This is a genomic window from Streptomyces sp. NPDC059989 (assembly GCF_042736975.1).
Classification (GTDB): Bacteria; Actinomycetota; Actinomycetes; order Streptomycetales; family Streptomycetaceae; genus Streptomyces.
Map to the genome: position 1 here is coordinate 30194 of NZ_JBHWUO010000019.1, position 56247 is coordinate 86440.

General features: G+C 72.5%; 52 protein-coding genes, 1 tRNA gene and 1 pseudogene (1 of these 54 running past the window's edge). 34 read left to right on the forward strand and 20 right to left on the reverse strand.

Translation table 11 applies throughout. The features are described 5' to 3' along the window. The first annotated feature begins 219 nt into the window (after positions 1-219). The 4 genes from ACFWBN_RS18760 (at position 220) to ACFWBN_RS18775 (ending at position 5283) form a co-directional block, all read left to right on the forward strand. Positions 220-2163 carry a hypothetical protein gene (locus ACFWBN_RS18760; RefSeq protein ID WP_385177974.1) on the forward strand — a complete coding sequence of 648 codons (1944 nt, stop codon included), beginning with the start codon at positions 220-222 and terminating at the stop codon, positions 2161-2163. A gap of 89 nt (positions 2164-2252) precedes the next feature. Further along, entirely contained in the window at positions 2253-4130 is a 1878-nt protein-coding gene (locus tag ACFWBN_RS18765) for an MFS transporter (protein WP_385177976.1), read from the forward strand. Positions 4131-4252: 122 nt separating this feature from the next. Beyond that, a complete protein-coding gene (locus ACFWBN_RS18770; RefSeq protein WP_385177978.1) occupies positions 4253-4456 on the forward strand; it encodes a hypothetical protein in 204 nt (67 codons plus the stop codon). Positions 4457-4848: 392 nt separating this feature from the next. After that, the gene (locus tag ACFWBN_RS18775; RefSeq protein WP_385177980.1) at positions 4849-5283 is read left to right on the forward strand and encodes a sortase domain-bontaining protein; all 435 of its coding nucleotides are present in this window, start codon (positions 4849-4851) and stop codon (positions 5281-5283) included. 98 nt (positions 5284-5381) lie between these two features. Here the strand turns inward: ACFWBN_RS18775 and ACFWBN_RS18780 are convergent, their stop codons facing one another. The 7 genes and pseudogenes from ACFWBN_RS18780 to ACFWBN_RS18810 form a co-directional block, all read right to left on the reverse strand. After that, positions 5382-6230, reverse strand: coding sequence for a nitroreductase/quinone reductase family protein (locus ACFWBN_RS18780; RefSeq protein WP_385177982.1), 849 nt, complete (start codon positions 6228-6230; stop codon positions 5382-5384). Between the two features lie 232 nt (positions 6231-6462). Continuing rightward, positions 6463-6535, reverse strand: a tRNA-Arg gene (locus ACFWBN_RS18785). Positions 6536-6618: 83 nt separating this feature from the next. Further along, positions 6619-7071, reverse strand: coding sequence for an iron chaperone (locus ACFWBN_RS18790; RefSeq protein WP_385177984.1), 453 nt, complete (start codon positions 7069-7071; stop codon positions 6619-6621). 31 nt (positions 7072-7102) lie between these two features. Further along, entirely contained in the window at positions 7103-7726 is a 624-nt protein-coding gene (locus ACFWBN_RS18795) for a glyoxalase (RefSeq protein ID WP_385177986.1), read from the reverse strand. Between the two features lie 77 nt (positions 7727-7803). After that, positions 7804-8034: pseudogene (locus ACFWBN_RS18800) on the reverse strand (AraC family transcriptional regulator); the annotation flags it as partial. 24 nt (positions 8035-8058) lie between these two features. Then, a complete protein-coding gene (locus tag ACFWBN_RS18805) occupies positions 8059-8469 on the reverse strand; it encodes a VOC family protein (protein WP_385177988.1) in 411 nt (136 codons plus the stop codon). 287 nt (positions 8470-8756) lie between these two features. Continuing rightward, positions 8757-10034 (reverse strand): M6 family metalloprotease domain-containing protein, encoded by a 1278-nt coding sequence (locus ACFWBN_RS18810; RefSeq protein ID WP_385177989.1) that lies wholly within the window; start codon positions 10032-10034, stop codon positions 8757-8759. Positions 10035-10366: 332 nt separating this feature from the next. Here ACFWBN_RS18810 and ACFWBN_RS18815 point away from each other — a divergent pair, with 332 nt between their 5' ends. The 3 genes from ACFWBN_RS18815 (at position 10367) to ACFWBN_RS18825 (ending at position 13709) form a co-directional block, all read left to right on the forward strand. Further along, the gene (locus ACFWBN_RS18815) at positions 10367-11143 is read left to right on the forward strand and encodes a TetR/AcrR family transcriptional regulator (protein ID WP_385178086.1); all 777 of its coding nucleotides are present in this window, start codon (positions 10367-10369) and stop codon (positions 11141-11143) included. A 62-nt stretch (positions 11144-11205) separates the two neighbouring features. Continuing rightward, the gene (locus tag ACFWBN_RS18820) at positions 11206-12756 is read left to right on the forward strand and encodes an MFS transporter (protein WP_385177990.1); all 1551 of its coding nucleotides are present in this window, start codon (positions 11206-11208) and stop codon (positions 12754-12756) included. Positions 12757-12947: 191 nt separating this feature from the next. Beyond that, on the forward strand, positions 12948-13709 hold the full coding sequence (locus ACFWBN_RS18825; protein ID WP_385178087.1) for a dioxygenase: 762 nt from the start codon (positions 12948-12950) through the stop codon (positions 13707-13709). Here ACFWBN_RS18825 and ACFWBN_RS18830 read toward each other — a convergent pair. After that, on the reverse strand, positions 13706-14329 hold the full coding sequence (locus ACFWBN_RS18830; RefSeq protein WP_385177991.1) for a Uma2 family endonuclease: 624 nt from the start codon (positions 14327-14329) through the stop codon (positions 13706-13708). The two genes, ACFWBN_RS18825 and ACFWBN_RS18830, sit on opposite strands and share 4 nt — an antisense overlap. 531 nt (positions 14330-14860) lie before the next feature. Between ACFWBN_RS18830 and ACFWBN_RS18835 the strand changes: the two genes are divergently transcribed. Then, complete coding sequence (locus ACFWBN_RS18835) at positions 14861-15838, forward strand: RNA polymerase sigma factor RpoD/SigA (protein WP_385177992.1); 978 nt, start codon at positions 14861-14863, stop codon at positions 15836-15838. A 358-nt stretch (positions 15839-16196) separates the two neighbouring features. Here ACFWBN_RS18835 and ACFWBN_RS18840 read toward each other — a convergent pair whose 3' ends face one another. Further along, complete coding sequence (locus ACFWBN_RS18840) at positions 16197-17150, reverse strand: helix-turn-helix transcriptional regulator (protein ID WP_385177993.1); 954 nt, start codon at positions 17148-17150, stop codon at positions 16197-16199. A 63-nt stretch (positions 17151-17213) separates the two neighbouring features. Here ACFWBN_RS18840 and ACFWBN_RS18845 point away from each other — a divergent pair, with 63 nt between their 5' ends. From ACFWBN_RS18845 to pfkB, 3 genes are all read left to right on the forward strand, one after another. Further along, on the forward strand, positions 17214-18788 hold the full coding sequence (locus tag ACFWBN_RS18845; RefSeq protein ID WP_385177994.1) for an MFS transporter: 1575 nt from the start codon (positions 17214-17216) through the stop codon (positions 18786-18788). Between the two features lie 133 nt (positions 18789-18921). Next, positions 18922-19683, forward strand: a complete 762-nt coding sequence (locus ACFWBN_RS18850) for a DeoR/GlpR family DNA-binding transcription regulator (RefSeq protein ID WP_385177995.1) — start codon at positions 18922-18924, stop codon at positions 19681-19683. Beyond that, positions 19680-20642, forward strand: coding sequence for a 1-phosphofructokinase (gene pfkB / locus ACFWBN_RS18855; protein WP_385177996.1), 963 nt, complete (start codon positions 19680-19682; stop codon positions 20640-20642). The genes ACFWBN_RS18850 and pfkB overlap by 4 nt, the downstream gene beginning before the upstream one ends. A 4-nt stretch (positions 20643-20646) precedes the next feature. Here the strand turns inward: pfkB and ACFWBN_RS18860 are convergent, their stop codons facing one another. Then, the gene (locus ACFWBN_RS18860; RefSeq protein ID WP_385177997.1) at positions 20647-21417 is read right to left on the reverse strand and encodes a DUF6227 family protein; all 771 of its coding nucleotides are present in this window, start codon (positions 21415-21417) and stop codon (positions 20647-20649) included. Positions 21418-21600: 183 nt separating this feature from the next. Here ACFWBN_RS18860 and ACFWBN_RS18865 point away from each other — a divergent pair, with 183 nt between their 5' ends. Then, positions 21601-22251: a vitamin K epoxide reductase family protein gene (locus ACFWBN_RS18865; protein ID WP_385177998.1), complete on the forward strand. Its 651-nt coding sequence runs from the start codon at positions 21601-21603 to the stop codon at positions 22249-22251. Between the two features lie 81 nt (positions 22252-22332). On the opposite strand, the gene ACFWBN_RS18870 is transcribed toward ACFWBN_RS18865, so the two are convergent. Continuing rightward, positions 22333-22743, reverse strand: coding sequence for a rodlin (locus tag ACFWBN_RS18870; RefSeq protein WP_385177999.1), 411 nt, complete (start codon positions 22741-22743; stop codon positions 22333-22335). A gap of 269 nt (positions 22744-23012) precedes the next feature. Between ACFWBN_RS18870 and ACFWBN_RS18875 the strand changes: the two genes are divergently transcribed. After that, positions 23013-23465 carry a hypothetical protein gene (locus ACFWBN_RS18875; protein WP_385178000.1) on the forward strand — a complete coding sequence of 151 codons (453 nt, stop codon included), beginning with the start codon at positions 23013-23015 and terminating at the stop codon, positions 23463-23465. Positions 23466-23609: 144 nt separating this feature from the next. Continuing rightward, the gene (locus ACFWBN_RS18880) at positions 23610-23849 is read left to right on the forward strand and encodes a chaplin (protein ID WP_385178001.1); all 240 of its coding nucleotides are present in this window, start codon (positions 23610-23612) and stop codon (positions 23847-23849) included. Between the two features lie 85 nt (positions 23850-23934). Here the strand turns inward: ACFWBN_RS18880 and ACFWBN_RS18885 are convergent, their stop codons facing one another. The 5 genes from ACFWBN_RS18885 to ACFWBN_RS18905 form a co-directional block, all read right to left on the reverse strand. Next, positions 23935-24285 (reverse strand): hypothetical protein, encoded by a 351-nt coding sequence (locus tag ACFWBN_RS18885; RefSeq protein ID WP_385178002.1) that lies wholly within the window; start codon positions 24283-24285, stop codon positions 23935-23937. A gap of 191 nt (positions 24286-24476) precedes the next feature. Beyond that, complete coding sequence (locus tag ACFWBN_RS18890; RefSeq protein ID WP_385178003.1) at positions 24477-25667, reverse strand: chaplin; 1191 nt, start codon at positions 25665-25667, stop codon at positions 24477-24479. Positions 25668-25788: 121 nt separating this feature from the next. Further along, positions 25789-26022, reverse strand: coding sequence for a chaplin (locus tag ACFWBN_RS18895; RefSeq protein WP_385178004.1), 234 nt, complete (start codon positions 26020-26022; stop codon positions 25789-25791). A 235-nt stretch (positions 26023-26257) separates the two neighbouring features. Then, positions 26258-26668, reverse strand: coding sequence for a rodlin (locus tag ACFWBN_RS18900; protein ID WP_385178005.1), 411 nt, complete (start codon positions 26666-26668; stop codon positions 26258-26260). A 118-nt stretch (positions 26669-26786) separates the two neighbouring features. Then, positions 26787-26984, reverse strand: coding sequence for a chaplin (locus ACFWBN_RS18905; protein ID WP_385178088.1), 198 nt, complete (start codon positions 26982-26984; stop codon positions 26787-26789). 225 nt (positions 26985-27209) lie between these two features. Here ACFWBN_RS18905 and ACFWBN_RS18910 point away from each other — a divergent pair, with 225 nt between their 5' ends. The 9 genes from ACFWBN_RS18910 to ACFWBN_RS18950 all read left to right on the forward strand — a co-directional run bounded on the left by ACFWBN_RS18910 (position 27210) and on the right by ACFWBN_RS18950 (position 38554). Next, positions 27210-28307, forward strand: coding sequence for a DUF3344 domain-containing protein (locus ACFWBN_RS18910; protein ID WP_385178006.1), 1098 nt, complete (start codon positions 27210-27212; stop codon positions 28305-28307). Between the two features lie 19 nt (positions 28308-28326). Continuing rightward, a complete protein-coding gene (locus tag ACFWBN_RS18915; protein WP_385178007.1) occupies positions 28327-29526 on the forward strand; it encodes a glycosyltransferase in 1200 nt (399 codons plus the stop codon). Then, positions 29523-31055: an exopolysaccharide biosynthesis polyprenyl glycosylphosphotransferase gene (locus ACFWBN_RS18920; protein ID WP_385178008.1), complete on the forward strand. Its 1533-nt coding sequence runs from the start codon at positions 29523-29525 to the stop codon at positions 31053-31055. Before ACFWBN_RS18915 ends, ACFWBN_RS18920 begins: the two co-directional genes overlap by 4 nt. Then, the gene (locus ACFWBN_RS18925; RefSeq protein ID WP_385178009.1) at positions 31055-32461 is read left to right on the forward strand and encodes an O-antigen ligase family protein; all 1407 of its coding nucleotides are present in this window, start codon (positions 31055-31057) and stop codon (positions 32459-32461) included. The genes ACFWBN_RS18920 and ACFWBN_RS18925 overlap by 1 nt, the downstream gene beginning before the upstream one ends. A 347-nt stretch (positions 32462-32808) precedes the next feature. After that, positions 32809-34575, forward strand: coding sequence for a murein biosynthesis integral membrane protein MurJ (murJ, locus tag ACFWBN_RS18930; RefSeq protein WP_385178089.1), 1767 nt, complete (start codon positions 32809-32811; stop codon positions 34573-34575). After that, the gene (locus ACFWBN_RS18935) at positions 34565-35341 is read left to right on the forward strand and encodes a polysaccharide deacetylase family protein (RefSeq protein ID WP_385178010.1); all 777 of its coding nucleotides are present in this window, start codon (positions 34565-34567) and stop codon (positions 35339-35341) included. The genes murJ and ACFWBN_RS18935 overlap by 11 nt, the downstream gene beginning before the upstream one ends. Continuing rightward, positions 35338-36597, forward strand: coding sequence for a glycosyltransferase (locus tag ACFWBN_RS18940; protein ID WP_385178011.1), 1260 nt, complete (start codon positions 35338-35340; stop codon positions 36595-36597). Before ACFWBN_RS18935 ends, ACFWBN_RS18940 begins: the two co-directional genes overlap by 4 nt. Positions 36598-36626: 29 nt before the next feature. Beyond that, positions 36627-37415 (forward strand): lipopolysaccharide biosynthesis protein, encoded by a 789-nt coding sequence (locus ACFWBN_RS18945; RefSeq protein WP_385178012.1) that lies wholly within the window; start codon positions 36627-36629, stop codon positions 37413-37415. Then, entirely contained in the window at positions 37412-38554 is a 1143-nt protein-coding gene (locus ACFWBN_RS18950) for a GNAT family N-acetyltransferase (protein ID WP_385178013.1), read from the forward strand. Before ACFWBN_RS18945 ends, ACFWBN_RS18950 begins: the two co-directional genes overlap by 4 nt. Positions 38555-38559: 5 nt before the next feature. Here ACFWBN_RS18950 and ACFWBN_RS18955 read toward each other — a convergent pair whose 3' ends face one another. Continuing rightward, positions 38560-40197: a glycosyl hydrolase gene (locus ACFWBN_RS18955; RefSeq protein WP_385178014.1), complete on the reverse strand. Its 1638-nt coding sequence runs from the start codon at positions 40195-40197 to the stop codon at positions 38560-38562. Positions 40198-40491: 294 nt separating this feature from the next. Here ACFWBN_RS18955 and ACFWBN_RS18960 point away from each other — a divergent pair, with 294 nt between their 5' ends. The 5 genes from ACFWBN_RS18960 (at position 40492) to ACFWBN_RS18980 (ending at position 46020) form a co-directional block, all read left to right on the forward strand. Beyond that, a complete protein-coding gene (locus tag ACFWBN_RS18960) occupies positions 40492-41973 on the forward strand; it encodes an ATP-grasp domain-containing protein (RefSeq protein WP_385178015.1) in 1482 nt (493 codons plus the stop codon). A gap of 58 nt (positions 41974-42031) precedes the next feature. Next, entirely contained in the window at positions 42032-43300 is a 1269-nt protein-coding gene (locus ACFWBN_RS18965; protein WP_385178090.1) for an NAD(P)-binding domain-containing protein, read from the forward strand. Between the two features lie 12 nt (positions 43301-43312). Beyond that, the gene (locus tag ACFWBN_RS18970; protein WP_385178016.1) at positions 43313-43681 is read left to right on the forward strand and encodes a hypothetical protein; all 369 of its coding nucleotides are present in this window, start codon (positions 43313-43315) and stop codon (positions 43679-43681) included. Between the two features lie 12 nt (positions 43682-43693). Further along, positions 43694-45781, forward strand: coding sequence for a SpoIIE family protein phosphatase (locus ACFWBN_RS18975; RefSeq protein WP_385178017.1), 2088 nt, complete (start codon positions 43694-43696; stop codon positions 45779-45781). Between the two features lie 71 nt (positions 45782-45852). Further along, positions 45853-46020 carry a hypothetical protein gene (locus tag ACFWBN_RS18980; protein ID WP_385178018.1) on the forward strand — a complete coding sequence of 56 codons (168 nt, stop codon included), beginning with the start codon at positions 45853-45855 and terminating at the stop codon, positions 46018-46020. A gap of 65 nt (positions 46021-46085) precedes the next feature. Here ACFWBN_RS18980 and ACFWBN_RS18985 read toward each other — a convergent pair whose 3' ends face one another. Then, positions 46086-46523 (reverse strand): DUF6299 family protein, encoded by a 438-nt coding sequence (locus ACFWBN_RS18985; protein ID WP_385178019.1) that lies wholly within the window; start codon positions 46521-46523, stop codon positions 46086-46088. Between the two features lie 172 nt (positions 46524-46695). Between ACFWBN_RS18985 and ACFWBN_RS18990 the strand changes: the two genes are divergently transcribed. Both ACFWBN_RS18990 and ACFWBN_RS18995 read left to right on the forward strand, forming a co-directional pair. Then, positions 46696-47298, forward strand: a complete 603-nt coding sequence (locus ACFWBN_RS18990; RefSeq protein ID WP_385178020.1) for a DUF4352 domain-containing protein — start codon at positions 46696-46698, stop codon at positions 47296-47298. Positions 47299-47355: 57 nt separating this feature from the next. Continuing rightward, a complete protein-coding gene (locus tag ACFWBN_RS18995; RefSeq protein ID WP_385178021.1) occupies positions 47356-47850 on the forward strand; it encodes a DUF5949 family protein in 495 nt (164 codons plus the stop codon). A gap of 61 nt (positions 47851-47911) precedes the next feature. Here the strand turns inward: ACFWBN_RS18995 and ACFWBN_RS19000 are convergent, their stop codons facing one another. Together ACFWBN_RS19000 and ACFWBN_RS19005 are read right to left on the reverse strand one after the other, a co-directional pair. Beyond that, complete coding sequence (locus tag ACFWBN_RS19000; protein ID WP_385178022.1) at positions 47912-49159, reverse strand: cytochrome P450; 1248 nt, start codon at positions 49157-49159, stop codon at positions 47912-47914. 333 nt (positions 49160-49492) lie between these two features. After that, positions 49493-50641: a low temperature requirement protein A gene (locus ACFWBN_RS19005; protein ID WP_385178023.1), complete on the reverse strand. Its 1149-nt coding sequence runs from the start codon at positions 50639-50641 to the stop codon at positions 49493-49495. 263 nt (positions 50642-50904) lie between these two features. On the opposite strand from ACFWBN_RS19005, the gene ACFWBN_RS19010 reads away from it, so the two are divergent. The 4 genes from ACFWBN_RS19010 to ACFWBN_RS19025 all read left to right on the forward strand — a co-directional run. Then, positions 50905-52314 carry an MFS transporter gene (locus ACFWBN_RS19010; RefSeq protein ID WP_385178024.1) on the forward strand — a complete coding sequence of 470 codons (1410 nt, stop codon included), beginning with the start codon at positions 50905-50907 and terminating at the stop codon, positions 52312-52314. 228 nt (positions 52315-52542) lie between these two features. Then, the gene (pflB, locus tag ACFWBN_RS19015) at positions 52543-54813 is read left to right on the forward strand and encodes a formate C-acetyltransferase (RefSeq protein ID WP_385178025.1); all 2271 of its coding nucleotides are present in this window, start codon (positions 52543-52545) and stop codon (positions 54811-54813) included. A 92-nt stretch (positions 54814-54905) separates the two neighbouring features. Then, on the forward strand, positions 54906-55733 hold the full coding sequence (pflA, locus tag ACFWBN_RS19020) for a pyruvate formate-lyase-activating protein (protein ID WP_385178026.1): 828 nt from the start codon (positions 54906-54908) through the stop codon (positions 55731-55733). Between the two features lie 67 nt (positions 55734-55800). Beyond that, positions 55801-56247 carry the 5' end (the start) of an MFS transporter gene (locus ACFWBN_RS19025; RefSeq protein ID WP_385178027.1) on the forward strand. The gene runs 669 nt beyond the window's last position, so the window shows 447 of its 1116 coding nt (coding positions 1-447); the start codon lies at positions 55801-55803; its stop codon lies off the right edge, out of view.

Consider the following 56247-nt stretch of genomic DNA (forward strand, 5'->3'; position numbering starts at 1 on the left):
GCTGAGGGGCCTGTCGCCTCGGATCGCACGGCCGCGTTCCGTATCCGCAAGGATTCCGCTTCGGTGTCGGATGCACCGGTCGAGGAGCGTGCTGACTCGGAGTCCACTGCCGCGCCCCGCGCCGCCAAGGCTTCCGGCTCCGCGTCGGAGTCTTCGGCTGAGGGGCCTGTCGCCTCGGATCGCACGGCCGCGTTCCGTATCCGCAAGGATTCCGCTTCGGTGTCGGATGCACCGGTCGAGGAGCGTGCTGATTCGGAGCGCACTGCCGCGCCCCGCGCCGCCAAGGCTTCCGGCTCCGCGTCGGAGTCTTCGGCCGAGGGGCCCGTCGGCTCGGGCCGTGCTGCCGCGCCCCGCGTCGGCAAGGGCTCCGATTCCGCGTCGGGTTCCTCCGTCGGCGAGGCCGTGAAGGCGGATTCCGGTTCTGCTGGTGCTCCGGCTTCGCCCGCCGCAGGCGAGGTCGCGGACTCGGAGCGCACTGCCGTGTTCCGGGCGGTGAAGCCCGCGCCGGCCGCGCCTGCCGCTGACGCCAAGTCCGAGGCTCCGGCCGAGGCCACCAAGGCCAAGCCCGACGCTTCCGCTTCGGAGCCGGCCGACTCCGAGCGCACCGCGGTGTTCCGCGCGGTGAAGCCCACGGCGGCACCGGGCGAGAGTGCCAAGGCCAAGCCCGATGCCCCCGCCGGGGAAGCGGCCGACTCCGAGCGCACCGCCGTGTTCCGGGCCGTCAAGCCCAAGGCCAGTACCTTCGTACCGCTGCGGAGCGACGAGCCCGGGCAGCAGCCGAAGCCCCCCGCGCCGCCCTCCGCGCAGAGCGCTACGCCGGCCCCGACCCGGACCCCCGCGGAGAACGCCGAGCGGACCACCCAGCAGCCGCTGCCGCCCAAGCCGCCGCTCGACATGCTGGCGGACCTCACCAACAACCCGCCCCCGCCGCCGAGCCCGATGCGCACCGCCATCCGGCGGTTCAAGATCTACTTCCCGATCGCCGTGCTCCTGGCGATCATCCTCGCCGTCGTACAGCTGGTGCGCCCCCTGCCCCAGCCGCAGCTCGTGATGACCGCGCAGTCCTCGTACACCTTCGGCGGCTCCAAGCCCGAGCTGCCCTGGCCCAGCGACGGCCAGGCCTACATGGCCGCCGCCGGCCTCGGCACGCTCGGACAGTCCGGCGAGCAGAAGCCCGTGCCGATCGCGAGCGTCACCAAGTCGATGACGGCGTACATCATCCTGCGCGACCACCCCATAAAGAAGGGTGAGAAGGGCGCGATGATCGACGTCGACAAGACGGCCGAGACCGAGGGCAAGAAGAACAACTCGACCGACAACGAGTCCACCCTCGACACGGTCAAGGAGGGCGACAAGATCTCGGAGTACGACGCGATCGCGGCCCTCATGATCCCGTCGGCCAACAACATCGCGCGGCTGCTCGCGCGCTGGGACTCCGGTTCCCAGGAGGCGTTCGTCAAGAAGATGAACGACACCGCCAAGGAACTCGGCATGGCCAACACCACGTACACCGACCCCTCGGGCCTGGACGCGACCACGGTCAGCACCGCCGAGGACCAGGTGAAGCTGGGTCTGAAGCTCGTCGAGATGGAGACCCTGCTCGACATCACGAAGAAGCCCAAGTGGATCGACCCGTCGGGCAAGGAGTGGCGGAACTGGAACGGCCTGGTCCCGTACAACGACGCGCTCGGCATCAAGACCGGTACGACGACGAAGGCCGGCGGAAACCTCCTCTTCGCCGCCCAGAAGAAGATCGGCAACACCAACCAGCTGATCGTCGGAGCCGTCCTCGGCCAGCACAAGCCGCCGATCATCGACAGCGTGCTCGCCGCGAGCAAGCAGCTCATGATCGCCACCCAGAAGTCCCTCGAAGGCGCGCCCGTGGTGAAGAAGGGCGATGTCGTCGGCTACGTGGACGACGGGCTCGGCGGCCGGACGAAGGTCGTCGCCACCGCCGACGTGCAGGCGATCGGCTGGGCCACGCTCACCGTGAACGTGAAGCTCGCCGACGGCGGCGGCAAGCTCCCGCAGACGGCCAAGGCCGGCACGGAGATCGGCATGCTCACCGTGGGCGAGGGCGCCAGCCAGGTGAAGGTGCCGGTGGCGCTGCAGAGCGACCTCGCCGCGCCGGGCATCGGCAGCAAGCTGACGCGCGTCGGCTGACGGCCGGTGGCAGCGTGGATCCGGCGTCCCGGGCAACCCCGGGGCGCCGGAACGCGTCTTGGGAGCGGGACCGTAGTGGGTGGACCGAGGTGTTGGGGAGTGCGGCCGTGACCACCGCTGAGCAGCAGGACCGACGCCGGGCGGGCGGCGCCCCGGCGGCGACCGCGGCCGACCCGGCGGCCGATCCCGCCCCGCCGGCCGGCGGCATAGGGCGCCGCGGCCTCGACTGGCTCCGCCGCCACCCGGTCGCCGTAGCCACCCTCCTCGCGGGGGTGCTGCACGTCGCCTGGTTCTACAGCTTCGCCAACAGCGGCGGCGACCTCGCCGCGCAGGACGCCTGGGCCGAGTTCGTGGGCCGCCATCCCGATTCGGCGTACAACCTCGCCTGGTACGGGGGCATGCACCCCGTCTCGTACAGCGTGGTCTCCCCGTACCTCATGCACATGCTCGGCGTCCGGACCACGATGATGATCGCGGGCACCGTCTCGGCCGGGCTGTTCGCGCTGATCCTGACCCGCTGCCGCGGCGCCGTGCGCGAGCCCCTGTGGCCCGCCCTGGCCGGGGTGTACGGGCTGCTCTGCAACGCCCTGTCGGGCCGCGTCACCTTCGGGCTCGGCGTGATGTTCGCGCTCGGCGCCGTCGCCGCCGTCTTCTGCTGGCCCCGCAAGTGGGCGGAGCGCCGCTGGGCCAAGGCCGCCGTGGCGGCGCCGCTGGCCGGGCTCGCGACCGCCTCCAGTCCGGTGGCCGGGCTCTTCCTCGGGGTGATCGCGGCCGCGCTGTTCCTGAGCGGCCGGCGCCCGGGTGCGTACGCGCTGGGGCTGGCTCCCGTGGCCGTCGTCGGGCTGTCGGCCTGGCTGTTCCCCTTCTCCGGGACGCAGCCGATGAAGCTGGGCTCGGCCTGGCTGCCGTTCGTGTTCGCGCTGGCGATCCTCTTCCTGGTGCCCAAGCGCTGGAAGACGGTCCGGATCGCCTCCGCCGTGTACGCCTTCGGCACCTTCCTGACCTGGGCGATCGACTCCCAGATCGGCTCGAACGTCACCCGGCTGATCATGCTCTTCGGCGGGGCGGTGCTGCTCGCGGCCCTCCCGTACGCGTTTCCGCGCTCGCGGCGCTGGTACGCGCTGGCGCTGGCCTTCGCCGGAATGAACATCTGGATCACCACCAACAGCATCACGGACATCGTGCGCACCACCCCGGTGGCCGCCTGGAACCGGGAGCTGGCCCCGCTCGTCGACCAGCTCCAGAAGGCGGGCGCCGACCGCGGCCGGGTCGAGGTGGTCCCGGCCAGCAGTCATCGCGAGTCCTCCGCCTTCCCCTCGTACGTGAACCTCGCGCGCGGCTGGAACCGGCAGGCCGACCTGGAGCGGAACCCGCTCTTCTACGACGACACCCTCACCGCCGACAGCTACCGCGAGTGGCTGCAGCGCTGGGCCGTGCACTACGTGGTGCTGCCCGCGGACAAGCCGGACTCGGGCGGCGAGGACGAGGCGCGGCTGGTGGGCGGCGGGCTCCCGTACCTCCAGCAGGTGTGGGGCGACGCGAACTGGCGGCTCTTCAAGGTCGACGCGCCGACGGATCTGGTGGCCGGCCAGGCGACGGTGGTGCGGGCGGGTGCCGACCAGCTCGTCATCGACGTGAAGCGGGCCGGGCGGGTGACGGTCCGGATCCCGCACTCGCCGTGGCTGGGGCTGGTGGACGGGGCGGGCAAGGCGGTGGCGCCGCCGCAGGAGTCCTTCGCGTCGAAGGCGCGGGGGTCCGTGCCGAAGGAGTACGCGAACGCGGCCGGGTGCCTCTTCAAGGCGGCCCCGGACGACGCGGGCGACGTGTGGACGGAGCTGCTGGCGCCGGCGCCGGGGGAGTACCGGGTGGCGGCGAAGTACCAGCTCCCGCGCGGTACGCCCTGCCCGCAGGAGCTGGTCAACGCCGCGCTGGGGGTCCCGGAGCGGCCGACTCCGCCCCGGCCTTGACCGCTGCCCGCCCGTCGCCCGTTCCCCGGATTGTTACGCGCCGGTCCGGGTGCGTTCATCCCTATATGTGCATACGATCCGAGTAGTCCGATTGGGTGCTTCCCGAGGGAGTTGACGACGGGATGAGCAAAGAGCAGAAGCAGGACGTCCAGGCGGCCATCGCGAAGGCGCAGGAGCAGGTCCAGCTGCCGCGTCTGCCGGGTCACGGCTTCGAGGGTCCGGTACGGAGCAAGGTCAAGGGCGGTGCGCACACCAAGGCGGCCCTCAAGCGGGCCGGCACCCCACAGGGTGACCGTATCGGCGAGCGCAGCAGGGGCCTGAGCTGATTCCGTGCGATGGCGTGGCCCTTCCGGTTCCGGCCGGGAGGGCTTCGTGCGTCTCTGACCAGGGACTTTGGTCCTTTCCCGGTCCTTGACGTCTTCGCGGGGGAGCTTCCGGACAACCGTTACATTGCCGACGGACTACCCACACACGGCCCCCGTAACGTCACGTCCATGCCCAGCACTCTCGCCCCCGATCGCAGCGCCCGTACCCGGACCCGTACCCGCCGTGCGGTGACGACCGCAGCCCTCGCCGCCGCCCTCACCGGCACCCTCGCGGCCTGCGGCGGCACCGGCACCGCCGGCGCCCAGCTGCCCCCGACCCCAAGGTCGGCAGCACCGCCACCCCGGCCGCCGCCACCGCGGCCCCGGCGCTGCCCCGCTCCAAGCCGACCGGCATGAAGATCGACGCGGCGGGCGTGGACGCGAAGAGGATGGTCGACCTCAAGGTGGACCCGGCCACCGGCGAGCTCGGCGTGCCCAACGCCGACACCGACGCCGACAACCCCGGCTGGTGGACCGAGGGCGTCACCCCGGGGGAGCAGGGCCCCGCCGTGCTCGTCGCGCACTTCGACACCAAGTACGGGCCGGCGCTGATGAAGGACGTCAAGAACATCAAGCTCGGCGACCTGATCGAAGTCCCGCGCGAGGACGGGAAGACGGCCGAGTTCAAGATCCGCGAGATCGAGGACGTGAACAAGAAGGACTTCCCGACCGACAAGGTCTACGGGGACACCGCCCGCCCCGAGCTGCGCCTGCTGACCTGCGGCGGCGAGATCAAGGACGGCCACCGCACCAACAACGTCATCCTCTACGCCGACCTGGTGGCGTGAACCCGGCGGGACCGGACGAGGGCGGCGCCGGGCCGGCGGGCGACCCACCGACCCACCGACCCACCGGCCCACCCACCGGCCCGGCGCCGAGGGCCGCCTCAGCCTCCCAGGGCCCGCAACACCGGCAGCAACTCCGCCTCCTCGGCGTCGAGATGAGCCTCCAACTCCCGGCTCATCCGCTCCACCAGCCCGCCGAACCCGTCCGCGGGCCCGTCCAGCACCCGCACCAGCTCCTCCTGCAGCCGCGCGATGACACGGTGCTCGGCACCGACCCGCCGGAAGAACTCCCGCATATGGGGATGCTGTTGCTCCAGGTGCGGGAACAACCCCGCGTCCTCGCTCCTGTGGTGGAACTCCAGCGAGTGGCAGAAGGCCAGGCAGTGCTGGCGCAGCTGCATCCCGAGCCCGCCGGGCCCGCCGCCGCGCGCCTCCTCCCGTACGAGGGCCAGCTGCGCCCGCAGCCAGCCGTGCACTTCGAGCAGCTTCCCGGCGATCCCGCCCTCCCCGGCGGGCACTTCGTGCGTCCGCTGCAGGCCCACGACGGGAATCTCCCGCGCGGTGCGCGCCTGGTACTCCCCGTACCCCGGCTGCTCCCGTACGACGTGCGCGAACAGCTCGGCCCGCCGCGCCCCGACGGCGGGCACGGCGACGGCCTCGTACTCCTCGGTCCCGGTCTCGACCTCTACGAGGGGACGCGCGAGCAGATTGTGATACCAGGCGGGGTGCCGGTCGGCCCCGAGGTTGGACGCGACGACGAACAGCGGCCCGCCGCCGCCCTCTTCCCGGACGAAGCCGAGCGGAACGGTGTGCCGTTTCCCGGACCTCGCCCCAGTGGTGGTGAGCAGCAGAAGCCGGGCCCCCTCGAAGGGGCCGCCGACGCGCCCGGCGTTCCCCCGGAACTCCTCGACGACGGACTGATTGAACGAATCGAAAGATGTGAATGACACGGAGTGTGGATCCCTCACGGTGTGTGTGCGTGCGATGGCAGCGAAACAACCGAGGGAGATCACCCGTAGCCGGCGGCGTAGACGCCCATGGGCCCGGTCCTTCGAAAACAGGTGCCTGCCCAACCACCGCCCGGCCCACATCTCAGTAGGCGGCGTCACGCGACACGTGCGCCATAAAACCACATGACGACGAGGACCCCCAGCCGAAATTCGGCTGGGGGTCCTCGGATCGTGCCCTCGGCAGGATTCGAACCTGCGACACCGGCTTTAGGAGAGCCGTGCTCTATCCCCTGAGCTACGAAGGCGCCGCAGACAGCCTAGCGGATCGCGCTCCGCGGGTGCGCCCCCATATTGGATCAACCCTGCGCGCTCACGAGGAGCACCGGCCTCAGCCCGCCGCCTTCTTGATGAGCTCGCCGATGCGCGCCTCGTCGGCGGCGGTCAGCTTCGTCAGGGCGTAGGTGGTCGGCCACATGGTGCCGTCGTCGAGGTCCGCCTGGTCGCTGAAGCCGAGCGTGGCGTAGCGCGTCTTGAACTTCTGCGCGCTCTGGAAGAAGCAGACGACCTTGCCGTTCCTGGCGTAGGCGGGCATGCCGTACCAGAGCTTCGGCGTGAGGTCCGGGGCGCCGGCCTTGACGATGGCGTGGAGCCGCTCGGCGAGGACGCGGTCCGCGTCCGGCATCTCGGCGATCTTCGCGAGGACCTCGCCCTCCGTGTCCGCCTTGGCCGCGCGGGTCCCGCGACGCGCGGCCGTCTTCAGCTCCTTGGCGCGCTCCTTCATCGCGTCCCGCTCGTCGTCGGTGAATCCGTCGTACTTCTCGGACGTCTGTGTGGCCTTCATGGCAGGTTCCTCTCCGGGTTCGGGGTGTGAATCAGGCGGTGGTCGTCAGCGACGCGGCTTCCCAGGCAAAGCCGTCGGGGTCGGTGAAGGGCCCGGCGGCGCTGCCCAGCATCAGCCGGTGCGATCCGGTGCCGTCGGCGGGCACGCCGACCTCCTTGGCGAGGGCGCGGCGCCCGTACAGGGCGAGCTTGACGGAGGACGCGGGGGCGGCGAACTGGACGTACTTGCTGCCGAAGCTCTTCTCCACGGTGAGGCCGTGTTCGACGTAGAACCGCTTGGTCGCGGTCACGTCCGAGGCGCCCAGCAGGAGCACGATCTCGTCGATCTGCCGGGTGGCCGGGCCGGTGTCCTTCTTCTCCGACGACGCGACCTTCCAGATCGTCCCGTCGGGGGCCTGGACCACGCCGCCGTAGCCCCAGAACGACTTCTTGGCGGGTTTCAGGGAGGTGGCACCGGCGGCGAGGGCGGCGTCGAGGAAGGCGTTGACGTCGGCCGGCTGGGCCACCGTGAGCGCCAGCGCGAAGCCGCGGAAGCCGGTGGTCGGTGCCTCCGAGGCCCGCAGGCGGACCTGGGCGCCCAGACCGAAGGCGGTGTAGAAGCGGTCGGCGGCCGTGGTGTCGGCCACCTCGAGGGTGACGGATGCGATGGAGTTCATGTCCATCACGCTAGGTCCGGCGCGGTCGCAAGTGCTTCTCGATTCCTGACCGGTCCGGCCGAGAGCGCGGTGACCGCCGCGCGCTCGGTGCGGCGCGCCACCACATACGCGTACGGCGAGAGGCCGTAGGCGAGCCGGAACTGCCGGCTGAGGTGCCCGGGCGCCATGCCCGCGCCGCGGGCGAGCGCCTCGACGTCCAGCGGCCGCGCGTACTCCCGGTCGATCCGGTCGCGGACGCGGCGCAGTCGCGCGAGGTCGCGCAGGTGCTGCGCGGCCGTGAGTGCGCGCGCCCATGAGGGATGACACACGATGAGGACTCCTTCCCCGACTGCTCAGCGGAGCTCTTGGATGCGGATCAGGTTGCCCGCGGGGTCGCGGAAGGCGCAGTCGCGCACGCCGTACGGCTGCTCGGTCGGCTCCTGGACGACCTCGGCGTCGCCGGCCTGCACCTTCTCGAAGGTGCCGTCGAGGTCCCGGGTGGCCAGCAGGATCCAGCCGTAGGTGCCCTTGGCCATCATTTCGAGGATGGTGCGGCGCTCGTCCTCGGTGATCCCGGGGTCGGCGGCGGGCGGCGCCAGGAGGATCGACGTGCCGGGCCGGCCGACGGGGCCGACCGTGATCCAGCGCATCTTGCCGTGCCCGACGTCGCTGCGGACCTCGAAGCCGAGGGTGTCGCGGTAGAAGGCCAGGGAGGCGTCCGGGTCGTCGTGCGGGAGGGCCGTGGTGTGGATGGTGATGTCCATGCCCGCCACGCTAACTCCGCCCTCCCGACCGGCGCTTCTCGAATCCTGATCTCCCCGGACGGCCGAAGCCGGCCGTGGGGCGGGGACGCGCAGGAGGGTCCCCGCAGGACGAGCGCGCAACCACCCTTACGCCACGCAGCACAGCCTTGGTGCGCGAGGACGAGGAGACGCTCCGGAGCGGCACCGCCCCACCCCCCCGGCCCCGGGAAGGGACGCCCCCGAGCACCGGCGGAACGGTCCCGACCCGGCGGAACGGGATCACGGCCCGCCCCGGCGGAGCGCAACGGCTACGGCCGGGTGATCCGCACCTGGTAGCTCCCGTTCCGCAGTTCCCCCACCACCGAGATGCTGACGCCCGCCTTCTCGTCGGTGAACGTCTCGCCCGGCCGGAACGGCGCGTCCGACAGCTCCGCGTGCACATTGGGCCGCCGCGTACAGCCGCCGCTCCCGCCCGCGCTGTCCGACACCGTCACCGGGCCGCGCCCGGTGTCCACGTCCGAGTCCACCTTGTAGATGAGGACGCCGGGCTTGCAGACGGCTTCGTCGTTCCCCGCCTGCGTCCGCACCTCCACCGCGTACCCGGCGCTCTCCGACAGCGGTACGAAGGCCAGCTTCTTCCCGCCCGCCACCGCCAGCGGCGACAGCGTGTGGTCGCTGGGGCCCGACTTCGACGCACAGCTGATCTGCGCGACGTCCAGCCAGCCCAGCTTCCACTTGTGCCAGCCCAGCAGGTCGTTGTTGGCGCCCCAGTCCTCGCTCATGATGTCCCAGTGCCCGACCGTGCCCCCGCCGTCGGCGGTGTACAGGTCCGGCAGGCCGAAGACGTGCCCGTTCTCGTGGGGCAGCACCCGGTAGCCGGTCTCCCGGTAGGTGCCCGAGCCGTCGTCCTGCCGGCTGTAGACGAAGGACGTGTTGGCGAGCGGCACCCCGTCGGCCACCGGCGCCTCGCCGTTGCCCGAGAAGGTCACCGACAGGACCGTGTCCAGGGCGGACGGCCCGGCGTTCGGGGTCACCAGGATGTTGATCAGGTCGTACCGGCTGAAGTCCACCTCGGAATCGGCGGCCTTCGCGATGTGCTCGACGAGCTGCCGGTAGCCCGGCTCGTACGCGGACCCGCGCTCGATCCCGTACGCCGCGAACGGCATCGGCATGCGCAGCCAGGTCCTTATCGGCGCCTCGGCCCGGTAGCTGAGCCGGCCGTAGGAACTGGTGCGGAACCACTCGGAGGTCTTGGGGAAGAACTCCGCCAGCCGGTCGAGCGCCGTGCCCTCGCCCTTGGCGTCGGGGAAGTCGATCATCAGGTTCAGCGCCCGGACCTCGCCGGTCGAGCGGGAGTACCCGGGCGGGGTCGGCAGGCCCTCGGACATCTGCACGCCCATCGTGCCGGCGATCCGGCACGGTGCGAGAACGGATTCGGCGGTCGTGGCCACGGGCCCGGCCGCGGAGTGGGGGCGGCCGGATATCCCCGTGCTCGCCGTCGCCGTGACGCCGAGGGCCAGCGCGGTCAGGCCGATGTACGCGCTGGTGCGGCGTGATCTGCGTATCCGGTGGCGGGTCTGCGGCATGGAGATCGCCTTCGGGTCCGCGGCAGCCGGCCCTGCCCGGTCTGCGCTCTGTTCGATCACCCTCCGACGGCGGCGGCGCGCCCGCGCGTCGGGAGAGGCCAAACGATGACCGGCGCAGCTCTCCGTGTGACTCAGGTCACACGGGCGAGTGAAATAACCGGGGACCCGATCCCCGTTTGTACGTGAGTCCCACGAAGTGGGGACCGGCTCCCCGTTTGGGGCGGGCCGTACGCATCGACCAGCGCGCCGGCGTGTCAGCGCGCCAGGGAGGCCCCGGAATGAAGCGCCCCACCACCGCCGCACCGACGGCCCTGCCCGTCCCGGGCGCGGCCGTGGACCTGGCGCAGACCGCGAACGCGGCTCCGGCGGCCAGCGCGGCTTCGGCGGCGAACGCAGCTCCGGAGGCGAGTGCGGCTCCGGTCGCGAACGCGGCTCCGGCGAGCGGGGCGCAGGCGGCGCCCCCGGCGCAGTCCGCCGACTGCAAGGCGGTCCCGCGCCCGCGCGCCGACGCCGTCCGCAACCGCGAGCGGATCCTGACCGCCGCCCGCGAGATCCTCGTCGAGTTCGGCTCCGGGGCCCCCTTCGACGAGATCGCCCGCCGCGCGGGCATCGGCAACGCCACCCTCTACCGGCACTTCCCCGACCGCCGCACCCTCGTCCACGAGGTCGCCCTCTTCGTCATGGGCCGGGTCACGGCCTCCGCCGAGGCGGCCCTCGCCGAGGAGCCGGACGCCTTCGCCGCGCTGTGCCGCTTCACGCACACCGCCGCCGACGAGCGGATCGGCGCCCTGTGCCCCATGCTCACCGACGACTTCGACCGCGAACACCCCGAACTCCTGGCGGCGAGCGAGGCGTTGGGGGTGGCCGTCGAGACCCTGCTGGCCGCCGGCCAGGACGCCGGGCTGGTCCGTACGGACATCGGCGCCGGCGACCTGACGATCGCGCTGTCCCAGCTCAGCCGCCCCCTCCCCGGTACCGGCTGCTTCGACGCGGACCGCTTCGCCCACCGCCATCTCCAGCTGTTCCTCGACGGGCTGCGGGCTCCGGCCCGCTCCGAACTGCCCGGCACGGCCGCCACGTTGGACGACCTGAGGCAGAAAACCATGTGACACGCACGAGCTTCCTGAAATAGCCTTTTTCAGTCATTCCGCACAGTGAAGTGGGTACCCCCATGCCGAAAACAGCCGCGACACCCCCGCTGGCTGCCGATCCCAGCCGCTGGAAGGCACTCGTCTTCATAGCCCTGGCGCAGCTGATGGTCGTCCTCGACGCGACCATCGTGAACATCGCCCTCCCCTCCGCCCAGACCGACCTCGGCATCTCCGACGGCAACCGCCAGTGGGTCATCACCGCGTACGCGCTGGCCTTCGGCGGACTGCTCCTCTTCGGCGGCCGCATCGCCGACAAGTGGGGCCGCAAGAACGCCTTCATCGTCGGTCTCATCGGCTTCGCCCTGGCCTCCGCGCTCGGCGGCGCCGCGAACGGCGAGGCCATGATGCTGGGCGCCCGCGCCCTGCAGGGTGCCTTCGGCGCGCTGCTCGCCCCGGCGGCCCTCTCCCTGCTCGCCGTGATGTTCACCGACGCCAAGGAGCGCGCCAAGGCCTTCGGCATCTACGGTGCGATCGCGGGCGGCGGCGGCGCCGTCGGCCTGATCCTCGGCGGCTTCCTCACCGAGTACCTCAACTGGCGCTGGACCTTCTTCGTCAACATCCCCTTCGCGATCATCGCGGCCGTGGGTGCCTGGATGGTCATCCGCGAGCCCGCAGGCTCCCGCAACCGCGCGCCGCTCGACATCCCCGGCGTGGTCCTGTCCACGCTCGGTCTCGTCTCGCTGGTGTACGGGTTCACGCGCGCCGAGTCGGCCGGCTGGTCGGACGGCGTGACCATCGCGATGTTCGTCGCCGCCGCGGTCCTGCTGCTGGGCTTCGTGCTCACCGAGTCCCTGGTCAAGTCCCCGCTGCTGCCCCTGCGCGTCCTGCTGGAGCGCAACCGCGGCGGTGTCTACCTCTCGCTGGGCCTGGCCGTCATCGCGATGTTCGGCCTGTTCCTCTTCCTCACCTACTACCTCCAGGTCGTGAAGGGCTTCTCGCCCGTCAAGACCGGCTTCGCCTTCCTGCCGATGATCGCGGGCATGATCACGGGCTCCACCCAGATCGGCGCCCGCCTGATGACCCGCGTCCCGCCGCGCCTGCTGATGGGCCCGGGCTTCCTGCTCGCCGCCACCGGCATGCTGATGCTGACCCAGCTCGAGGTCGGGTCCTCGTACCCGGCGCTGATCCTGCCGGCGCAGCTGCTGCTGGGCCTCGGCATGGGTACGGCGTTCATGCCGGCCATGTCCCTGGCCACGCACGGGGTGAACCCGGCCGACGCCGGTGTCGCCTCCGCCATGGTCAACACCTCGCAGCAGGTCGGCGGCGCCATCGGCACCGCGCTGCTGAACACCATCGCCGCCTCGGCGACCACCGCGTACCTGACCGACCACGCGGCCGAGGCCGCCGGCGGCGGCGCGGCGGCCAAGCTGATCCAGGCGCAGGCCATGGTCGAGGGTTACTCCTCCGCCATCTGGTGGGCGGTCGGGATCCTGGTCGCGAGCTCGACCATCGCGCTGACCCTGATCAACACCGGCCGTCCGGGCGCGAGCGGCCCGGTGGCCTCCGGTTCGGGCTCGGGCTCCGGTGTCGCCAAGGACGCCGAGATCCAGGTCCCGGTGATCGCCCACTGACAGGGCGCCCGCGCGGGAATGACCGGGAATGACTGAAGACCCCGCTTGGTTCAAATTTGAACCAAGCGGGGTTAGTCTTTTCGTGCGGCCCCGCACCGACGAGGAGGAGCGCCATGACCCCCGTACCCCCGACCGCACCGAGCGCGACGACCGCCACGGATGCCCCGGGCGCGCTCCCGCAGGGGACCCGCATGCCGGCCCTCTACCTCAGCCACGGAGCCCCGCCGCTCGCGGACGACCCGGTCTGGCCGGGCGAACTGGCCGCCTGGTCCGCGACGCTCCCGCGCCCGACGGCGATCCTGATGGTCTCCGCGCACTGGGAGGAGGCCCCGCTCGCCCTCGGCGCCACCCGGCCGACCCCGCTCGTCTACGACTTCTGGGGCTTCCCCGAGCACTACTACCGGGTCCGCTACGAGGCCCCGGGCGCCCCGCGGCTCGCCGCCTCGGTCCGCGGCCTCCTCCAGGCCCCCGGCACCCCCGTCCAGGACATACCGGACCGCGGCCTCGACCACGGTGCGTACGTGCCCCTCGTCGAGATGTTCCCGGAGGCCGACATACCGGTCCTCCAGATCTCCCTCCCGACCCTGGACCCGCGCCGCCTGATGGACATCGGCCGCAAGCTGGCGCCCCTGCGCGACGAGGGGATCCTGATCGTCGGGAGCGGCTTCTTCACCCACAACCTCGCCGCACTGCGGCACCCGGGCGTGCCCGCCTGGTCGGCGGAGTTCGACGCGTGGGGCCACGAGGCCCTGGCCGCCGGCGACCTGGACTCCCTGCTCGACTTCGAGGCCAAATCCCCGTCCGGCCGCCTGGCCCACCCCCGCACGGAACACTTCGCCCCGCTCTTCGTCACCCTCGGCGCGGCCGAAGCCGCCGGCGACCTCACGGCCCGCCGCGACACGGTGGACGGCTTCTGGATGGGCCTCTCGAAGCGCTCCCTCCAGTTCGGCTAGGGCGTGGTCCGCAGCGCCCCCGTGATCGCCTCGCCGATCACGAACCCCTTGGCGGGCCCTTCGGGGACGATCACCTCGGTTCCGTAGGGCATCCGCACCTCGGAGGCGTACCGCGCCTCACCGGGCACGGGGCCGGTCAGCACGCTGACGGTGCCGTGCCCGTCGTAGTCGTCGATGAGCACGTACACGGGGATCCCGGCACGCGCGTACGCGCGCCGCTTGCGGACGCGGTCGCGGGTGATGCCCCGAGGGTCCGGTGCCACGACTTCGGCGATCAAGGGCACGGTCGACGCATCGATCCCAAGCCCTCCCCGCGCCGCGTGCCCCGTCAGGTCGTCCGGCGCGACGAAAACATCCGGAGCCCAGGCCTCGTAGCCGCCGACCACGTGCATCGCCATGCGAGGTGCGTAGGGTCCGTCCCTCAGGTGCGATGCCAGCCGGTGGCACAGCCGGTTCGCGGTGAGGGCGTGTGTGAACGGACACCCCACGCGCCACATTTCGATGCACCCCTCGACGATCTCGACGCGGAAGGTCTCAGGAGGGTCGATCGACTGCCAGGCCCGCCAGACGGCCTGGTCGAGGTCGAGGTCGGGGCCCGTTGGCGGGATGCGTATGGTCACGCCAGGCACGCTAGGCCGTGCCAGAGCATGCCGAAGGCATATGCCCGTATTTCGCTCGGACGAGTGGGGACCGGGCGCGAGCGGTGGCGGTTTCGGGCGGAATCGGCGGCTTGTCGCGTATCCAGCGATTCGCTGGGCGGTCCAGGCAACCAGAACGCGGTGAGGGCCGTCTTCGGGGTAGGAGTGCAGCCACGGGCGGCGCCGTTCCGGAGTGAACACGGCCGTGTCGAACGTGACGGCGGTCTCACGGGCGTAGCGGTGGTGCGCGTCGGTGAGGACCGGCGGATCGGCCTCCGTTCCGGGCCTGACCTGCACCTCTTCGGGCCCCGGCGGCATCGTGCCCGCTCTCGCGGCGGGGCAGGATACTGCAAGATCTCGAAAAAGAGGGAGCGACGTGGGAATTCTGTCCCGATTCCAGTCGTTGTTTCCTTCGGATGCGGGCACTCGGGAGAGTGTCCGGGGGCGCCCCACCGCACCATCGGTGGCGTCCGGCAGCCGCACCGCGACCGAACTCATCGCAAGGGAGCACGCATGGCAACCCGCGCCGTCGCCCGTCGTCAGTCCACGAGCAGCGCTCGCGCTGTGGGCGGGGAGATCGCAGACCGCGACCTGGTCGGCATGTACCTGGACGAGATCGCGCGCACCCCGCTGCTCGACGCCGCAAAGGAAGTGGAGCTCTCCCAGATCATCGAGGCGGGCGTCTACGCCCAGCAGATCCTCGACGGAGTGATCGAGCGATCCGGTAAGACACCCTCCCGCGAGGAGCTGGAGGCGCTGGCCGCCGAAGGCGAGCGCGCCAAGGAAGTCTTCATCCGCTCCAACCTCCGCCTCGTGGTGGCCGTCGCCCGCCGCTACCCGCGCAGCGGCCTGCCGCTCCTCGACCTGATCCAGGAGGGCAACGCCGGCCTGGTCCGCGCGGTCGAGAAGTTCGACTACGCCAAGGGCTTCAAGTTCTCCACGTACGCGACGTGGTGGATCCGCCAGGCGATCACCCGCTCCATCGCGGACCAGTCCCGCACCATCCGCCTCCCCGTCCACCTGGTCGAGGAGCTCGGCCGGATCCGCCGCGTCCAGCGCGAGTTCAACCGCGAGAACGGCCGCGACCCGGAGCACGCCGAGATCGCCGCCGAGCTGGACACCACGGAGAAGCGGGTGGGCGACGTACTGGACTGGGCGCGCGACCCGGTCAGCCTCAACATGTCGGTGGACGACGACGGCGACACGCAGTTCGGCGACCTCCTGGAGGACACCTCGGCGATCTCCCCGGAGCAGTCCGTGCTGTCGCTGCTGCGCAGCGAGGAGCTGGAGGACCTGCTCGGGAAGCTCGACCAGCGCACCGCGTCGATCATCAAGATGCGGTACGGCATCGACGACGGCCGCGAGCGGACCCTGACGGAGGTCGGCAAGCAGCACGGCCTGACCCGCGAGCGGATCCGCCAGATCGAGAAGCACGCGCTTCTGGAACTGAAGCGGATGGCCCGGGACACGGGCTTCGACGCGGTGGCCTAGCGCGGCCGGCAGCCATCCCGCGGGCCTCGGCCCCACCCCCCAAACGAGCCCCGGTGCCTATCCCCCCCCAGGCGCCGGGGCTCCCCCCTGCCCGAGGCGCGGGCCCGCTGCTGGGCCTCCGCCCCAGACCCTCCCCCAGACTCCGTCCGGGGGGACCCCCACGCCTCAAACGCCGGCGAGGCTTGATTTGCCTCCGGCGGCGCCTCAAACGCCGGCGGGGCTGAAATTGCCCTGCGGGCAATCCAGCCGCACCTGGCGGGCCGCATCAGCCAAATCCAGCCCCTCCGGCGTTTGAGGAGCGGGGTACGGGGCGGAGCCCCGGATCTTTGAGCCGCACCCACAAACCTCGCCGGAGGCGTCAGGCTGCCGCCAGGCGGGCGCCCATTTCGCGGGCCGCCGCGGCGAGGGCCGGCGGGGCGTGGACCGTGAAGGGGAGGCCCGACAGGGCGAGGCGGGCCGCCAGCCACTCAGGGGCGTCCCCGGTCTCGAAGCGGACCAGGGTGCCCTTGCCGTCCGGCCCCGGCCCCGGCAACGCCGCATCCCGCATCCACTCCGGCAGCGCCTCGGCCGAGGCGACGGCGAAGCCCACCTCCACCGTGTACGTCGTCTCCCCGCCCAGCAGCCCCCTCCGGACGAAGGCCACCGGATCCATCGGCAGCTCCCGCGGAGCGAACCGCGCTCCCGTCGCGAACGCCTCGCCCACCCGGTCCACCCGGAAGGTCCGCCAGTCCTCCCGCTCCAGGTCGTAGGCCACCAGGTACCACCGGCTCCCCGTGCTCACCAGCCGGTACGGCTCCACCAGCCGCCGCGACGCCACCCCGTCCCGCGCCCGGTACGCGAACCGCAGCCGCTCCGGCCCCGCCACCGCCGACGCCATCGTCGTCAGCGTCCGCGGATCCACGCTCGCCCCGTCCCCGCGCGTCAGCGCGCTCGTGGCCGACTGCAGCGCGCTCACCCGGTGCCGCAGCCGCGACGGAAGCACCTGCTCCAGCTTGGCCAGGGCGCGTACGGAGGCCTCCTCGACCCCCTCGATCGCGTGCCCGGCTCCCGCCCGCAGCCCCACCGCGATCGCCACCGCCTCCTCGTCGTCCAGCAGCAGAGGCGGCATCGCCGCCCCCGCCACCAGCCGGTACCCGCCCTCCGCGCCCAGCGTGGACTCCACCGGGTACCCGAGGTCCCGCAGCCGCTCGATGTCCCGCCGGATGGTCCGCGAGCTCACCCGCAGCCGTTCCGCCAGCTCGCTCCCCGGCCATTCGCGCGGGGTCTGGAGGAGGGACAGCAGGGAGAGGAGCCGTGCCGGGGTGTCGGTCATGTGACCCAGGTTGCCAGCGAAATAGGACACCTGTTGACCTACTTCCCGTCTAGGTTTCTCTCCATGAGCACCGAGACGTCCAAGACATCGCCCGAAAGAGAGAACGGGCCCGTACGAGAAGAAGAGCGGACAGACGCAGACGCATCCAGCCCGCAAGAGCCGGCGACGCCGGCCGACCGCCGCCGCTGGCTGGCGCTCGCCATCGTGATGACCGCGGCCTTCATGGACCTGGTCGACGTCACGATCGTCAACATAGCGATACCCAGCATGCGCCAGAACTTCGGTGCCTCCACCAGCGCCATCCAGTGGATCACCGCCGGCTACGCCCTCGCCTTCGCCGCCGGCCTCATCACCGGCGGCCGTCTCGGTGACATCTACGGCCGCAAGCGGCTCTTCCTCATCGGCATCGCGGGCTTCACCGCCGCCTCGCTGCTCTGCGGCATCGCGGCCAACCCCTCCATGCTCGTCGCCTCCCGCATCCTCCAGGGCGGCATGGCGGCCATGATGGTCCCGCAGGTGCTGGCGATCATCCACGTCACCTTCCCGCCGCACGAGCGCGGCAAGGTCTTCGGCATGTTCGGCGCGATCGTCGGCCTCGGCGCCGTCTCGGGCCCGATGCTCGGCGCGCTGCTCACCGAGTGGAACCTCTTCGGCCTCGAATGGCGCCCGATCTTCCTGATCAACCTGCCCGTCGGCATCGCCGGCGTGCTGCTGGGCCGCAAGTTCATCACCGAGTCCAAGGCCCCCCAGGCCCTGCGCCTCGACCTCGTCGGCGTCGTGCTCGCCACCCTCGGCCTGGTCATGCTGATCTTCCCGCTCACCCACGGCCGCGAGAACGACTGGCCGGTCTGGGGCTTCGTGTCGATGGGGCTCGTGCCGTTCGTCTTCGCCGGCTTCATCGCGTACGAGCAGTACAAGATCAAGAAGGACGGCTCGCCGCTCGTCGAGCTCTCCCTCTTCAAGGTCAAGAGCTTCGCCGGCGGTATCGCCGTCCAGCTGACCTTCGGCCTCGCGACCGGCATCTTCTTCCTGGTCTGGACGCTGTACATGCAGATGGGCCTCGGCTGGAGCGCCCTGCGCGCCGGAGTCACCGGCATCCCCTTCTCCCTCGCCGTCTCGGCCGCCGCGGGCATGTCCGTCCAGAAGCTCGTCCCGCGCTTCGGCCGCAAGGTGCTCCAGGCGGGCGCGCTGACCATGGCCGCGGGCCTGCTCCTCTACATCTGGGAGTCGCAGCGCTACGGCATGGAGATCGCCTCCTGGCAGATGGCCGCGCCGCTGGTCGTCATGGGCATCGGCATGGGCCTGATCGTCGCCCCGCTCACCGACACCGTGCTGTCCGAGGTGCCGCGCGAGCACGCCGGATCGGCCTCCGGCCTGATCAACACCACGGGTCAGATGGGCAACGCGCTGGGCCTCGGCCTGACCTCCGTCGTCTTCTTCGGGCTGATCGACGACGACATGGTCCTCGGGCCGCCCTACGTCGAAGCCTTCCGGGGCGCGCTGTGGTGGGTGGTGGCCGTCATGGTCGTGATCTTCGCTGTGATGTTCATGCTGCCGCGCAAGTCCCTCCCGATGGAGCAGCGCGAGGGCGGATCCGAGCACGCCGGCCCCGCCGCGGAGAAGGTCCCGGTGGCCTGAGGTTCTTCGCCCCCACTCCACGGACATGCCCGCTTTTGTTGGCGGGTATGTCCGTTTCCCTTTGTTTTGCTCCCTTGGGGGCGTACGGTAGGGGAAAGCCACAGAGTCGGGCATCGAACGGACGTGGAACCACATGTACGCGCCGGAGCGCCAGCAGGAGATCCTCCGCCTCGCCCGTGAGGCGGGCCGGGTCGACGTGCTCTCGCTCGCCGACCGCTTCCAGGTCACGGCCGAGACCGTACGCCGCGACCTCAAGGCCCTCGACCGCGCCGGCCTGGTCCGCCGGGTCCACGGCGGGGCCATACCGGCCGGCCGCCTCGCCTTCGAGCCGGACCTCACCGAGCGCGAGGCCACCGCCGCCGACGAGAAGGACCGCATCGCCGCCGCGGCGCTGGCCGAGCTCCCCGACGGCGGCAGCGTCGTCCTCGACGCCGGCAGTACGGTCGCCCGCCTCGCGGCCGCGATCCCCGTCGACATCGCCCTCACCGTCGTCACCCACGCGCTGCCCGTCGCCGCCCGCCTCGCCGACCACACCGGCATCGACCTCCACCTCGTCGGGGGCCGCGTCCGCCACCGCACCCGCGCCGCCGTCGACGCCTGGGCCCTGCGCGCCTACGCCGAGATCCGGGCCGACGTCCTCTTCCTCGCGACCAACGGGTTCACGGCCGAAGGCGGCCTCACCACCCCCGACCTCGCCGAGGCGGCCGTCAAGCGCGCCGCGGTGGCCGCCGCCCGCCGCGTCGTCCTCCTCGCCGACTCCGCCAAGGCCGGACAGGAGCACTTCGCCCGCTTCGGCTCCTTCGCGGACGTGGACCTCCTCATCACCGACGCGGGGCTCGCCCCCGCCCACCAGGCGGCGATCGAAGCCACCGGTACGGAAGTTGTGCTCGTATGATCCTCACCGTCACCCCCAACCCCTCCCTCGACCGGACCTACGAGGTCCCCTCGCTGGAGCGCGGCGACGTACTGCGCGCCACCGTCGACCGGGTCGACCCCGGGGGCAAGGGAGTCAACGTCTCCCGCGCGGTGGCCGCCGCGGGAGTGCGTACGACGGCGGTCCTCCCGCTCGGCGGAGCCCCCGGCACCCTCCTCGCCGAACTCCTCGGAGCGCAGGGCGTGGACGTCACGGCCGTGTCGATCGCCGGGCAGACCCGCTCGAACATCTCGGTCGCCGAACCGGACGGCACCCTCACCAAGATCAACGCACCCGGCCCGGAGCTCACGCCCGGGGAATCCGCCCTCCTCCTGGACACCGTCCGCACCTGCTCCGGCGATGCCGCCTGGATCGCCTGCTGCGGCAGCCTCCCGCGCGGCCTCGCCCCCGCCTGGTACGCCGACCTCGTGGCCCGCGCCCACGCGGCGGGCGCCCGCATCGCCCTCGACACCTCGGGCCCGGCCCTGCCGGCGGCCCTGTCCGCACGCCCCGACGTCATCAAGCCGAACGCACAGGAGCTCGCCGAAGCGGTCGGCCGGCCGCTGGCCACCCTCGGCGACGTCGTCAAGGCGGCCGAAGAGCTGCGCTCGCTGGGCGCGGGCGCCGTACTGGCCTCGCTCGGCGCGGACGGCCAGCTCCTCGTCTCCGCGGAGGGCACCTACTACGGCACGGCGCCGGTCCCCCCGGACCGGGTCCGCAGCAACGTCGGGGCGGGCGACGCGACCCTGGCCGGCTTCCTCATCGCCGGAGGCACCGGCCCCGAGGCCCTCGCCTCGGCCCTGGCCCACGGCGCGGCCGCCGTCCAGCTCCCCGGCAGCGCCATGCCGACCCCCGCGGACCTGCGCCCCGACGAGGTCCGCATCACCCAGGACCTGCCCCTGGACCTCCCGCTGTCCGTCACGGCCCCGGCCGCGGCCTGACGGGTCAGCGGACCCGGGCGCGGAGCTCCATGGCCTCGCGCGCGGCTCCCTCGCTCTCGTACACCTCGCACATGTGCCGCCCGTCCGGCGTCGCCGTGTGCTCGACCTCCCACAGGCTGACCTCGCTCCCGTCCAGCAGGACGAAGGCGTGCTCGTACAGGCTGAAACCGGCGTCCCGGCCGTCCGACAGGCACTGCCGGGGCCCGAACGCCTGAGTGATCTGGTGGGCGTACGCCGACCGCAGCAGCGCCGCCACCGGCTCGCCGGGCCGGTCCGCGTTCTCCGCGCGCCGCAGCACCCGACGGGCGTGGTCCGCGGACTCCTCCACCGCGTACTCCCGGTGGCGCTGCGCCGGAGCCGAGGCCGCGAACAGCAGGCTCAGCACCGCCATGTCGTGGTCCTCCTCGTCGTCGCAGGGCAGCAGCGTCGGATCCAGGGCGGCCTCGGCCGGGACCTCCCCGAACAGCCGCGACACGGCCAGGCAGGCCTCCGCCTTGCTCGCGAAGATCTCGTGACGGGCCGTCCGGTCGCCCTCCTGCCGGTACGCCAGCTCCCACAGCGACACCGAACCGCCGTCGGCCAGCAGGTAGGTGTGCTGGTGGGTCTCCCGCCAGACCCCCGTCGCCGGGCTCTGGTGGGTGGTGTAGAGCGAAGAGCTGTGGGCGAGCGCCGTGCCGAGGCGCTCGACCAACCTGTCGGGCAGGTCGAAGGAGTTCAGGGCGCGGCCCAGGAGTCGGTCGAGGTGCGCCTCGGTTGTCTCGTACGGATCGCTCAAGGTGGGTCTCCAGGCCGTCGCAGCTTGTTACTTCGCGGAAGCTCAACGTAGCCCCTGGCTCTGACATCACGTCCGGGGTTCGGTAAAACGTCCGGGAAGCATCAGGGGTTCCCGCCACCCCTTCAGGTCAACTTGCATAGGGATGGGCATGGTTCGGCCCGCTCTGTGGGGGAGCGCGGGACTATGGCCCGCATGGCAACGAATACAGCGGGCCTCCCGCGCCAGCAGGGGCGGCCCCGCAGTCGACACGAGGACGAACGGGAAGCGGCGCCGCGGGGGTTGGCCTGGCTGCTGGCCCTCACCGGGGCGGCCGGGCTGCTGGCCTCCTGGGTGATCACCCTGGACAAGTTCCTCCTGCTGGAGGACCCGGACTTCAAGCCCGCCTGCAGTCTCAACCCGGTCGTCTCCTGCGGCAGCGTGATGCAGAGCGAGCAGGCGGCGGCCTTCGGCTTCCCCAACCCCATGCTGGGGCTGGTCGGGTACGCCGTCGTGGTGTGCGTCGGCGCGGGCCTGCTGGCCGGCGCCCGCTACCGCGGCTGGTTCTGGCTGGGTCTGAACGCCGGAACGCTCTTCGGCATCGGATTCTGCAGCTGGCTGATGGTCCAGTCGCTCTACGAGATCAACGCGCTCTGCCTGTGGTGCTGCCTGGCCTGGGTGGCCACCCTGCTGATGTTCTGGGCGGTCACCGCGCACAACGTCCGTACGGGTGCCCTCCCCGCCCCCGGCCCGGTGCGGGAGTTCTTCACCGAGTTCGGCTGGGCCCCGCCCGCCCTGCACATCGGGGTGATCGCCATGCTGGTCCTGACCCGGTGGTGGGACTTCTGGACGGGATGAGGACGCGGAGCGTGCGAGGGCCCCGGCAGCTGGACGCTGCCGGGGCCCTCGTCACTTCGCTCCCCGCGCGGGAGCGAAGCGTCAGCTGCCGACGGAGGCGTTGCCCGACAGGATCGGGATGTTGCTGAGGATGTGCGAGAGCGTCTCGTCGCCCTTGGCCTGGGTCGAGTTCTCGGTGCACTGCTGGTTCTGCGGGTTGGACGCGACGTTGATGTCCTGGACGCCGATGTTGAGCAGGGCGAGAATGGACTGGACGTTGACCTTGGCGGGCAGACCGATGCAGGGCTTGTTCAGGGTGCCCTGGACCAGGCCGAGCTGCGGGCTCTGGTCACCGTGGGTCTTCTGGTTGCCGTAGATCTGCTGGGAACCGTTGCCGTTCACGGTGGTGACGCCGCCGTCGTTCCCGATGGCCATGGCAGGGGCCGCGGCGGCAGCGCCCACACCGACAGCAACGGCGGAGACCGCGGCGGCGGTCATGAACTTCTTGAACATCTTGATCCTTTTGTCGCACGAGTGCCCGCCAATGGAGCGCCCTGGTCAACTGCCCGGTCGGGGGGTTGGTTCCGCTGCTTCACTCAAACGGCCTGCGGGGCACGAGGTTTTCCCCGGCCCGGGTGAGCGGCCTCCGGACGCCTGCGCGAAGCCCGTACGAAGCCCGCAGCCGCTCAAGATCCGGTTGCGCTCCGTGCGAGGTGTTCGCACGGTGAGTAAGGAGCGGACCGATCGGGTCCGCCCGTGTGTCCCCACGCGAAGGAACCCCCATGCACCGCACGAAGCCGTCCCGCGCCCGCCTCCTTGTCCCCTCGGCCCTCGCCGTCGTCATACTGACCGGCGCGGCGGCCCCCGCGAGCGCCCTCGACCTCGGCGCCCGTGCGATGCCCGTCAAGGCGGCCGCGGCCGCCGGCCCCGTCGACGACCTCATCAAGAGCATCCTCGACCAGATCAAGGCGCTGCTGCCGCCGGGCATCAGCCTGCCGCCCATCAACATCCCGGAGATCAAAATCCCCGAAATCCCCGAGATCAAGCTGCCGGAGATCCCGGGCGTGACCCTCCCGCAGATCCCCGGCGTGGAGATCCCGCCACTGGTACCGCCCACGCTCCCCGATCCGGCGGCACCGGTGGAGCTGGTGCCGGAGATCCCCGAGATCCCGGACTTCGAGATCCCGGAGTTGGAGCTCCCCGGCGTCTCGGCCGCACAAGACAGCCCCTCGTAACGGTGTTGGGTGGTACCGCGGTTACGACGATTGAGCTGAACAGGTCTGATCGCGGACCAACCCGTGTCGCCGGGGAGACTGGACCGTTTCGCTCGATGTGAGCCCCGAATCGGGGCAGAACATCGAACAGAAGGTGCACTTCCCATGAACTCTGCCAAGAAGGCCGCCCTGGTCCTGGCCACCGCCGGTCTCGCTGCGGCCGGTGCCGCCGGCTCCGCCGTCGCCGACTCGACGGCCGAGGGCGCGGCCGTGGGTTCCCCCGGTGTCCTCTCCGGCAACCTGGTCCAGGTTCCGGTCCACATCCCGGTCAACGTGTGCGGCAACGCCGTCACCATCATCGGCCTGCTGAACCCGGCGTTCGGCAACTTCTGCGTCAACGACTGACGTAGTCGCACACCCGACTGTGGGCGCCCCGGCCTCGCCGGTGGCGCCCACAGTCGTATCGGTGCCCCCTTCGGGGGGAACCGGCTCAGCCGTTGTCGGCACCGCCGTTGAGCTTCACGCCGCCGAGCATCGGGGAGGCCTGGGTGGCGCCGTTCGCGAGGCCGAGCACCTGGCCGGGGACGTCGTTGCGGACCTTGTTGACCTTCTGGACGGTGCCCACGACCTTGTGGACGCCTTCGCCCTGCTCGGCCAGGCCGTTGCCCACGGTCTGCGGGAGGGACTCGGTGACGGGGTTGATGGCGTCCACCGTCTCCATCACCCCGCTCGTCAGGCTCATGGGGGGCATCGCCGGGGCCTCGGCCGCGAAGGCGGGGGCCGCGGCGCCGAGGGCGGCGACGGATCCGGCGACGACAGCGGCGACCTTCGTGAGCTTCATTATCGAAATCCTCATTCTTTTCGAGAGCAGAGGCGTCAGCGGCGACCGTCGCGCCGCTTTCGCCTTGGCTAACGATTCCCCGCCGCTACGGAAACGCGGTCGAGCGCGGCGAGGAACGGGCATGACAGCGGCCGGAGAATCCGACAAGGGATTCTCCGGCCGATATTTCTTCTGATTACCGGTCATGCCGGTCAGGCGATACGCGACCGCCGGTACAGAATCGCGCCGCCCAGGATCAGGGCCGAGGCGAGGGCCGCCGCGGCCGCGGGCTGACCCGCGCCGGTCTGCGCGAGCACGGGCGCGCTCACGTGCGCCGGAGCGGGGGCCTGCTGCTGCGCCGGGACGGGCGCGGGAGCAGGTGCGGGCGCCGGAGCGGGGACGGGCGCCGGGGGCAGGTGGACGGGGACGTCACCGGCGGGGGCGGCCGGGGGCTGGTCGGCCGGCGCGGGGGCCGGGGCCGGGTGCTCCACGGGCTGGCTGCCGTGCGGCGGCCGGGGCGCGGGGGCATCGTCCACGACGGGGGCGGGAGCCTCCGGAGCCGGCGCGGGCGACGGGGCCGGCAGCGTTACGGGCGCCTCCTCGACCGGGGCCGGGACGGGCACCGGGGCCGGAAGCGGTACGGGTGCCTCCTCGACCGGTGCGGGGAGCGGCTGGGGTGCCTCCTCGACCGGCGCGGGGGCGGGCTGCTGCTCCGGCGGCGCGGGCGCCTCCCAGACCGGGGCGGGCAGCGGGGCCGGGCGCTCCGCGACGGGCTCCGGCTTCGGGTGCGGCCGTTCCGGCGCGGGGGGCGCGTGGTGGGCCGGCGGGGGCGGGGTGGACTCGGGGTGGTCGTCGCACTCCTCCTCGCCCTGCTCCCCGCCGGGACCGCCGTAGCCGTCCTGGTGGTCGCCGCCGCCCTGGTGCCGCGGCTCCTCCCGGGGCTGCTCCCACGGCTGTTCCCGCGGCTGCTCGTGGTGCCGCTCCTCGCCGGGGCCGCCGTAGCCGCCCTGGTGGCGCGGTTCCTCCCGGCGCTGCTCCGGCACCGAGTGGCGCCCCTCGCGCTCCTCCAGGTAGCGCTCGAAGGCCTCGGCGTTCTCGGGGCTGAGGTAGCGCCCGTAGTCGTGGCCGTCGTCGGTGTGCGAACCGGTCGACGTGGCGCACGTGTTCCCCATCGCGGGGTTCAGCGCGGCACCGCCGTCCACACTGTTGCCGCACACGTTCGGGGCGAAGGTGACCGGTACCGAGACGCTGTTGCCTGCCAGCACGCCCGGCGAATGCGAGGCCTCGGCCGTCGCTCCGGGGTGTGCGTAGGCCGCGCCGGTCGCGATCGACAGCAGACTCGACGCGGCCGCCGCCGTGAGCATCCCCTTGCCCAGTACCTGTCGGCTCAGTACCTGTCGCATGGGTCCTTCCCTGTCTACCGGCACGGAAGCCGGTGCTGAATCGAAGGCGGCCCCGGAGTGCACCGCCGTGCACTCCGAGGCCACCCCGAGGGGGCGTGCCCTTGCGGGCTCAAGCGCTTCGTCAGCGGTTGATGCAGGTGTTGCCGAACGCGGGGTTCAGCAGCGCGATCACGTTCACGGTGTTGCCACAGACGTTGATCGGGATGTTGATCGGGACCTGCACCACGTTGCCCGAGAGGACACCCGGGGAGCCCACGGCCTTGCCCGCGGCGTCGGCGTCGGCCATGGCGGGGGAGGCGGCACCGGCGGCCATCAGAACGCCGGCGGCCAGCACCACTGCCTTCTTGTACTTCATTTGATTTCAATCCTTCCCGCAGAGGCGTATCCACTGCAGAAATAACAACGAGCGGCTCGGAGAAAAGAAACCGCGCATTTTCGGCGGCCGGCCGGTAATTCACCCCAATGCCCTGCGTCAATTCGGGGTGGCCGGCGGATTTTCATCGCAATTCCCAGGGCCACGGCCGGGCCCTACATGCGGCGAGGCCGCCGCGACCCGGAGGTGCGGCGGCCTCGCTGGCGCGGGCCTCGGATCAGCTGCCGGCGGAGACGTTGCCGGAGAGGATCGGGATGTTGTCCAGGATGTGCGAGAGGGCCTCGTCGCCCTTGGCCTGGGTGGAGTTCTCGGTGCACTGCTGGTTCTGCGGGTTGGACAGGACCGGGATGTCCTGGACGCCGACGTTGAGCAGGGCGAACAGGGACTGCACGTTGGCCTTGGCGGGCAGGGCGATGCAGGGCTTGTTGAAGGAGCCCTGGATCAGCGCCATCTGCGGGCTCATGTTGCCGTAGGTGGCCTGGTTGCCGTAGATCTGCGACGCGCCGTTGCCGTTCACGGTGGTGATGCCGGCGTCGTTCCCGATGGCCATCGCCTGCGGCGCCATGGCGGCACCCATGCCCACAGCCGAGGCTGCAACCGCTGCCGTGGCCATCATCTTCTTGATCATTGTCGTCCCTTTTTTGCAGGATTGCCCGGTGCTGGAGCACCCGGATCAACGCCCCGCGACCCGCTCGGGTTGCGTGACTTCACTCGGATGCCGCCGTTTCGGACGGCGTTGTTGACGTTCAGGCGTTCACGCAGGTGTTGCCGAACGCGGGGTTCAGCAGGGCGATCACGTTCACGGTGTTGCCGCACACGTTCACGGGGACGTGGACGGGGACCTGGACCAGGTTGCCGCTCAGGACGCCGGGGGACTCGGCCGCGATGCCGTTCGCCGTCGCGCCGCCGTCCGCGGAGGCGAGGCCCGCGCCGCCCATCAGCATGGCAGCGCCTGCGACGGCCAGGGTGGTGCCGCGCACCAGCCTCTTCTTCATCTCCGTTTTTCCTTTCGGTTCGAACAATGGTGCAACTCATAACGACCCGCCCGCTTCGAGGGTGCGTGCTATCGCCCAAAAGGCCGTACGAGCGAGTCCGACGTGATTTCCAGCCCGATTTCTGACAAAGTTCACTCCTGTTTTGTCCCCTTGATCGAAAATGGAGACAGGGTCATGGGTTCCTCCCGCAGAATCCTCGGCACGCTCGGTCTGCTGTCCTGCCTCGCACTTTCCGGGAACGTTCCCGCGGCGGTGGCCGCGGCCCCGGCTCCCAAAGAATTGCCCCGCGTTCCGTTCACCCAGCGTTACCAGGCCGTGCAGCACGGCGGGCTGGTGCGCGCCTCCAACTCCGGCATCAGCTGCCGCAAGGAGGAGTCCCCGCAGGCCGAGCCGTGCGCCGACGTGAAGCGCGGCGCGGCCGGCGTCAACAGCGACTTCGAGATGTTCTACAGCGAGGTCGACAAGGACCCGGACACCTACAACTCCACCCGGGCCGAGCTCAAGGTCCCGCAGGGCGCGAAGGTCTCGTACGCCCGTCTCTACTGGGGCGGGAACCTGCGGGTGGGCGAGCAGAAGCCGCCGGAGGACAACGGCCGGGTGCTGGTCGCCGAACCGGGCGGCGCCTACCGGGAGGTCATCGCCGACACGGTGATGGGGCACCGCACGGACGCGGGCAGCGATGCCTATCAGGCCTCCGCCGACGTGACCCCGCTGGTGCGCAAGGGCGGCGCCGGGATGTGGACCGTGGCCCAGCTGAACATCGCCATGGGCCACTCCGAGGTGGGGGCCTGGGGCGGCTGGACGCTGGTCGTCGCCTACGAGCACCCGCAGGAGCCGGTGCGCCGGATCTCGCTGTGGGACGGCTTCGAGGGGCTCGCCGGCCGCCCGGGCGCCGGCGACGGGCTGGTCGAGCTCGACGGCCTGGACGCGCCGGCCGGGTCCGCGGGGCGGGTCGGGGTCGTCGCGTACGACGGGGACCGGGGCGTCCTCGGCGACTCGCTCACCGTGACGGCCGACAGCGGCCGCCGGGTGAGCCTCAGCGATCCAGAAAATCCTTTTAATGATGTTATGAATTCCACGATCACGGAATTCGGACATCAAACGTCCGTACGGCAGCCAGATTATATGAACAATCTCGGATACGACGCGGACGTGTTCGATCTGAGTCCCGCCCTGTCCGGTGGCGCCCGCAGCCTGAGTTTCAGGTTCACGGGTGAAGGCCAGGGTCATTTCCTCGGTGTGCTCTTCGTTCAGACAGACGCGCGCCGCTGAACGCAGGAGACCACTGCTCGTGCCCACACAGCATGGGGCCGCACAGCCCACGACCGTCCTCCATCTCACCCAGCCCGTCGAGGGCGGTGTCGCCCGCGTCGTCGTCGACCTCGTCCGCGCACAGTCCGCGGCGGGCCTGCACACCGTCGTCGGCTGCCCCGGCGGCGGCATGCTCGCCGACGCCGCCCGCGAGGCCGGCGCCGAGGTGCTCGCCTGGCGCGCCGGGCGGGCCCCAGGGCCCGGCCTGCCCGCCGAGGTGATCGGCGCCAGGCAGCTGCTCCGCCGCGTCCGCCCCGACCTCCTGCACGCGCACAGCGCCAAGGCAGGACTGGCCGGCCGGCTCGCCGCGCGCGGCTCCGTACCCACCGTCTTCCAGCCCCACGCCTGGTCCTTCGACGCCGTCGGCGGAGCCACCGCCGCACTCGCACTGCGCTGGGAGAGGTACGGGGCCCGCTGGGCCGACCGGGTGCTCTGCGTCAGCGAGGCCGAACGCCGCGCGGGCGAGTCCGAGGGGATCACCGCCCGCTGGTCGGTGATCCGCAACGGCGTCGACCTCGACCACTTCCGGCCCGGCGGCCCCGACCCCGGGCAGGACAAGGCCCGGGCCCGCGCCGCCCTGCCGCTGCCCGCCGCCTTCCGGGGCGGCCTGGCAGACGGCGGACCGCTCGCCGTCTGCGTGGGCCGCGTCTGCCTCCAGAAGGGGCAGGACATCCTGCTGCGGGCCTGGCCGGAGGTGCTGGGGACCGTCCCCGACGCCCGTTTGGCCCTCGTCGGCGACGGGCCCGACACCGAACGGCTGCGCCGCACCGCCCCGCCCGGGGTGCTCTTCGCGGGCGCCGCCTCCGACATCCGACCGTGGCTTCGGGCCGCCGATCTCGTTGTACTGCCGTCGCGGTGGGAAGGCATGGCGCTCGCCCCGCTCGAAGCCATGGCCTGCGGCCGCCCGGTCCTGGTCTCCGACGTCAGCGGTGCGCGGGAGAGCCTGCCGTCCGGCCAGGGACGGCTGTGCCTGGTACCGCCGGAGGACCCGACGGCGCTGGCCAAGGCCCTGGGACGGCTGCTCGCCGAACCGCGGCTCCTCGCCGAACTCGGGGAGCAGGCCCGGCAACACGCCCGGACCGACTTCGACGTGCGGCGGACCACGGACGCGGTCACCGGTCTGTACCACGAACTGCTGGGCAGGCCCCGGCCCTTGAACCAGGAGCGCATCAGCCGATGACGATGGACAGCGCACCCGCCCGGCACACCGGGCAGGGCGGCACGGGGCCCGCCGGCGGCAGCGCCTTCGCGCCCGCGCCACTGGGCGGATCCCGCCGTTCCGCGACCGCCATCCACCCCCCGCGCGGACCCAGGGCCGACCGGGCCCGGACCGCCGTACGCCCGGGACGGAGCCGCCGCGGGAGTACGACGGGGCTGCTCCCGCTGCTCACCGCCGACGGGCTGGCCGCCGTACTCACCGCGACGGCCCTGCCCGCGGGGTCCCTTCCGCTCGCCGCCGCCGCGCCCGTCGCCGTCCTGCTCGCCGCGCTGCACGCGCAGGCCGGGCTCTACCGGCCGCGGCTGGCACCCTCGGCCCTGCTCGAACTGCCCGTGCTGGCCGGGCGGGCCGCCGTCCTGTGGTGCGGGGCCGGCGCGGTCGTGGCCGCCGTGGATCCGGGCCGGGCCCTGGGCTGGAGCGTGCTGCTCACCGCCGTGTGCCTTCAGGTCGTACTGACGTGCGCAGGACGCGGGTTCGTCAACCTGCTCCACCGCCGCACCGCCCTGCGCAGGCCCGCCTCCGCCCTCGTCGTGGGACCCGGCGCCGGGGCGGCCGCGGTCGCCGCCGCCCTGCACGGCCGCCCCGAGTACGGGCTGTGCCCCGTCGGGCTCGCCGACACGGCGGCCCCCGACGGCGAGGACAACGGCGCCCTGCCCGTGCTCGCCACCCATGAGGACATCCGGCGGGCGGTCATCCAGAACTCCGTGCGCCACGCGGTGTTCACCCGCCCGCCCGAGGCCGACGAGCGCACCGCCTCCCTGGTCCGGCTCTTCCGCGACCACGGCTGCCGGCTCTGGCTCGCCGACCCGGCCGGCACCGCCAAGGTCACCGGCATGCGGGTGGCGCACCCCGCCGACCAGCTGTGGGGCTACGCCGTCCAGCCGCTGCTGCCCCGCCCGGCGCGGCCCCTGGAACGCTGGGCCAAGCGCGGCCTCGACGCCCTGCTCGCACTCTTCGCGCTGGTCGCCGCCGCGCCCGTGATGGCCGCGTGCGCGCTGGCCGTACGGATCTGCGACGGCCCCGGTGTGATCTTCCGGCAGGAGCGGGTCGGCCTCTACGGGCGCCCCTTCACGCTGCTGAAGTTCCGTACGCTGCGCGCCGACGAGCACGAGTCCGCGACCCGCTGGACGGTCGCCGGGGACCGCGGGATGAGCCGGGTCGGCTCCTTCCTGCGCAAGTCCTCGCTGGACGAGCTGCCGCAGCTGTGGAACGTCGTACGGGGTGACATGAGCCTGGTCGGTCCCCGCCCCGAACGGCCCTTCTTCGTCGCCAAGTTCACCACCGTCCACCCCGGCTACGAGGCCCGGCACCGGATGCCCGTCGGCATCACCGGCCTGGCGCAGATCAACGGCCTGCGCGGGGACACCTCCATCGAGGACCGGGCCCGCTTCGACAACCACTACATCGACACCTGGTCGCTGTGGCAGGACCTGTGGATCCTGGCCCGCACCGCGGCCTCCTTCTTCCGCTTCAGGCTGGGGGGCAGCTGATGAGCCTTGCCGTATCGGTGAACCGGGTCCGGCGGCCCGATGTGCGGGGCCTGCTGCGCAGCCACTGGCCGCTGCTGCCGCTCGCCGCGACCGTGCTCTTCCTGCTCGCCCCGCTCCCGGCGGGGGACGCGACCGCCTCCGGGAAGGTCGGCCCGGCCGACGCGGCCTCGCTGCTGCTGGTGTTCGTCTGCGCGGTGCAGGCGCTGCGCGGCCGCGTGCGGGAGCTGACCCCGCTGGGCGTGCTCGTGCTCGGCCTGCCCGCCGTCGGGCTCGCGGTCGCGACGGTGACCGCGGGGGATCCGTACGCGGCCCTGCCGGGCTTCGTGCGCTACCTCCAGGTCTTCGTGCTGGTCCCGGCGGCGGTGGTGCTGCTGGTGCGCGACGCGGGGGAGTTCCGGATCGCCGCCGGATGCTTCGTGGTGCTGGCGCTGGTCCAGGGCGCGGTGGGGGTCGTGCAGTACGCGACCCACACCGGGGCCTCCTACCAGGGCCAGGACATCCGGGCCGTGGGCACCTTCGGCCCCGGTGACGTCATGGGCATGGCCACGGTGGTGGCGTACGGGCTGGTGGTGGCGACCGCCGTCGCGCTGGCACCGGGGCTGCCGCAGCGGATCCGGCGGATCGCCGGGATCTCGGCGCTGGCGCTGGTGCTGCCGCTGGTGCTGTCGTTCAGCCGGGGCGTGTGGATCGCCACCGCCGGCGCGGCGGTGCTGGTGATGGGCATGGCCGGGATCCGGCGGGCCCTGAAGGTGCTCGTCGCGCTGGCCGCGGCCGGGGTGGTCCTGGTGGGCGGGCTCGGGGTCGGCTCCGACATGGTCGCCGAGCGGCTGACCTCCATCACGCAGGTCTCCAGCGCCCCCGACCAGTCGGTGACCGACCGCTACACGATGTGGGCCGCCGCCGGGTCGATGTGGCGCGAGCGGCCGGCGGCGGGGGTCGGGCTGAAGGGCTTCCCGGCCCACCGCGACGGGCACTCCTCGCTGGGGCTCTCCTCCGGCAGCGACACCGCTGGCGCGGGGCAGGCGTACATCCGCCAGCCGCTGCTCTCCCCGCACAACATGTACCTGCTGATCCTGAGCGAGCAGGGGCTGATCGGGCTGACCGCGCTGGCGGGCGGCTGGGCGGCGCTGCTGGTGGCGGGGCTGCGCCGGTACGCGTCCGGCACGGCCCACGCCGTCCGGGACTGCGGCCTGGTCGCGACCGGCCTGTTCGTGTGGCAGCTGACCGACTTCCTCTACGCGGACATCGGCGGCCCGTCCACCGTCCTGACCGGGGTGATCATCGGCCTGGCCGCCTGGTGGGCCCTCCCCTCCCGGGCGGATGCCGCCGCCTCCGGCCCCGGCCTGCGGGGCGCCTCCCGCGCGGCCGTACGGGGCCCGGTCCCTGAGGGTTCGAGCGGCCGGTGACGGACACCACGCCCTGGCGGCCCGCCTCCGGCCCTCCGGCCGGGGCGGGCCCCGCCCGCGTCCCGGGCGGCCCCGCCGACGCCGGCACCGTGCCGGATCCGCCCCCGGGTCCGCCCCGGGATCCGGTCCTGCCCGGCCGCCCCCCGGTTCCGCCGGATCCCGGTGTCGTCGCGTGGGCCGTTCCGGGCCGCAACTCCGCCGCGGCGGAGCCCCGTTCCGGCCCGCCGGCGCGCGGCCCCGTCCTGCCCGGCGGCCGCCCGCCGGCCTCGACGGATCCCGGGTTCGTCGCCGGAGCCGTGCCGGGGCGGGACGGCTCCGGCGCGGACCGTCCGGGCGACGGATCGGCGCTGCCCGGCGCCCCGCAGCGGCGGAGCGTTCGCGTGGCCGCGCGGGCCGCGTCCGGGCGGGCCGCGGCGCCGGCGCCCGGCTTCGCCGGTGCGTCCAGGGGGGTGGACGGCGGGGCCGGGCCGGGCCGGATCGGCGAGGCCCCCGCATCCGGTTCCCCCGGCGGGAGCCCCCCGCTCGGGCGGTTCCTGGCCAAGGCCGCCGCCGTCACCGCCGGGCTGACCGCCGCCGGGGCGGTGTTCGGGCTGGTCCGCGACCAGACCATCGCGCACCTCTTCGGAGCCGGGCACGACAGCGACGCCTTCCTCATCGCCTGGACCGTGCCCGAGATGGCCTCGACGCTGCTCATCGAGGACGCCATGGCGCTGCTGATGGTGCCCGCCTTCAGCCAGGCGCTGGCCCGGCGGGCCGCGAGCCGGGCCGGCCTCACCCGCAAGGAGGCCCGGGCGCAGGACCCCGTACGGCTGCTCGTGGGGGCGACCCTGCCGCGGCTCGCGGTGTTCCTGGCCGCCGTGGCCTCCGTGCTCGTCGTGGCCGCCCCGGCCGTCGTCGCCGTCCTCGCTCCCGGCCTGCCCGATCCCGAACTGGCCGTCCAGTGCACCCGTATGACGGCGCTGACCGTGCTCTCCTTCGGGCTCGCCGGATACTTCAGCGCCGCCCTGCGGGCCCACCGCTCCTTCGTGCCGCCCGCCGCGATCTACGTCTCCTACAACATCGGCATCATCGGGACGATGGTGGCCCTGCACGCCGTGTGGGGCGTCCGGGCCGCCGCGGCCGGGGTCGCGGTCGGCGGGCTGCTGATGGTCCTCGTCCAACTGCCCGCCTTCATCCGGAACGTGGGCTTCGGCCCGTCCCGGGCCAAGGGCGCCCCGCGCAGCCAGCGCGACCGCGACCGGCCCACGCTGATCGCCTTCGGTGTCATCGCCCCCGTCATCTTCTTCGCCGTCTTCCGGCAGTCGCAGGTCCTGGTGGAGCGGTTCCTCGCCGCCTCGCTCCCGCCCGGGGCGATCTCCCACCTGAACTACGCGCAGAAGGTCGCGCAGATGCCGATGGTGCTGTCGCTGATGATCTGCACCGTCACCTTCCCGGTCGTGGCCCAGGCCATGGCCGGCGGGGAGCGGGAGAAGGCCCGGCGCCGCGTCGAACAGGACCTCGCGCTCGCCTCCCTCGCCGTCCTCATGGGCACCGCCCTCGTCATCGGCTACGCGCCCCAGATCATCCAGGTCCTCTTCGAACGCGGTGCCTTCACCCACGCGGACACCCTCGCCACCGCCGACGTCATGCGGGTCTACGGACTCGGACTCCTCGGCCACTGCCTCGTCGGGGCGCTGTCCCGGCCCTTCTTCTCGACCGCCCGGCCCACCTGGTTCCCGGCGTTCGCGATGGGCGCCGGACTCCTCGTCAACATCGTGGCCGGAGCCCTCGCCGTCGGCTGGTGGGGCACCTACGGCCTTGCCGCCGCAAACGCCGTCGGGATCTCCACCGCCGCCGCCCTCCTGCTCACCGGCCTCGGCTCGCGGATCATCGCCATCCAGGTCCGCCGGGTCGCCGTCAGCATCGGCCGGCTCGCCGTCTCCGCGGCCGCCGCCTGCGGCACCGGCTGGATCGCCGGGCCGATGATCCCCGACCCGATGCTCAGCGCCGCCCTCGGCTGCCTGCTGGTCCCCGCCATGTTCGGCGCCACCGGCATGGCCATACGCGCCCTCGAAGTCACCGCCCTGCCCGGTCAGATCTCCCAGTTCACGCAGAGGTTCCGCAATGTCCGCTGACACCGACTCGGCGCCCGCCGCCGTGGTGGTCCCCGCCCGCCGGACCGCATCCCCGTGGGTCCTGATGTACCACTCGGTCGCCGAGTTCACCGACCCCGCCGAGGACCCGTACGGGATCACCGTCACCCCCCGCACCCTGGAGGCCCAGCTGCTGTGGCTGCGCTCCCGCCGCCTGCGCGGGGTGTCGGTCGGCGAACTGCTCCGGGCCCGCGCGGCCGGGCGCGGGGGCGGGCTGGTCGGGCTGACCTTCGACGACGGCTACACCGACTTCCTCACCCACGCCCTCCCGCTGCTCGACCGCTACGACTGCACCGCCACCCTCTTCGTCCTGCCCGGGCGGCTCGGCGTGGACAACGTCTGGGACCCGCTGGGCCCCCGCAAGTCCCTGCTCACCGCCGAGGGCATCCGCGAAGTCGCCGAGGCCGGGCAGGAGATCGGCTCGCACGGGCTGCTCCACCAGGACCTCACGGTGGCCGCCGACGACGTGCTCCAGCAGGAGCTGCGGGGCAGCCGCGACCTGCTGCGCGAGCTGACCGGGACGCTGCCCGAGGGCTTCTGCTACCCGTACGGGCACCTCGACGCCCGGGTCGTCGCCGCCACCCGGGACGCCGGCTACGGCTACGCCTGCGCCATCGACCCCGGGGGGCTCGCCGGCCCGCACGCCCTGCCCCGTACGCACGTCAGCCAGGCCGACGGCGGCGCCCGGCTGCGCGTCAAGCAGCTGCGGCACCAGGTGCGGGAGCTGCGGCGGGGGGTGCGCAAGTGAGGGCCCTGCACGTCATCACCGGGCTGGGGGTCGGCGGCGCCGAGCAGCAACTGCGGCTGCTGCTGCGGCACATGCCCATGCGGTGCGACGTCCTGACGCTGACCAACCCCGGGCCGGTGGCCGAGGGGCTGCGCGCCGACGGGGTGCGGGTCGTGCACCTGGGCATGCGGGGCAACCGGGACCTGGGGGCGCTGCCCCGGCTGGTCAGGTTCATCCGGCGCGGCCGCTACGACCTCGTGCACACCCACCTGTACCGGGCCTGCGTGTACGGGCGCCTCGCGGCCCGGCTCGCGGGCGCCGGGGCGGCCGTGGCCACCGAACACTCCCTCGGGGAGGGCGAGATCGAAGGACGGCCGCTTTCGGGCGGGGTCCGGGCCCTGTACCTGGCGAGCGAGCGGCTGGGGGCGGCGACCGTGGCCGTCTCGGACACCGTGGCCGCCCGGCTGGAGGGGTGGGGGGTGCCGGCCGCGCGGGTGCACGTCGTCCCGAACGGGATCGAGGCCGTCCGCTTCCGCTTCGACGAGGGCGTACGGCGGTCCACCCGGGCCCGGACCGGGCTGCCGGAGCGGGCCTTCGTGGTCGGCGGGGTCGGACGGCTGGTCCCGGGCAAGCGGTTCGACGTACTGGTGCGGGCCGTCGCGGCGCTGCCGGGGGCGCACCTGCTGCTGGCGGGGGACGGGCCCGAGCGGGCCCGGCTCCGCTCGCTGGCGGCGGAACTCGGCGCGCAGAGCCGGATCCACCTGCTGGGGGAGCGGGATCCGCTGGGCGACAGCGCGGACGGGCGTACGCCGGGGATCCCGGCGCTGCTGGCCGCCATGGACGTCTTCGTGTCCCCGTCGCGGGAGGAGGCGTTCGGGCTGGCGGTCGTGGAAGCCCTGGCCGCGGGACTCCCGGTGCTGCACGTGACGTGCCCGGCGATCGACGACCTGCCGGCGGCGCAGGCCCCGGGCGCGCGGCGGATCGGGACCGGCACGGAGGAGCTGGTCGCGGCCCTGCGCGGCCACATGGAGGCGGGCGCCCGTCGGCTGCCGCCGCCGCCGGTGGTCCGCCGCTACGACATCGCGCGCAGCGCGCGCCAGCTGCTGGACGTCTACGACCTGGCCCTCTCGTCCCCTCGGGGCCCTGCCCCGGCCCCCGCGCCTCTGGCCGTACCGGGGGCTGCGCAGGCCGAGCCGGGCTCCGCCCAAGGCCCCTGGGGCTCCGCCCCAGACCCCGCGCCTCAAACGCCGGCGGGGCTGGATCTGACCACCCCGTAACCACTCCCTCCACCCAGGAAGGCACGCTCATGGCTGACACCACCGATCAAAAGAAGACCGAGAAGAAGACCGAGAAGAAGACCGAGAAGAAGAGCGAGACGAGGGCCGAGAAGAGGGCCGAGAAGAGGAGCGAGCGCCGCGCTCGGCGGCGGCCGGTGCCGCCCGCCTGGTGGCCGCTGCCCGTCTGCGCGCTGCTCGGGCTCGCCGCAGGCGGGGCGTACGGGGTGCTCAAGACCCCCGAGTACGCCGCCACCAGCTACGTCGTCGCCGTGCCGGACGACACCACCGAGCCGGCCACCGCCCTCGGCTTCGCCCAGGCCTACGCCCGTATCGCCACCGGCAGCTCCACCCTCGCCTACGCCCAGCCCCGCGCCGGCATCGACGCCCGGAAGCTGCGGACCCAGGTGCGGGCCGAGACCTCCCCCGAGTCCCCGATGATCGCCATCACCGGTACCTCGACGAGCCCCGCCGAGGCCGCCGACATCGCCAACGCGGTCGCCGACGCCCTGTCGCTGAGCAGCAACCAGGCCGCCAAGAACACCGGCGTCCAGCTGATCCTCTTCAACCAGGCCGTCGCGCCGAGCGACCCCGCCTCCCCGTCCGCCCCCATCAGCGGCGCCGTCGGGATGTGTGCCGGCGGGCTGTTCGGCGGGCTGTGGCTGCTCGCCCGGCCCGGCGGCCGCCGCAAGCAGGAGGAGACGGCACCGCAGGTGGTGGCCGAGGTGGCCGAGGGGCGCGAGGGCGTCGTCGAGGAGTACGCCTCGCTCCCCGCCCAGGGTGAGCCCACCGAGACCAAGGAGAAGGAGTCCGTGCGATGACGTCGGGCTCCACCGGGGCCCTGTCGGTGACGCTGTGCCGCGACCCCCGGCAGTTCGCCGCGCTGGAGGAGCCGTGGAACCGGCTCCTGCGCGGCTGTCCCACCGCCACCCCCTTCCAGAGCCACGCCTGGCTGCACTCCTGGTGGCTGTCGTACGGGAAGGAGGGCCGGCTCCGGGTCCTCCTCGTGCGGCGCGGCGAGGAGCTGGTCGGCGCGGCCGCGCTGATGCTCGTCCACCGGCCGATGCCGCTGCTGGTGCCCCTCGGCGGCAACATCACCGACTACTTCGACGTGCTCGTGGCATCCGAGTACGCCGACCAGGTCGTCCCGGCGCTGGCCCGCGGGCTGCACCGGGCCGCCCGGGGCGCGGTGGTCGACCTCCGCGAGGTCCGGCCGGGGGCTGCGGTTGAGGAGCTCCACAAGCACTGGCCCGGGGCCGCCGCCCGGCTCGCCGACTCCACCTGCATGGAGCTGCCCGCGCTGCCCTTCGACGAGCTGGTCAAGCGGATGCCGGCCTCCGGCGCCCAGCGGGTCCGGGCCAAGCTCCGCAAGACCGACGCGGCCGGGATCGAGGAGCACGAGGTCACCGAGCAGGAAGTGCCGCGTGCCGTACGGACCCTGCTGCGCCTCCACGAGAAGCAGTGGCGCGGCCGCGGGGTGACCCCCGAGCACCTCAGGCCCCGCTTCGCCGAGCACCTGACCCGGGCCACCCGGCGGATGGTGCGGGCCGGGGAGGGCCGGCTGACGGAGTTCCGGCTGGACGGGAAGGTGGTGGCGGTCAACGTCACGCTGCTGTCGGCCGGGCTGAGCGGCGGCTACCTGTACGGGGCCGACCCGGACCTGCGCACGCGCAAGGTGGACGTGGCGACGCTGCTGCTGCGCTACGAGGCCGGGCGGGCGCTCGCGGAGGGCCGGCCGGTGGTGAGCTTCCTGCGCGGCAACGAGCCGTACAAGAACCACTGGCGGCCCGAGACGGTGGTCAACCAGCGCTTCCTGCTGGCCACGACCGCGCTCACGCCCCTGCTGCGGCTGCACGAGTCGCAGGTGACGGGGCGCGAGCGGGCGGTGGACGCGCTGCGGGAGGCACTGCCGGCCGCCAGGGACTGGCGGGCGCGGCTCAACGAACTGCGGGTGCGATGACCCGTCTAGAAGGGCCAGAAGCCGGAGTCCTTGCCCCAGTCGAGCTGTACGCAGACCGACTGCTTGCCGACGAGCTTGGAGAGCCACTCGCCGAAGTTGAGCGGGATGCACCACTGCTTGGTGTTGACCGGCGCGGGCTGCGTCGGCGCGGGCGGCGGGGTCGGCGTGGGCGTGGACTCGGGCTTCGGCACCAGGGGGCTCGGCGCGACGGGCGAGGGCGCGGGCGTCGGGACCTCGGGAGCGGGGACGAGGGGGCTCGGGCCGACCGGGACCTCGGGCGTGGGCTCCAGCGGGCTCGGGGTCACCGGAACCGGTGCCTCCGGCGACGGGTCGAGCGGGCTCGGGGTCACGGGCAGCGGTGCCTCGGGGCTCGGGGCGACCGGGCTCGGGGCTTCGGGGCTCGGGGCTTCGGGGCTCGGAGCCACCGGGCTCGGGCTCACCGGGAGCGGTGCCTCGGGCGAGGGCTCGGGGATCTCGGGGGCCGGGACCTGAGGGCTCGGGGTCTGGGGTGTGGAGACCTCGGGCGTGGGGATCTGGGGCGTCGGGATCTCGGGGGTCGGGATCTGCGGCGTCGGGATCTGGGGCGTGGGGATCTGGGGCGTGGGGATCTGCGGGGTCGGGATCTGCGGCGTCGGGATCTCGGGAGTCGGGATCTGGGGCGTGGGGATCTCGGGGACCAGCGCGGCGCGGAAGACCCTCGAGGACTCCGGGTTCTCCTTGCACTGCCACACGCCGTGCGGGCAGTAGTCGGTGATGGTGTGGTAGATCGGCTTGTGCTGCGCGATCCACTTCAGCATGCGCCGCACGTACTCCGGATTGTCCCCGCGCCGGAACAGCCCCCACTCCGGGTAGGAGATCGGCTTGCCGTGTGCCTTCGCGAAGTCGACGTGCTTCTGGAGCCCGTACGGCTGATCGATCTGGTCGTCGAAGCTCCGCCCGGGCGCCTGGTCGTACGAATCCATCCCGATGATGTCGACCACGTCGTCGCCGGGGTAGCACTTGGTCCAGCCGATCGCGTCCTTCCCCCTGTTCGGGGCGAAATCGAACTTGAACTTCTGTCCGGGCACCGCGCGCATCGTGTTGACGATGCGCCTCCAGTACGCCTTCCAGTTCTCCGGATCCGGCCCGCAGCGGTGGGTGTAGGTGACGCCGTTCATCTCCCAGCCCAGCACGATGACCGTGTCCGGGATGCCCAGCGACACCAGCCGCTCGGCGAGCTTCCGGAAGTGCCGGTCGTAGTGGCCCGCCGCGCCCGCCCCGATCAGCCGGGCCACCTGGTAGTCGGGGACCCGGCCCTCGTTCCGTGCCTGCATGGGCACGTTGAGGACGAACATCCGGTCGTCCCGGGCCCGGCGCCACTCGGCCCAGTCCTCCAGGAAGTCGACATTGCCCTCGATGCCGCCCCACCTGTCTCCGGGGAGGTAGGTGTGACCGACCCGGATCTCCTTGCCGCCCAGCCACCGCGACAGGTACGGGATGCGGGCCACCCCCGGCGGGCCGTAGTCGAGATAGGCGCCCATGGCGATGTCCGGGCCGTGGGGCAGGTCCTCCTGGGGTGCCGCGAGCGCGGCTCCGGTCGCGAGCAGTCCGGCCGCGACCGTACCGACGCAGGTGCTCGCCAGTCGGCGGCGTGGTCTGGGCATGGCGTCTCCCGAGCTTTCCTGAATCGGTGTGCTTACCAAAGACGTTAGGCATCAGATCTGACGATTGGCCTGTCCGGTGACAGCTGCGTAGGCCATTCGCATCTGCGCATCCTCCCCGCTTGGTCCGACTAGGTGAAAGACACCGTTGCCATGCACGCGTATCTCAACCATGTGCCCGCAGTTCTGCTCAGACTCGATCGGAATCCGTTCCACCACGGAACCCTTGGCGCCGTCAGATCCCTTGGCCGCAAGGGCGTGGAGGTCCATGCCGTCGTCGAGGCCGGGGGAGGTCCCATGGGGCGTTCGCGCCATCTGCACGCCGTGCACGCGGGGCCGGAAGGCGGGCTGGACCCCGAGGCGCCGGAGGCGCTCCTGGAGTGCCTGACCGGGGTCTCGGAGCGGATCGGCAGGCCGGCCGTGCTCGTTGCCATGGACGACCTGAGCGCGATCACCGTGTCCCGGGTCGCCCCGATGCTGATGGACCGTTACCGGATTCCCCATCAGCCCGACAACCTGCCCGCCCGGGTGGCGGACAAGGCCGAGCTGTCCCGGCTCTGCGCGCGCTGGGACATTCCGCACCCGGAGACCGTCGTCCCGGCGAGCGGGGCCGAGGCGGCGGAGGCCGCCTGGCGGCTCGGCCTGCCCGTGGTCGCCAAGTGGAGCAGGCCCTGGCTGCTGCCGCCCGGGGGCGCCGGGCTGCGGAGCACCACGCTGGTGCACACCGCCGCCGAGGCGCGCCGGCTGTACGAGCGCTCGGCCGAGGCCGGGAGCCGGCTGCTGCTGCAGCGGTTCCTGCCGGCCGGGCCGGACACGGACTGGTTCTTCCACGGCGCCTTCGGCCGGGGCGGGCATCCGCTGCTCGTGGGATCGGGCCGCAAGGAGCTGTCCTGGCCGGTGCGGACGGGGCTGACGGCGGTCGGGCGCTGGCTGCCGGACCCGGCGGTGGAGGAGGCGGGGCTGCTGCTGGCCGAACGCCTCGGCTACCAGGGGATCCTGGACCTGGACTTCCGCCGCGACGAGTGCGGCACCTTCCGGCTGGTGGACTTCAACCCCCGGCCGGGGGCGCAGTTCCGGCTGTTCACGGACGCGGCCGGGCTGGACGTCGTACAGGCGATGTACCTGGATCTGACGGGCCAGCGGGTCCCGGCCCCCTCGGGCGGACCGGGCCGGGTGTTCGTCGCCGAGAACTACGCGCTCCTGGCGGCGGTCCGGGGCGGTTCCCTGCCGCGTCGCCCGGCGGCGGGCCCGGCGGATCAGGCGGGGCCGGCGGTGTCGGCGGGGCCGGCGGTGTCCGTGCGGCGGCCCGGACCGGGCTCGGTCCCCTCGCCGTCTCCCGCCGGAGACCCCGCCGGGCAGGGCGCGGACCGCGCGACGGACCCGGTACGGGTGACGCAGCCCCGCAACGGCCGCTGCGCGGACGCGGCTCCGGCTCCGGCGACGGGTCAGGCCGAAGGCGGGGACGGGACACCCGCACCGGCCGCGCCCGTGCGGGTGTTGCCGAAGGCCGAGCGGGCGCGGGTCGAGCTGGCCTGGTTCGCCGTGGACGATCCGATGCCGTTCCTGGCGATGCTCGCCGCGTTCCTCGGGCGGGGCGCGGGGAAGGGGGCGCGGGCGCTGCGCGGAGTCCCGGGCCACGGTCGGCGCACGGCCCGCGCCGCGGTCCGGGCGCCCCGCCAGCGCGGCGGCCCGGAGCAGCCCGCCGCCCTGGGGGGCCCGGCCTCCCGTCCGGCGCCGCCGGAGGCCCCGGCGGCGCCGGACGAACTGGTCACCCGGTAGCGACAGCGACCGGGCCGAGGACGCAGACGATGGAGCTGAAGGGACAGCCGTGACGCGGATGGACGATCTCGTGGTGGTCGGCGCGGGCCCGTACGGGCTGTCGATCGCCGCGCACGCTGCGGGCGCGGGGCTCGACGTGCGGCTGCTGGGGCGGCCCATGGCGTCCTGGCGCGACCACATGCCCGACGGCATGTACCTGAAGTCGGAGCCGTGGTCCTCCAACCTGTCCGCGCCGGGCGAGCGCTACACCCTGGCCGACTACTGCGCCACCCGCGGAATGGTCGCGGAACACGGCACTCCGCTGCCGATCGGCACGTTCAGCGAGTACGGGATGTGGTTCGCCCGGCACGCGACGCCCGAGGTGGAGGAGGTGACCGTCACGGAGGTGAGCCCGGAGGGCGACGGCTTCCGCGTCCGCACCGCGGAGGGGCCGCCGCTGCTCGCCCGCACGGTCGCCCTCGCGGTCGGGGTGATGCCCTTCGTCCACGTCCCCCCGGCGCTGCGGGACCTGCCGCCGGCCCACTACTCCCACAGCAGCGACCACCGGGACCTGTCCCGCTTCGCCGGCCGCGAGGTCGCCGTCCTCGGCGCCGGGCAGGCGGCCCTGGAGACGGCCGCCCTGCTGGCCGAGCAGGGCGCCCGGCCCTGCCTGGTGGCCCGGCGCTCCCGGCTGAACTGGAACACCGTGCCGCAGCCCCTGAGCCGGCCGCCGCTGCGCGCCCTGCGCGAGCCGCACAGCGGGCTCGGCACCGGCTGGCGCAGCTGGGTGTGGTCCGAGCTGCCCTGGGCGGTGCGCCGGCTGCCCGCCCCCACCCGGGAGCGGATCGCGGCGACCGCGCTGGGCCCCGCCGGGGCCTGGTGGCTCCGGGACCGCTTCGAGCGGCGGGTCCCCGCCCTGCTCGGGCACCACCTGCACCGGGCCGTCGCGGTGGGCGGGCGGACCAGGCTCGGGCTGACCACCAGGTCGGGGGAGTCCGTGGTGCTGGACACCGCGCACGTCATCGCGGCCACCGGCTTCGCCCCGGACCTGGTCCGGCTGGAGCTGCTCGACGCGGGGCTGCGGGACGCGCTGGAGACCGTGGGCGACAGCGGGACGCCGGAGCTGAGCCCGGGCTTCGAGTCCTCGTGGCCCGGGCTGTTCTTCGCGGGCCTGCTGACGGCTCCCTCATTCGGCCCTTCCATGCGATTCGTGCACGGTGCGGGCTTCACGGCGGGGAGACTGGTGAGAGGAGTCCGCAAGCGCCTCGGCGCCAGGGGTCCGCTGCCGGGTTCCACCACGACCTACGACCGGGCTGCCTCCGGGCAACCCCAGACGTATCTGCGGTGAGAGGGGTCCGCGATGAGCGCGGAGCGAGCACAGGGCCGCGGCTGGGTACGCATTCCCGCCAGCCGTGGGGAACAGCCCGCCGCGGCCAGACCCGCCGGGTACGACAGGACGACCGGGTACGACCGGCCCGCCGGGTATGACAGGCCCGCCGGGTATGACAGGCCCGCCGGGTATGACAGGCCCGCCGGGTACGACAGGACGACGGGGTACGACCGGCCCGCCTACGACCATGCCCCGTACGCGACGGCCCCCCACATCGTCCAGCCCACGATCTACCTCTCCCTCGTCAAGCGCTGGCGGGAGGCCGGGCGCACTCTTCCGGGGCATCCTGACGAGGAGTGGGAGCGGCTGATCTCCCAGCCGTGCTGGCCCGGCCGTTAGGTGGTGTGACTCGTGGCAGCGGCGGAGCACGACAGACCCGGGCAGGACCGCAAGCCCCCCGAGACCGGCCCCGGGGAGCGCCTCGCGCTGAACGGCATGGGCAGCTTCGAGTGGGACCTGGGCGCGGGCACGCTGGAGCTGGACGAGGCCGGGTCGGCCGTCTTCGACCTGGAGCCGGAGGAGTTCGACGGGACCCCGCAGGCGCTCGGGCTGCGGATCCCGCCCGCGGACGCCGCCCGGTTGAACCAGGCCGTCCAGGAGGTGCTGGAGAGCGGCGCGGACACGTACGGCGCCTACTTCACGGTGCAGCGGCGCGACGGCCGCGACCAGTGGACGCACACCCAGGGCCGGGTGATGCGCGCCGGGGACGGGCGGCCGTACCGGATCGTGGGGATCGTCCGGGACGCGACGGCGGAGCTCGCCCAGGCCACCCAGCTGCGCAAGCTGGAGTCGGCGCGGGCGCAGCAGACCACGATCGTCCAGCGGACCACGGAGGCCCTGTCGCGGGCGGTGACGGTCGACGACGTCACGGCGGCCCTGACCGGGGCGGGCGCGCTGGAGCGCCTCGGCGCTGACGGGCTGGCCCTGGGGCTGGTCGAGGGCGGCACGATCAAGATCATCGCGCTGAGCGGGGAGACCCTGGAGATCCTCAGCGAGCGGCGGTTCACGCGGCTGGACGGCTCGCTGCCGCTGTCGCAGGCGGTGATCACCCGGCAGGCACGTTTCGTCACCTCGCTCACGGCGCTCGGCGACGAGTTCCCGCTGCTCAGCGACTACCTGAGCCGGATCCAGTACGACGCGGCCGCCTATCTGCCGCTGATCGCGCAGGCCAAGGCCATCGGCGGGCTCGTGCTCTTCTACCGGCGGCGCACCGAGTTCAGCCCGGAGGAGAGGAACCTCTGCCTGGGCCTCGCGGGCATCGTGGCCCAGTCCCTCCAGCGGGCGCTCCTCTTCGACCAGGAGCGCGAGTTCGCCACCGGCCTCCAGGCCGCCATGCTGCCCCGCCGGATCCCGGAGATCACGGGCGGGGAGATCGCGGTCCGCTACCACTCCGCCTGGAGCGGGAGGGAAGTCGGCGGGGACTGGTACGACGTGATCGCGCTGCCCCGCGACCGCGTCGGCATCGTGGTGGGCGACGTACAGGGCCACGACACGCACGCGGCGGCCATCATGGGCCAGCTCCGGATCGCGCTGCGGGCGTACGCGGGCGAGGGCCATCCGCCGTCCACCGTGCTGGCGCGCGCCTCGCGCTTCCTCGCCGAGCTGGACACCGAGCGCTTCGCGACCTGCATGTACGCGCAGGTGGACCTGGAGACCGGAGGGGTACGGGCGGTCCGCGCGGGCCATCTCGGGCCGCTGATCCGGCACACGGACGGGCGAACCGGCTGGCCCAACGTGCGCGGCGGGCTGCCGCTGGGGCTGGCCTCGGTCTTCGAGCAGGAGGAGTTCCCCGAGACCCGGCTCGACCTGGTCCCCGGGGAGACGCTGGTGCTGTGCACGGACGGCCTGGTGGAGGAGCCGGGGACGGCCATCACCCAGGGCATGGACTCCCTCGCCCAGGCGGTGCGCAGCGGCCCGCAGGGGGCCGGGGCGCTCGCCGACCACCTCCTGGACCGGCTCTGGGAGCGCTGGGGCTCCGGGGACGACGTGGCCCTGCTCGTGCTGCGCCGGGCCCCCGACCCGGGCACCCACCGGGCGCCGCGCATCCACCAGTACGTCCACCAGGCCGACCCCGAGGGCCTGTCGGAGGCCCGCTACGCCCTGCGCCAGGCCCTGCGCGACTGGGGCATGCCCGACCTCGCCGACGACGTGGAACTGGCGGCCGGGGAACTGCTGGTCAACGCCCTGCTGCACACCGACGGCGGGGCGGTGCTGACCATGGAGGTGCTGCCGGAGCCGGTCCGGCGGATCCGGCTGTGGGTCAAGGACCGCTCCAGCGTCTGGCCGCGCCGGCGCACCCCGGGCGAGGCGGCCACCACGGGGCGCGGGCTGCTGCTGGTGGACGCGCTGGCCACGCACTGGGGTGTGGAGTCCCGGGGCGACGGCAAGGCGGTGTGGTGCGAGTTCGACGTCGCGGGCAACCCCCGGAGCGCGGAGTGACCCGGCGGTCACGCCGAGTTGTGGGGTGGCGGGGTCGGGGCGATGATGCGGTCCATGGAACGGAACGTGCTGTGCGCAGGCTGAGCAAGGGCGCCGTGACGGGCGTCCTGGCCCTGCTCCTGCTGGCCGCCGGAGTACCGACGGTCGTGGACTGGACGACGGGGCGCCCGCACGCGGACCCCGGCTGCCAGTCGGTGGCGTTCATGTCGATGACGGGCGTCGCGCCGGAGTGCCGCTGACGGCGCCCGGTCCCGGTAGCGGCGGCTACCGGACGGGCGGGCGCGTGCCGCGGGCCGGCGGTCGCTCAGTGCCCCTCGTGGACCTCGACGTCCTGCGTGTCCTGGGCGACGGTGGCCACCGAACGCGGCATCAGGCCCGAGAGGTGGATCTCCTGGATCTCCCCGGTGACCGTCGCGTGGCCCGGGTGCACGCTGCCCGCGAGGAAGCCCGGCGTGCGGGCCACCCACTTGCGCTCCGTGCCGTCGCAGACGACTTCCTCCGCGCCGATGCTGAGCTTGCTGCCGTCCTGCTCGACGACCGCCTTGATCTGCATCGCCCCCATGGGTGACGCCTGCTCGCAGTGGTAGGTGCCGGAAAGGGTGACAGTGCCGTCCTCGGCGATGTGAGCGTCAGGATGTACGGAAATACCTTGGTTGAAAACGGTGGCCGCGGCCGGGCCGGTGAATACCGTGGTGGCGGCCAGTGCGGAGAGGGCTGCCAGTGCCATTCGGTGGCCGGACATGCGCATTCTTCCTCCAGGTGTATCGGGGTGGCGGGAATCCGTCGGAACGCATTGTGCTGGCAGTTGGCGGCAACCGGCCGCACACACTCCACGGGCGCACTCGTGTCGGTGAGTGCAATTGCCCGCTCGGGCGCGTGAGACTGACCGAAATACATCCCCGAAGGGATCCCGAATGCGTCAGTCCGCCGCCCGCCGCCACACCCCCGTCCTCGCCGCCGCCGTACTCCCCCTCCTCCTGTTCGGTGCCACGGCCTGCCAGAGCGCCCCCGAGGGAGCCGCGCTCGCCCCCGCCGCGGCGCCCGCCGTCCCGGTGGACGACGGGGCGCCGGACGCCGAGGGGGCACCCGCCCGGCCCGGCGCGAAGGACGCTCGTGTGGGTGATCCCGTACGGGTGCACGGGCAGCAGGTCGGCCGCCACCTCCAGGTGGTGCTGAACGCGTACGTGGACCCCGCGGTCAGCGTCGAGAAGAACTACGCCCCGCCGGCCGGCAAGCGCTGGGTGGCCGCCTCCATGTCCTTCGTCAACGTCGGAGGGGCCTCGTACGGGGCGCTCGGACGCATGTGGGCGCACGACAGCGCGGGGCAGCGCCATCCGGTGGTGCCGACCGGTGAACTGACGACCGGCAAACCGCTCGTCTTCGATTCCCTCGCGGTCGGTGAGCGGGCCGAGGGATGGGTGGTGTTCGAAATCCCGGAAAACGCGCGCATTGACCGGCTCCAGTACCAGGACGCGAACATCCAGGCGAATTCCGGAGAGGGATTCTGGGCCGTCTAGCCCGCCCGGGTGAAAGGCCGTGAAAGGGCCGGGGGAGAGACCACTAGGGTGCGGCGCATGACTTCTACTCAAGCCGAAATCGACCGGTCGCATCTCGGCACCCTTTCGGTGCTCGCCTGGATCGGCGACCCCTCCGAGGCCCACGACATCCCGTACCTGCTCGCCTACACCCTCGGGGACGGCCCGCAGGGCCCGGAGGCCGGCGAGCGGGCGGCACGCGGGCTGCTGGAGGAGATCGGCCTGCCCATCGGCGACGTCGTCATGGACGGCACCCGCAGCCCGCGCACCTTCGCGGTGCAGATCGTGCTGATGGCGGGCGACCAGGTCACGCTGACCATGCCCGGGCTGAACGCCACGTGCACCGCCCCCAAGGAGTGGGTCGCCGCCGCGCTCGAGAGCGGACAGGCGTACTTCCTCTTCGCCACGCGCGCCTGGCCCGAGGCGGTCCCGGGCAGGCCGGTGACCGCCGAGGTCCTCCAGGCGTTCGCAGGCGACGAGGCGGTGCTCACCAGCAGCGCCCACTGCGTCCTCGCGGTGCAGACCCTGCAGTAGTCGCTGCCGCCGCAGCTCCGGCCGCCGGGCTCCCAGCCTGCCCGGTGGCCGGTTCCGTCGCTCAGGGCCGTTCGAACGCGAACTTCAGCGAGCGGACCCGGTTGTCGAAGTTCGACCCCGCCAGATCGGGCAGGCCCACCGCGCGCAGGCCGACCGGCCGGGTCAGCAGCTCCCGGAAGAGGGCCTTCATCTCCACCCGGGCCAGGTGCGCGCCCAGGCAGAAGTGCGGGCCGCCGCCGCCGAACCCCAGGTGCGGATTGGGCGAGCGGGTGATGTCGAAGGCGTCGGGGTCCGGGAAGACCGCCTCGTCGCGGTTGGCGGAGGCGTAGTACAGGACCACCTTGTCGCCCGGGCGGAACAGGTGCCCGTCCAGGGTGTGTTCGGCGGCCACCGTCCGGCGGAACTGGATGATCGGCGTCGAGTGGCGGATCATCTCGTCCACCGCGCCGTCCGCGTACTTCTCGAAGTCCGAGAGCAGCAGGTCGCACTGGTCGGGGTTGTCGGTCAGCAGGGTCAGCCCGTGGGTGATCGCGTTGCGGGTGGTCTCCACCCCGGCGACCATCAGGAGCGAGAAGAACGCGCCGAGTTGGCGGGCCCCGAGGGCCTGGCCGTCGACGTTCGCGCAGACCAGCGCCGAGATCAGGTCGTCGGTGGGGTTCTTGCGCCGCTCCCGGCCGATGCCGGCCACCATCCGCTGCATGCGGGCGAGGGCCCGCAGGCCGCGCCCGGGCACCCGCAGCCGGGCGGCCAGGCCGCGCTCCACGCCGATGTTCTCGGAGGCGTGGTTGACGCGGTCGGCGATCTCGGCGCGGTAGCGCTCCGGGATGCCCATCATGTTGCAGATGACCTCCAGGGGCAGCCGGGAGGCCACCGCCGAGACGAACTCGTCGGGGCGGTCGGCCAGTACGTCGTCGACGATGCGGGCGGCGACGGTGTGGATGTCCTCCTCGGCGGCCGCCAGCAGGCGGGGCGTGAAGGCCCGCTGCACGATCTTGCGGAGCTGGGCGTGGTCGGGGCCGTCGAGGTTGACCATCGAGTCCCCGAACAGCGCGCGGACCCAGCGGGGCGGCTCGGGGGTGGTCACGCCGGGGGCACTGGCGAACACCTTGGGGAGGCGGCTGGCCTCCTGGACCTGGGCGTGGCGGACGAGGGCCCAGTGGCCGGCCCCCTCGGGGACGAACACGGGGCTGTCGATCGCCCGGAGGCGGGCGAAGGCGGCCAGGCGGTGGGCGGGAGGCTGTAGCCAGAAGCCCGGTTCGGCCAGTTCCCTGCCGGGGTCCTTGCCTTGGCGTGGTGCGGGGAGTGTCATGGCCTGCCTCCAGTTGCGACGCGTCGTCTGTGGTGGAGAACGGGGGTGGGGGTGCAGGAGTGACGGTTCGGCGCGGCGCCGTTGCCGGGGCTCCGCCCCGGACCCCGCGCCTCAAACGCCGGCGGGGCTGGATGTGGCCGCCCTCGGCCTGCAAGTGCGTTTGCGAACCTTGTGCCCAGGCGGCTGGAATTGCCCGCCGGAGGCATCCAGCCCCGCCGGAGGCATATCCAGCCTCGCCGGCGTTTGAGGCGCCGCCGGAGGCAAATTAAGCCCCGCCGGCGTTTGAGGCGCGGGGGTTCGGGGGCAGCGCCCCCGACAGCGGCGCCGCAGACGTCAACGGCGGGGCCGGGTCGACAGGGCCAAGCCGACGGCCACGGTGGCCGCCGCGACCAGGCCCGCGTACAGGACCGCGTACGTGCCCGCCCACGTGCAGGCGAGGATCGCCACCGCCGACAGCGGGAGCGTCAGCTGCTGGGCCGGGCCCCGCTTGAAGTGGCGGGAGTGGAGGAGCCACACCGTCAGGAGGAACAGCGCGGACGGGACGGTGACGGCGGCGTTGGCGGCGAGCTGCGAGATGTGCGCCTTGCCGACCGCGTGCTCGACCGCGACCTCGATGCCCGCCCCGATCGCCGCGCCCCAGGCGAAGATCAGCAGGTGTCCGTACCCCCACGGGATGGCCTGCCGGTTGGTGCTCAGCCGCTCGTGCATCGGTACCGCGAAGTAGATCCACCACGCCGCGAACACGATCAGCAGTCCGCCGCCGGCGATGGGCAGCAGCTCGCCCAGCGCCTCGTGCTCGTCGATCGCCGACTTCACCGCCACCGTGCTCGCGGCAATGGTCTCGCCGAGCACGATGATGGTGAACAGGCCGTACCGCTCCACGATGTGGTGCGGGTGCCATGGCGTCTGGTGGTGGCGTTCGGCCACCAGCGGGACCAGCAGTTCGGCCGCGGCCACGATGAGGAACAGCCAGCGCTTGGCGTCGTCCGGGGCGAACAGCAGGCCCACCCAGGCGGCCTGGCAGAGCACCAGCCCCGCCGCGTACGTCAGCGCGGCCTTGCGGGCCCCGCCGGTCTCCCCGGCGGCGGCCCGCAGCCACTGCGCGGTCAGCGCCACGCGCATGATCAGGTAGCCGATGACGGCCACCGTCCAGTCGTTCTGGTCGAAGGCGCGGCTCACGCCCGCCGCGTAGACGAGCACGCCGGCGATCTGCACCAGGGTCGCCACCCGGTACGGCACGTCGTCGCAGTCGTAGGCGGAGGCGAACCACGTGAAGTTCATCCACGCCCACCACACGCCGAAGAAGACGAAGAAGTAGCCGATCACCCCCGTGCCGGGATGGCCCTCCGCCAGCGCGTGCACCAGGCGCTGGCCGGCCTGCGCGATCGCGACGACGAAGCAGAGGTCGAAGAACAGCTCCAGCGGGGTGGCCGCACGGTGGTCCTCTTCGCGGCTGCGGGCGGTCATGGGGGAGTAGGCCATACCGGAAAGCAGACCAGAGGATGGCGCCCTCGGCGGGCCAGGCGCGCGGCCCTCGGCGCGCCGGTGCCCCGCGCGGAGGCCTCGTAGCGCTCCGCCGGGGCGGATCCGATCCGAGCCGGTCCGAGCCGGTCCGGTCCGCCGAACGTCGTGTGGGCGACAGGACCTTGTCCTGTCGCCCACACGACGTTCGCCCCTGACGCCGGGCACCCCCGGGGACGGAGTCTGGATAGGTCAGGACACTTCTCAACGTTCAGGACCACGCCATGAGTTCCGCCACGCAGCAAGCGTCACCAGGGGTGCTCGCCGATCCGGCGCAGTACCGTCCGGGCCGTACCATCACGGACTGGACGCCGGAGGATCCGTCCTTCTGGCGGTCCACCGGGAAGAGGGTCGCGACCCGCAACCTCTGGATCGCGGTGCCGGCCCTGCTGGTGGCCTTCGTGGTCTGGCAGGTGTGGAGCATCACCGCGACCAACCTGAAGGACGTCGGCTTCGGCTTCAGCCAGTCCCAGCTCTTCTGGCTGACGGCGGTCCCCGGCATCACCGGCGGCACGGCCCGGATCTTCTACACCTTCCTCGGCCCGATGATCGGCCAGCGCCGCTTCACGGCGATCTCCACCGTCGTGCTGATCGTGCCGCTGCTGTGGCTGGGCTTCGCGGTGCAGGACCCGGACACCCCGTACGGCACGATGATCGCGATCGCCGCGCTGTGCGGCATCGGCGGCGCGAACTTCTCCTCCTCGCTGGCCAACATCGGCTTCTTCTACCCGAAGCAGGAGAAGGGCAACGCGACCGGCATCAACGGCGGCCTGGGCAACCTGGGCGTGTCGGTGGTCCAGCTCCTGACGCCCATCCTGATCACGTCCTCGGTCCTCGCCATCGGGGCGGGTCAGAGGAAGGCCGACGGCTCGGAGATCTACCTCCAGAACGCGGCCTTCGTATGGGTCCCGGTGCTGGTGGTCCTCGCCGCGGTGGCCTGGTTCGGCCAGAACGACCTGAAGGTGGCCTCCACCCCCTTCAGCCAGCAGAAGATCATCTTCAAGCGCAAGCACAACTGGCTGATGACCTGGCTGTACGTGGGCACCTTCGGCTCCTTCATCGGCTTCGCGGCGGCCCTGCCGCTGCTGATCAAGACCACCTTCCCCGCGTACTCGGTGGCCACCTACGCCTGGATGGGCCCGGCGCTGGGCGCGCTGGCGCGCTGGGCGGGCGGCTGGATCGCCGACAAGCTGGGCGGCGCGCGGGTGACGATCCTGTCCTTCGCGGGCATGGCGTTCTCGATCATCGGCGTGATCAACTTCCTGCCGGCCGGCTCCGGCCAGGGCTCCTTCTACGGCTTCTTCTTCTGCTTCCTGTCGGCGTTCTTCTTCTCAGGCATCGGCAACGGGTCGACCTTCCGGCAGATCCCGGTCATCTTCCGGGCCCGGCACCTGAAGGGCCTGACGGAGGGCACACCGCAGTACGCGGCCGCGCTGAAGCAGGCGGAGATCGAGTCGGGCGCGGTCACGGGTTTCACGGCCGCCATCGCCGCCTACGGCTTCTTCTTCATCCCGGCGATGTTCGCCAACTTCGCCGTGACGAGCGCGATGTGGGGCTTCGTGGGCTTCTACGCCTCGTGCGTGGTGGTGTGCTGGTGGTTCTACGCCCGCCCCAACGCCGAGGCCCCGAGCTAGACCTTCCCAGCAGCGGCGCCGCACACGAAAACTCTTGTGAATGGTTTCACAACCGCACGATGGACCTTCGGTCCACGCGAAACACCAGGTCAGGGCCGCCTCCGCGGCCCGGCGGCCAGGCCCGCCGGGACCTTCGGGCCCCGGCTCAGGACCAACGCGGCGCCAAATGATCGATCAAAAGGCGTGCAATGGATACAAGCAATGAGGCGACTGAAGAAGGTGCGGGCGATGACTGCCACCCCTGCGGAAACCACGAAGAGCGGCGAGGCCTGGGAGGGCTTCAAGGGCGGGCTGTGGCGCGATGCCATCGACGTCCGCGACTTCATCCAGCAGAACTACACGCCGTACGAGGGTGACGACGCCTTCCTCGCCGGCCCCACCGAGCGCACCACCGCCGTGTGGAAGGCGATCACGGACAAGTTCCCGGAGGAGCGCGAGAAGGGCGTCTACGACGTCGCGTACGACATCCCCTCGTCGATCACCGCGCACGCCCCCGGCTACATCGACCGCGACAAGGACCTCATCGTCGGCCTCCAGACGGACGCCCCGCTCAAGCGCGCGATCATGCCGTACGGCGGCTGGCGCATGGTCGCCGGCGCCCTGGAGACCTATGGCTACCCGGTCTCCGAGGACCTGGAGAAGGTCTTCACCGAGTACCGAAAGACCCACAACGCCGGTGTCTTCGACGCCTACACCCCCGAGATCCGCGCCGCCCGCAAGGCCGGCATCGTGACCGGCCTGCCCGACGCGTACGGCCGCGGCCGCATCATCGGCGACTACCGCCGCGTCGCCCTCTACGGCGTCGACCGCCTCATCGCCTTCAAGAAGGAGGAGAAGGAGGAGCTGAACTCCCTCCCCGCGGGCAACCGTTCGCTGGAGGAGACGATCCGCCTGCGCGAGGAGCTCTCCGAGCAGATCCGCGCCCTCGCCGAGCTCAAGGCGATGGCCGCCTCCTACGGGTACGACATCTCCGGCCCGGCGGCCACCGGCCGCGAGGCCATCCAGTGGCTGTACTTCGCCTACCTGGCCGCCGTGAAGGAACAGAACGGCGCGGCCATGTCGCTGGGCCGCACCTCCACCTTCGTCGACGTCTACCTCCAGCGCGACATCGAGGCCGGCGCCCTCACGGAGGAGCAGGCGCAGGAGCTGGTCGACGACTTCATCATCAAGCTGCGCATCGTCCGCTTCCTGCGCACCCCGGAGTACGACGAGCTGTTCTCCGGCGACCCCACCTGGGTCACCGAGTCGATCGCCGGCATGGGCGAGGACGGCCGCCCGCTGGTCACCAAGTCCTCCTTCCGCTACCTGCAGACCCTCTACAACCTGGGCCCGGCCCCCGAGCCGAACATGACCGTCTTCTGGTCGCCGCAGCTGCCGCAGGGCTTCAAGGAGTTCTGCGCCCGCGTCTCGATCGACACCTCCTCGGTGCAGTACGAGTCCGACGAGCTGATGCGCCCGCGCTTCGGCGACGACACCGCCATCGCGTGCTGCGTCTCGGCGATGCCGGTCGGCAAGCAGATGCAGTTCTTCGGCGCCCGCGTGAACCTCGCCAAGACCCTCCTCTACGCGATCAACGGCGGCCGGGACGAGAAGTCCGGCGCCCAGGTAGGCCCCGAGACCGGCGCCCTCACCTCCGAGGTGCTGGACTACGACCAGGTCATGGCCAAGTTCGACGAGCAGATGGAATGGCTCGCCGAGACCTACGTCCACGCCCTGAACGTCATCCACTACATGCACGACCGGTACGCCTACGAGCGCATCGAGATGGCGCTCCACGACCGCGACGTGCGCCGCACCATGGCCTGCGGCATCGCCGGCCTGTCGGTCGCCGCCGACTCGCTGTCCGCCATCAAGCACGCCAAGGTCACCGCGGTGCGCGACGAGACCGGGCTCGCCACCGACTACGTCGTCGAGGGCGACTACCCGGCGTACGGCAACAACGACGACCGTGTCGACGACATCGCCGTCTGGCTGGTCGAGGAGTTCATGAAGAAGGTGCGCCGGCACGAGACGTACCGGGGCGCCGAGCACACCCAGTCCGTGCTGACCATCACCTCGAACGTCGTCTACGGCAAGAAGACCGGCAACACCCCGGACGGACGCCGCGCCGGCGAGCCGTTCTCCCCGGGCGCCAACCCGATGAACGGCCGCGACACCCACGGCTACGTCACCTCGGCACTGTCGGTCGCCAAGCTCCCGTACGAGGACGCCGAGGACGGCATCTCGCTGACCAACACCGTCACCCCCGACGGCCTGGGCCGCACCCCCGAGGAGCGGATCAAGAACCTGGCGGGCGTGCTCGACGGCTACACGGCGGTCGACGGCTTCCACATGAACGTGAACGTGCTCAACCGCGACACGCTCATGGACGCCATGGAGCACCCGGAGGACTACCCGCAGCTGACCATCCGCGTCAGCGGCTACGCGGTGAACTTCGTCCGCCTCACGCGGGACCAGCAGCTCGACGTGCTGAACCGCACCTTCCACGGCTCCCTCTAGAGCCCCCGTACCGCGCGGCCCGGGGCCGGGCCCCCACCCGGCCCCGGGACCGCGCGACTCCATCGGACACCGGAACGTCTGGAGCCCCTGCCATGACCGTCCTCTTCGGTTCGACCCTCCCCGTCGGCCCCGCCGCGGCGGTCGCCGTCAGCGCCGGGCGGACCCCGGCCGCGGCCGCGACGCAGCGGCCCAGCGAGGGATCGGTGCACTCCTGGGACCTGTCCACCGGGGTCGACGGCCCCGGCACCCGCTTCGTGACCTTCCTCTCCGGCTGCCCGCTGACCTGCCTGTACTGCCACAACCCCGACACCATGCGGATGCGCAACGGCAAGCGCACCTCGGCCGACGACGTCATCGCCGAGGCCCGCAAGTACACGAGGTTCATCTCCGCCTCGGGCGGCGGCGCCACCATCTCGGGCGGCGAGCCGCTGCTCCAGCCCGTCTTCGCGGGCGAGCTGCTGCACCGGATGAAGAACGACCTCGGCCTGCACACCGCCCTCGACACCTCCGGCTTCCTCGGCGTCCGGGCCACCGACGCGCTGCTGCGCGACGTGGACCTGGTCCTCCTCGACATCAAGTCCTGGGACCGCGAGACCTACCGGAAGGTCACCGGCCGCCCGCTGGAGCCCACCCTGGACTTCGCCCGCCGCCTCGCCGACCTGGGCAAGGAGGTGCACCTGCGGTTCGTGCTGGTGCCCGGGCTCACCGACGCGCGCGAGAACGTCGAGGGCGTCGCCGCCTTCGCCTCCGGCCTCGGAAACATCTCCCGGGTCGACGTACTGCCCTTCCACAAGCTCGGCGAGAGCAAGTGGGAGGCCCTGGACATGCCGTTCACCCTGCACGACACCCCCTCGCCCACGGGGGAGCAGGTGGCCGAGGCCAAGGCGGTCTTCACCGCCCACGGGCTGCGGGCCGTCTGACCCGTTCGGAGTAACGAGGAGAGTTGTATAACGGGCTGAACCGGTACAAACCACCTAGCGTGGTGCTGTGTCCGAGCCCACCGAAGTCCTCGCCGCAGAGCCCCCGCCGCCCGAGGCGGCCGAGTCCGGGCAACAGCCCCGGCCGCTGCCACCGGTCGGGAGATCCGTCACCGCCCGGGCCGCCCTGGCCGGCACCCTCGTATCGCTGGTGCTCATCGTCGCGATCGTGCTGGGCAGCCGGCTGCTGCGCGACTTCGACTCGGCGCTCCTGCCGTACGCCGTCGCCACCGTCTTCCTGGCCTTCGGCATCGCCTACCGGTACACGGTCTGGGTCTCCGCGCCCGGCGCCCGCCGCCTCTTCAAGAAGGGCTTCGGCAGCTTCTTCTCGGCCGACAACTTCAAGAAGGCGCCCACCGCCCTGCCGAAGATGATCGCCACCTACCTGGGCTTCCAGAAGTTCCTCGGCGCCCGCTCCCGCTCCCGCTGGGCCGCCCACCAGCTGATCTTCTGGGGC

Coding starts and splice junctions, on each gene's coding strand:
- ACFWBN_RS18770 (WP_385177978.1), top strand. CDS start 4,253: ATGAGCAAAGAGCAGAAGCAGGACGTCCAGGCGGCCATCGCGAAGGCG.
- ACFWBN_RS18775 (WP_385177980.1), top strand. CDS start 4,849: ATGAAGATCGACGCGGCGGGCGTGGACGCGAAGAGGATGGTCGACCTC.
- ACFWBN_RS18790 (WP_385177984.1), bottom strand. CDS start 7,071: ATGAAGGCCACACAGACGTCCGAGAAGTACGACGGATTCACCGACGAC.
- ACFWBN_RS18795 (WP_385177986.1), bottom strand. CDS start 7,726: ATGAACTCCATCGCATCCGTCACCCTCGAGGTGGCCGACACCACGGCC.
- ACFWBN_RS18805 (WP_385177988.1), bottom strand. CDS start 8,469: ATGGACATCACCATCCACACCACGGCCCTCCCGCACGACGACCCGGAC.
- ACFWBN_RS18810 (WP_385177989.1), bottom strand. CDS start 10,034: ATGCCGCAGACCCGCCACCGGATACGCAGATCACGCCGCACCAGCGCG.
- ACFWBN_RS18820 (WP_385177990.1), top strand. CDS start 11,206: ATGCCGAAAACAGCCGCGACACCCCCGCTGGCTGCCGATCCCAGCCGC.
- ACFWBN_RS18825 (WP_385178087.1), top strand. CDS start 12,948: ATGCCGGCCCTCTACCTCAGCCACGGAGCCCCGCCGCTCGCGGACGAC.
- ACFWBN_RS18835 (WP_385177992.1), top strand. CDS start 14,861: ATGGCAACCCGCGCCGTCGCCCGTCGTCAGTCCACGAGCAGCGCTCGC.
- ACFWBN_RS18840 (WP_385177993.1), bottom strand. CDS start 17,150: ATGACCGACACCCCGGCACGGCTCCTCTCCCTGCTGTCCCTCCTCCAG.
- ACFWBN_RS18845 (WP_385177994.1), top strand. CDS start 17,214: ATGAGCACCGAGACGTCCAAGACATCGCCCGAAAGAGAGAACGGGCCC.
- ACFWBN_RS18850 (WP_385177995.1), top strand. CDS start 18,922: ATGTACGCGCCGGAGCGCCAGCAGGAGATCCTCCGCCTCGCCCGTGAG.
- pfkB (WP_385177996.1), top strand. CDS start 19,680: ATGATCCTCACCGTCACCCCCAACCCCTCCCTCGACCGGACCTACGAG.
- ACFWBN_RS18865 (WP_385177998.1), top strand. CDS start 21,601: ATGGCCCGCATGGCAACGAATACAGCGGGCCTCCCGCGCCAGCAGGGG.
- ACFWBN_RS18870 (WP_385177999.1), bottom strand. CDS start 22,743: ATGTTCAAGAAGTTCATGACCGCCGCCGCGGTCTCCGCCGTTGCTGTC.
- ACFWBN_RS18875 (WP_385178000.1), top strand. CDS start 23,013: ATGCACCGCACGAAGCCGTCCCGCGCCCGCCTCCTTGTCCCCTCGGCC.
- ACFWBN_RS18880 (WP_385178001.1), top strand. CDS start 23,610: ATGAACTCTGCCAAGAAGGCCGCCCTGGTCCTGGCCACCGCCGGTCTC.
- ACFWBN_RS18885 (WP_385178002.1), bottom strand. CDS start 24,285: ATGAAGCTCACGAAGGTCGCCGCTGTCGTCGCCGGATCCGTCGCCGCC.
- ACFWBN_RS18890 (WP_385178003.1), bottom strand. CDS start 25,667: ATGCGACAGGTACTGAGCCGACAGGTACTGGGCAAGGGGATGCTCACG.
- ACFWBN_RS18895 (WP_385178004.1), bottom strand. CDS start 26,022: ATGAAGTACAAGAAGGCAGTGGTGCTGGCCGCCGGCGTTCTGATGGCC.
- ACFWBN_RS18900 (WP_385178005.1), bottom strand. CDS start 26,668: ATGATCAAGAAGATGATGGCCACGGCAGCGGTTGCAGCCTCGGCTGTG.
- ACFWBN_RS18905 (WP_385178088.1), bottom strand. CDS start 26,984: ATGCTGATGGGCGGCGCGGGCCTCGCCTCCGCGGACGGCGGCGCGACG.
- ACFWBN_RS18910 (WP_385178006.1), top strand. CDS start 27,210: ATGGGTTCCTCCCGCAGAATCCTCGGCACGCTCGGTCTGCTGTCCTGC.
- ACFWBN_RS18920 (WP_385178008.1), top strand. CDS start 29,523: ATGACGATGGACAGCGCACCCGCCCGGCACACCGGGCAGGGCGGCACG.
- ACFWBN_RS18925 (WP_385178009.1), top strand. CDS start 31,055: ATGAGCCTTGCCGTATCGGTGAACCGGGTCCGGCGGCCCGATGTGCGG.
- ACFWBN_RS18935 (WP_385178010.1), top strand. CDS start 34,565: ATGTCCGCTGACACCGACTCGGCGCCCGCCGCCGTGGTGGTCCCCGCC.
- ACFWBN_RS18945 (WP_385178012.1), top strand. CDS start 36,627: ATGGCTGACACCACCGATCAAAAGAAGACCGAGAAGAAGACCGAGAAG.
- ACFWBN_RS18950 (WP_385178013.1), top strand. CDS start 37,412: ATGACGTCGGGCTCCACCGGGGCCCTGTCGGTGACGCTGTGCCGCGAC.
- ACFWBN_RS18955 (WP_385178014.1), bottom strand. CDS start 40,197: ATGCCCAGACCACGCCGCCGACTGGCGAGCACCTGCGTCGGTACGGTC.
- ACFWBN_RS18960 (WP_385178015.1), top strand. CDS start 40,492: ATGGGGCGTTCGCGCCATCTGCACGCCGTGCACGCGGGGCCGGAAGGC.
- ACFWBN_RS18965 (WP_385178090.1), top strand. CDS start 42,032: ATGGACGATCTCGTGGTGGTCGGCGCGGGCCCGTACGGGCTGTCGATC.
- ACFWBN_RS18970 (WP_385178016.1), top strand. CDS start 43,313: ATGAGCGCGGAGCGAGCACAGGGCCGCGGCTGGGTACGCATTCCCGCC.
- ACFWBN_RS18985 (WP_385178019.1), bottom strand. CDS start 46,523: ATGTCCGGCCACCGAATGGCACTGGCAGCCCTCTCCGCACTGGCCGCC.
- ACFWBN_RS18990 (WP_385178020.1), top strand. CDS start 46,696: ATGCGTCAGTCCGCCGCCCGCCGCCACACCCCCGTCCTCGCCGCCGCC.
- ACFWBN_RS18995 (WP_385178021.1), top strand. CDS start 47,356: ATGACTTCTACTCAAGCCGAAATCGACCGGTCGCATCTCGGCACCCTT.
- ACFWBN_RS19000 (WP_385178022.1), bottom strand. CDS start 49,159: ATGACACTCCCCGCACCACGCCAAGGCAAGGACCCCGGCAGGGAACTG.
- ACFWBN_RS19005 (WP_385178023.1), bottom strand. CDS start 50,641: ATGGCCTACTCCCCCATGACCGCCCGCAGCCGCGAAGAGGACCACCGT.
- ACFWBN_RS19010 (WP_385178024.1), top strand. CDS start 50,905: ATGAGTTCCGCCACGCAGCAAGCGTCACCAGGGGTGCTCGCCGATCCG.
- pflB (WP_385178025.1), top strand. CDS start 52,543: ATGACTGCCACCCCTGCGGAAACCACGAAGAGCGGCGAGGCCTGGGAG.
- pflA (WP_385178026.1), top strand. CDS start 54,906: ATGACCGTCCTCTTCGGTTCGACCCTCCCCGTCGGCCCCGCCGCGGCG.